A 56,372-nucleotide genomic window follows, 5' to 3' on the forward strand; every position below is an offset into this window, starting at 1 on the left:
CGGGCCAGCCACCGACGTGCAGCGCCTGCGGCCCGCGCGTGTCGGCCAGCACCAGGAGGGCGGCCTCACAGACGAGGACGGCTGTCAGGACGCCCGTGCTGAGTGCCCGCACCACGGCCTGGGGCAGCCGGAGCAGGGAGAGGCCGGCGCCGAGCACCGGCAGCAGCACGGGAAGGACCGGCAGGGCCGCCGTCATCGGTCTCCTTCCCTCGTCACGTCGTCCGCACCGTGCTCCGCCGGGGGTTCGTTCCCGGCGCGTTCCCGGGCGGTGCCGATCCTGCGGTCCTCCACGTCGTCGCGTACCTCGTCGTGTCCGGACAGGCGCCAGGACCGGTAGGCGAGGGTCACCAGGAAGACGGTGAGGCCAAAAGTGATCACGATCGCCGTGAGTGCCATGGCCTGCGGCAACGGGTCCGCCGTCGCTGCGGGGTCCGGTTCCTTCCCCGGCAGTACGGGGGGCCGTCCGGGCGTGCCCCCGGCCACCAGCAGCAACAGGTTGGTGCCGTGGCCCAGGAGAATGAAGCCGAGGATGATCCGCATCAGCGACCGTTGCAGCATGAGGTGGAAGCCTGTTGCGAACAGGCCGCCGACCACGAGTGCCATGGTCACGTCGATCGATTTCACCGGGGTGCTCCTTCCGTCTCGCGGTCCGCCCGGGCGCCGTCCTCGCCCAGTGAGACGCCCACCGCCGACAGCAGGAGGAGAACGACACCGACGACGAGCAGGTAGACACCCACGTCGAAGAACAGGCTGGTCGCGAACTCGACCGCGCCCAGCACCGGCGGATGGACCGTCACCACCGTGCTCTGCAGCGGCACGCCGCCGAAGGCGAGCGGCAGCAGGCCGACGGCGGCGGCGAGGAGCAGGCCCGTGCCCGCGACCACACTCGCGGGCACCCGTGCGGCCGCTCCGAGGTCCGCGCGTCCGCCCACCAGGTACCGCAGCACGAAGGCGAGGCTCGCCACCAGGCCGCCGGAGAAGCCTCCGCCCGGACGGTAGTGGCCGGAGAAGAGCAGGAAGAGCGACAGCAGCAGGATCGAGGGGAACAGCAGACGGGTGGCCACCTCCAGCAGGACCGATCGTTCGCCGCCCGGCCGCTCGTCGGCGCCGGGCAGCCAGGGCCGCGTCGGTTCGTCCCAGTGCGCGGTCGGGAACGTGCCGGCCGGACCGGCGCCCGTCGCCCGCCGCTCGCCTCCGTTCACGCGGACCAGGCTCGTGACGCCGATCGCCGCGACCAGCAGGACCGCGATCTCCCCCACGGTGTCCAGCGCGCGGAAGTCGACGATGATCGCGTTGACGATGTTCTTGGCCCCCGCCTCCGCCGCCCGGCCGGCGTACTCCGACGAGACCGCCGGGGAAGTGCGGGCGGCGGAGGCGACCAGGGCGAAGCAGGTGACGAGGACGCCCACCGCACCGGCCGCCGCGGCACGCACGAGGCGCGCGCGTGGCGCGGTCCGGCCCGTACCGAACCGGGGCGGCATCCGGCGCAGTACGAGCACCACCATGACCAGCGTCATCGTCTCCACGAGGAACTGAGTGAGCGCCAGGTCCGGTGCGCCCCGCACCACGAACACCGCCGCCACCCCGTAGCCCACGGCACCGGCCAGCAGGACGCCGGTCAGCCTGTGCCGGGTGGCGACCACGGCCGCGGCCGCCGCCAGCACCACCACCGCGAGCAGCGGCTCGACCGGTGACCACCACATCTGCGGGGAGCCCAGGGAGGGTGCCGCAGCGGCCAGCGCGGCACCGGGCACCGCCACCAGGGTCGTGAGCAGCACCGTCAGGTAGACCGGCAGTGACCCGACCTGCGTGTGCCTGGTGACGACCGTGGCCAGCCGTTCCAGGGCCGCGGTCGCACGGTCGAACGCGTGCTGCGCGTCCGGCATCCGCGGCACCGGCCACGCGCCGCGCCCCTTCAGGTGCAGGAGGCCACCGAGCACCAGGGTCAGCGCCGACAGGCCCAGCACGGGCGTGAATCCGTGCCACAGCGAGAGCTCGTACGGGCCGTGCGGCCCCGGCGGATACACGTCGGCGTAGGCGGTCGCGACGGCCGCGGTGGCCGCGTGGCCCAGACCGAGCGCCAGACCCGCGCCCGACAGTACGGCCGCCGGCGCGACGAAGCCGGGCGCGGGACGCTCCGCCGTGTCCACCGCCTCGTTCGGGCGTCCGCCGAACGCACCCGAGGCGAAGCGCGCGGCGTAGGCCACGGTCAGGACGGATCCGATGACGAGCACCACGGTCGGCAGCACGTGTCCGTCGATGCCGTCGCCTGCCCAGAACGCCTCCAGGGCGGCTTCCTTGCCGACGAAACCCACGAGTGGCGGCAGACCGGCCATCGAGGCGGCCGCGAGCACGGCGACCCCGCACAGCACGGGCATGCGGCGGCCCACGCCCGACAGATCCCGGATGTCCCGCGTACCGGTCTGGTGGTCCAGGATGCCGACCGACAGGAACAGCGCGGCCTTGAACGCCGCGTGGGCGAGCAGCATCACCGTGCCGGCGAGGGCGGCGGTCCGCGTTCCGGCCCCCATGAGGGCGGTCAGCAGGCCGAGTTCGCTGATCGTGCCGTAGGCGAGCAGCAGTTTCAGGTCGGTCGCGCGCAGCGCACGCCACGCGGCCAGCACCATCGTCGTCAGGCCCACCCCGAGCACCATCGGCCGCCACGGGGCCACCTCCGCCAGGGCGGGCGCCAGCCGGGCCGCCAGGTAGACCCCGGCCTTGACCATCGCGGCCGCGTGCAGGTAGGCGCTGATCGGGGTGGGGGCCACCATCGCCGCGGGCAGCCAGCCGTGCAGCGGCATCTGCGCGGACTTGGCGAACGCGCCGACCAGGATGAGCACCACCGCCGCGGTCACCGTCCCGCCCCGCGGCGGGGCGTCGAGGATCGCCGAGACGCGGTAGGTGCCCGCCGCCTGTCCCAGCATCACGAAACCGAGCAGCATGACCAGACCGCCGGCCGTGGTGACCAGCAGCGCCTGCCGGGCGGCACGGCGCTCTTCCGCCTGCTCACCCCGTCTCTCGATGAGCAGGAAGGACGCGATGGTGGTCAGTTCCCAGAAGACGTACAGGACGAAGAGGTTGTCGGCCAGTACCAGGCCCGCCATCGCCCCGGCGAAGGCCAGCAGCAGGGATGCCTGGCGGCCCGCGTCGCGCTCGATGTAGTACCGGCAATACAGCAGCACCAGGGCTCCGACACCGGCGACGATCCACAGCATCAGCAGGGACAGGGCGTCCAGCCGCAGGTCGATCGTCAGTCCGAGTGACGGGGCCCAGGACAGGGACTCCCGGTGGTCGCCGCCCTCCAGAACACCCGCCGCCCGCGTACCCGCCCAGACCACGGCCGCCAGCGGCACCAGGGCCGCCACGACCCACACGGCACGGCCGAGCCGCCGTTGCCACCAGGCGATCGCCACCGCGACCCCCGCGTGGGCGGCAAGCAGAAACAGCACCGCACCAACCCCTCTGTGTATCCCGGCCCTCGGGACAGCGTTCGGCGTGCCGCCCGGTCGTGGACGTGTACCCCGGCCGCCGGCCTAGGGTGCCCGGTGCCGTGGCATTCAATCCTGAGGGTGTGGCAGACGGGTGCGTGATCACGCCGGCCACCGCGGGACGACGCGGCGTTCCGGCCGGCGACAGGAGCGGCCGGCTCCCGGGACCGTCGCCCCCGACGGGCCTGCGGGCCGACAGGCCGTCGGCTGCGGAGCCACCCGGGGCATCGTGCGGCTAGCTCCGGCCGGCCCGCCGGCGGACCCGGCCACCGCCGGCCGTGCCGCGCGGCGGTGCGCCTTCGCCACCGGCAGAGGACCGACGCACGGGGCGCCGCGCACGAACCGCTGGTGGACGGGCCACGGTCCCGTGACCGCGTGCCCGGACCCCGTGGGGACGGCCGCCCCGGCGCACCCCGACGGCCCGCCCCGACTGCCCGGCACGCGGGTGCCTTCCGGGCGTCTGCCGGACGCCGTACCCGATGTGCGCCGTCCCCGGGCCCGGTGGAGTCTGGGGGCATGCGGCGCAAGGACGTGCGGGACCACGGGGGCGACGATGTGGAGGGCGTTCTCGACGAGCTCTACGCGGTGCCGCCGTCCGAGTTCGTGGCCCGGCGCGAGGAACGGGCGGCGTCCGCCAGGACGGCCGGGCGGGCCGATGACGCACGCCGTATCCACGCCGCCCGCCGCCCCACCCACGCGGCCTGGGCGGCGAACCTGCTCCGGCGCTCCCGGCCCGACGAGGCCGAGCGGTTCCTGGAGCTGGGGAGGGCGCTGCGCGAGGCGCACGCCACCCTGGACCCGGACGGGCTGAGGGAGTTGTCCGCCCAGCGGCGGCGTATCGTCTCCGAGCTGTCCCGGCAGGCGGCGGGGCTGGCCCGGGAGGCGGGGCACCCGTTGTCGGACACGGTTCAGCGGGACGTCGAGACGACCCTGCGTGCCGTGCTCGCCGATCCGCAGGCCGCGGACCTGTGGGCCACGGGCCGCACGGAGAGCACGCTCACTCCGCCGTCCGGGTTCCCCGCGGAGACGGCCGCCGCGCGGGCCCCCGCACGGAAGGCGCCCCGCGCCCCGTCGGCGCCCGCGCGGAAGAAGGACCAGCTGGCGGAGCAGCGCGCGAAACGGCTCCTCCGGGCGCGTGAGGCGGCCGCGGCGGCCGGAGAGCGGCTGCGTGACCGGCTGGCGGAACGGGCGGACGCCGAGGCCGCACTGAAGCGGGCGCGCGAGGACCACCGGGCGGCCGGGGAGCGGGTGTCCGCCCTGGAGGAGCGACTCCGCGAGACCCGCGCCGGCCTGGAGCGGGCGGAGCAGGCACAGCGGGAGGCGGAGCGGCGGGACCGGACGGCCGTGGACGCTCTCGCCGAGGCCCGGCGGGAGGCGGACAGCGCCGCGGGTGAGGCCGAACGCGCGGAGCGGGACGCACGCTGAACGCGGCGCCCGCGGACGTCCGGTGGTGTCGCACATGCGACGGCGGGCCCTTCGGAATGAGCCCACGCATTGGCATAGACCTGACACCGAAAGGGCCGCTAAGCTCTGGTCACCTCACCGTGAGAGCGCTCTCACACTGCGGTTGTTCCACCCCCACCTTGTTGGAACGACGAAGGGCGACCTTCCATGAGACGCACCGGACTCACCCGTGCCGGCATAGCCGCACTGCTCATGATCGGCAGCTGGACCGCGGCCGGCTCCCTGCCCGCCTCGGCCCAGGACGCCGCCGACTCCCCCACCACCCGTGCCACCGACTCCGCGCCCGCCTCCGCCGCCCTGCTGGACGCGATGCAGCGGGACTTCGGCCTGACCCGCGCCGAGGCGGAGGACCGGCTGGCCGCCGAACGCGCGGCCACCGCTCTCGCACCCGGCGCACAGAAGACCGCCGGACCGGCCTACGGCGGCGCGTGGTTCGACGCCGAAAGCGAGAAACTGACCGTCGCGCTCACCCCGGACGCCGACGCCTCCACGGTCCGGACCCTGCGCACGTCCGGCGCCGCCGTCCGCACCGTCGAGCACAGCGCGAAGCAGCTGGACGCGGCCAAGTCCCGTATCGACCGCCTCGACGCGCCCCCGGGCGTGAGCAGCTGGTCGGTGGACCCGGCCGCCAACACGGTGGTCGTGAACGTCGTCGGCGACCGGCGGGCCGACAACGATGTCCGCGCCTTCGTCACCGAGGCCCGCGAGGCCGGTCCGGTCACCGTACGGACCGTGCGGGCACCGGCCGAGACCTTCGCCGCCGGAACGGTGGGCGGCGACCCCTACTACACCGGCAACGTCCGCTGCTCCATCGGCTTCTCGGTGCACGGCGGCTTCGTCACCGCGGGGCACTGCGGCGGGACCGGCCAGCAGGTCAGGGGCTGGGACGGTTCGTACATCGGCAACTTCCAGGGCTCCTCGTTCCCGGGCAACGACTACGCCTGGGTGAACGTGGGCAGCGGCTGGTGGACGGTTCCGGTGGTGCTCGGCTGGGGCGCGGTCTCCGACCAGCTGGTGCGCGGCTCGAACGAGGCGCCGGTCGGGGCGTCGATCTGCCGTTCCGGTTCCACGACGCACTGGCACTGCGGGAGGGTGCTGGCCAAGAACGAGACCGTCAACTACAGCCAGGGCGCCGTGCACCAGATGACGAAGACGAGCGTCTGTGCCCAGGGCGGCGACTCGGGCGGCTCGTTCATCAGCGGCGACCAGGCGCAGGGTGTCACCTCCGGCGGCTGGGGCAACTGCTCCAGCGGCGGCGAGACCTGGTTCCAGCCGGTCAACGAGATCCTCAACCGCTACGGGCTGACGCTGCACACGGCCTGACCGTCCGACAGTTCACGAGCGGGCCCGCCGGACCACCGGCGGGCCCGCTCCCCTGTACGCCCGGTCCCGTGGCCCGTCCCACGGGCCGGCCCCGCCGAAGTCACCGGCCATGGCCGGTGAGCCGGCCGCCCAGGCGGTTCTCGACAAGCAGCGTCTCGGCACGGCGAAGCCCACCGGGCCGGTGCGTGTGGTCACCGGCGTCCAGGACGACATCGTCCCGCACGAGCAGGCACGCCGACTGGCGGTGGACTGGTGCAAGAAGGGCGGCGACGTCACCTACAAGGCCGTACGCCTGCCCAACCTCGGGGACAAGCTCCTCACCAACCACCTGGCGCCGCTCCTCACCGACCAGGCGGACGCGGTGGAGTGGCTGAGCGACCGGCTCGAGGGCAAATCCGCGCGCTCCAACTGCTGGACCATGCCGCTGCAACGGTGAGTCGCGGCAACGCGACGAGCCCCGTCCCGGACATCCGGGACGGGGCTCGCATCGCCGAGCGCCGGGCAGGCCTTGCACCTGCATCTCCCCGCAGGAAGCGGGGCGTCTTTCCTTGGACCACCAACGCACGGTCCGGTGGGGGAAGTTTCCCCGCGCCCTGACCTGTGACAACCGTAGCGGCGCTCGTCCCGGTTGTCACATCGTCAGCTCACGCCGGCGTACCGGCACCCGCGAAGTTCTTCTCGACCTGTGCCTTCTCCGCCGCGTTCGGGTGGGCGTTGGTGCAGGAGGTTCCGGCGCTGGCGCCCGACATCAGACTCGAGCAGGGGCCGGGCTTGCGGTCCGGCAGGCCGAGCATGTGACCGAACTCGTGGGCCGTGACGCGGACGGCGGAGTGGCCCTGGCCGATCGCCTGGCGTCCGATGTAGACGGTGCCCCCGCCCAGCGGGCCGGGAAGGGAGCGCGGCCAGCCGTCGTCCGTCACGACCTCGATGTCGGCGTCCTCCCCGGCGGCGGCCGGGCGCAGCCGGACACCGTCGACGCTCTCGTTCCAGATCGCCGCGCCGCGGTCGACCGCGGCGNCCCCCCCCCCCCCCCCCCCCCCCCCCCCCCCCCCCCCCCCCCCCCCCCCCCCCCCCCCCCCCCCCCCCCCCCCCCCCCCCCCCCCCCCCCCCCCCCCCCCCCCCCCCCCCCCCCCCCCCCCCCCCCCCCCCCCCCCCCCCCCCCCCCCCCCCCGGAACTCCGCGGCGGCCCTCGCGTCGTAGGTGAGCACCCCGTCGGCCACCATGGGCCGGGCGGTGCCGGCGGGCGGGACCGCCGCGACCGGCCCGGTCAGTGCGGGGCCGGCCAGCACGAGTGCCGCGGCCAGGCCTCCGGTCAGCGTACGGATGCGCATGTCGACCTCCTCGGGATTCAGAAGCGGTACCGCTGAATTCCATGGAAGGGATCGGTTGGACTTCCGGATCACTCGGGGGCACTGTGAGCAAGGATCAACACCATCCCACGTCACACCCCCGCCCGCATCACCGGAGACCACCCGATGAACCACATCGCCCGTCCCGAGCGCTACGACGGCACCATGCGCTACCGGCGCACCGGCCGCTCGGGCCTCGACCTCCCCCTGCTGTCCCTGGGCTACTGGCACAACTTCGGCGACGACCGGTCCTTCGCGACGCAGCGGGAGATCGCCCTGCGCGCGTTCGACCTGGGCATCACCCATCACGACCTGGCGAACAACTACGGCCCGCCCTACGGCTCCGCCGAGACCAACTTCGGGCGGCTGATGCGACAGGACCTCGCGCCCTACCGGGACGAGCTGGTGGTCTCCACCAAGGCGGGCTGGGACATGTGGCCCGGCCCGTACGGCCAGGGCGGCGGCTCCCGCAAGTACATGCTGGCCTCGCTGGACCAGTCCCTGAAGCGCATGGGGCTGGAGTACGTCGACATCTTCTACTCGCACCGCCTCGACACCACCACGCCCCTCGAGGAGACCATGGGCGCGCTGGACACGGCGGTCCGCCAGGGCAAGGCGCTCTACGTCGGCATCTCCTCCTACGACGCCGAGCGCACCCGCCAGGCCGTGGCGATCCTCCGTGACCTCGGGACACCGCTGCTGATCCACCAGCCGTCGTACAACATGCTGAACCGCTGGATCGAGACGGACGGCCTGCTGGACGTGGCGCAGGAGGAGGGCTTCGGGATCATCGGCTTCACGGCGCTCGCCCAGGGACTGCTGACCGGGCGCTACCTGAACGGCGTGCCGGAGGACTCCCGGGCCGCGGCGGGCACGTCGTTCGACGCCGCCTGGCTGACCGACGACATGCTCCGCCGGCTGCGCGCGCTGAACGAGATCGCGGCCCGGCGCGGGCAGACCCTCGCGCAGATGGCGCTGGCCTGGACCCTGCGCGACCGGCGGGTCACCTCACTGGTCATGGGCGCCTCCCGCCCCGAGCAGCTGGAGCAGAACGTCGCCGCCCTGGAGAACCTCGACTTCTCCGCCGGGGAACTGGCCGAGATCGACACGTACGCCACCGAGGGCGGCGTCGACCTGTGGCGCGACGCCCGGCTGGGCACGATGGACTGACTCCCGGGCCCGGGGTGTGAGCCGGCGGGGAAGGGGAACTGCGGAGCGGTGAGCCGCGCTCCGACGGCGCGGCGGTCACCGGCCCCTTTCGGACGGACCCATGCAGACCTTCCTGCCGTACCCCGGCTTCCAGGAGTCGGCGCTGGTGCTCGACCGGCGCCGGCTGGGCAAACAGCGGGTCGAGGCGATCCAGGTGCTGCGCGGCCTGACCGTGCCAGGATACGGGTGGCGCCGCCATCCCGCGGTGCGCATGTGGACCGGATACGAGGAGGCCCTGGTGCGCTACGGCCTGGACATCTGCCGGGTCTGGCGCGACCGGGGTCATCAGGACAGCTGCGCCGCCACGCTCGTCGCCGATCTGGCCGCGGTGCGGCCGGGCGAGCCGGTGCGCGGTCAGAGGGAGCTGGCCGAGGCGGGTGAACTGCCGCCCTGGCTCGGCGATGAAGCCCTGCACCGCAGCCACCGGTCGGCGCTGCTCCGCAAGGACCCGGCCGTCTACGCCGAACATTTCCCCGGAGAGCCCGACGACCTGCCGTACGTGTGGCCGTCGTCCGACCGCGATCCGGAGGCGGTCGGCGGCTGACCCCGGCGTCTTCGCGCCGGGGCCGGCCGGGTCGCCCCCTCGGGGGGGCGGTGCGTCACCCCGCGGACAGGTAGTCCTCCACTCCCGGGGCCGCGTGCGCGTCCTCCGCGTTCACCACGCCGCCGACCGCCTTGGCGTCGGGCTTGAGCACATAGGTCTTGACGCTGGCGGGACGGTCGACGTCGGAGAAGTTCTGGGGGGTGCCGAGACCGGTGTCCGCGTTCGTCTGCGCACGGTGCGCCTTGACGACGTCCTCACGGGTCAGGCCGCCCGCCTCGCAGGCCTTCTTCAGGTCGTCACCCAGGAGCTGGGCGGCGTTGTACCCGGACAGCACGCCCGAGTCGACCGGCGAGTCCGGGTACTTCTTCTGGTACGACGCGACCATCCGCTGCACGCCGGGCAGGTCGGAGCTGACCGCGGGTGCGGCGCTCACGATGCTCAGCATCGCCGCCAGGGCGGGCGCGGCGGGCGTCTTCATCAGCTGGGGCGCGAAGCCGGGGGCGCTGCTGACCACGGGGACCTTCAGACCGCGGGAGGCGGCGACGCCGACCAGGGAGGCCGTCTGCGCGGGCCCCGCGCTGATCAGGATGGCCTTGACTCCCTCCTTGCGCAGGGCGGAGACCTGGGCCGACAGGTCGGTGTCCGTCGCCTGGATCTTCTGCCCGGTCACCTTCAGACCGGCCTGCTCCGCCGCCCAGGTGGACCCTTCCAGCGCGTTGGCGCCGTAGTCGCCCTCGAAGTAGACGTGGCCGATCGTGTCCCCCTTCTTCAGGCCCTTGGTACGGGTGAGGAACTCGACCGCGGCGATCATGTCGACGTCGTAGGTGGTGCCGAGCACCTGGATGGCGTCCTTGCCGAGCAGCGAGGCCGCCCAGGCCTGCGGGAAGGTGAGCATCTTGTCCCGCTCGATGTCGTCGAGCAGCGCGGCGACCACCGGGGAGCCGATGACCTGGGGCAGTGCCACGACGTCGGGGGCGATGTCGGCGTAGGCGGTGACGGCCTTCTGCACGTCGTAGCCGTGGTCCTTGACGACGATCTCGACCTCGCGTTCGCAGATGCCGCCGTCGGCGTTGACCTCGTCGGCCCACATCTGCTGGGCCTGCACGATGCTCTTGCCGAGCGTGGCGTAGGGGCCGGTCAGGTCGGTGAGGGCACCCAGTCTGATGGTGTCGGCGCCGATTCCGGGGCCGGTGCGCAGGCCGTCGGCCGCTTCGCCGCCGCCCTTGCCGTCGTCCGCCTTGGAGCTGCATCCGGTGGCCGCGAGGAGCAGGACGAGGGCTCCGGCGAGGACGGTGCCGGCGGTGCGGTGCCGGTTGCGGGGCCTGGGGTGCGTGGTGTTCACGGGGTGTGCTCCTTGGGTCGTGCGTCTGCGGACGGCTGCGGAGGCGGGGGGACGTCGGTTCCGGTTGCTGGGGTACGGGATCGGCGTACGCGTTCGCGGGCCCGGCGTGCCAGGCCGTGCAGTCCGTCGGGCGCGTACAGCAGGACGAGGACGATCGCCGCACCGTAGAGGTAGCGGGCGGCCTCGGTGGGGCCCACGGCGCCCTCGGACGAGCCGGGGGCGGCGACCAGCGGGAGCTGGTCGGCGTAGCGGGTCATCAGCAGGGGAAGCGCGGTGACGAAGACGGCACCGGCGGTCGCTCCGGCGACGGAGCCGAGGCCGCCGATAACGATCATGGCGAGGTAGTCGACGGAGAGGACGAGGGAGAAGTAGTCCGGGACGACGCGGCGGAAGGCGAGCGCCAGGAGCACTCCCGCGAGGCCGGCGTACATCGACGACACCACGAAGGCCGCGGAGCGGTGCCGGGCCACGTCGACGCCCATCACGGCGGCCGCGGTCTCGCTGTCGCGCAGGGCGGCCAGCGCCCGGCCGGGGCGTGAGCGCAGCAGGCCGCGGGCGGTGAACCAGGTGAACGCGAACAGGGCCAGTCCCAGGAACCACAGCCGTTCCTCCGCGCCGAACGGCACGCCGAGGACGGTGAGCTCGGGGTCGGTCTCGGCGAAGGTGAATCCGCCGAGGGTCAGCGGGGGCACGGAGCGGCCGTTGAAGCCGCCGGTGACGGATTCCGCGGTCAGCAGGACGTGGTGGCCCAGGAACACCAGGGCGAGGGTGGCGATGCCGAGGTAGATGCCCTTGACCCGGGCGGCGACGGGGCTGAAGACCCCGCCGGCCGCTCCGGCGAGGAGCACCGCCAGGAGTGCGGCGAGGGCCGGGGGCAGTCCCGGTCCGGGTTCGCCCGCGAACCAGGCGTAGCCGTAGGCGCCGACGGCGAGGAAGAAGGCGTGGCCGAGGGAGAGCTGGCCGGCGGTGCCGCTGAGCAGGGCGAGACCGACGGCGCCGATGGCCGCGGCCATGGAGAACAGGCCGATGCGCAGCCAGAAGGCGTCGAGGTAGAACGGCGGCAGGCACAGGACGACGGCGAGCAGCAGGAGCCAGGCACGTCGGCGGGTCAGCGCCCCGAGGAGTCGGTCAGACACGGGCCGTCCCCTTCCCGCCGAACAGCCCGGTGGGCCGCACGAGAAGGACCAGCAGCATCACCGCGTACGGGGCGACGTCGCCGAATCCCTCGCCGAACATGTGCAGTTCGGACTGGTAGCCGACGACGAGCGCCTCGGTCAGTCCGATGATCAGGCTTCCCGCGAGGGCGCCGACCGGGGAGGCCAGTCCGCCCAGGATCGCTGCGGGGAAGGCGTTGAGGGCGATCTGGCCGGTGGTGCGCTCCAGGCCGGGGGCGGGGAACGCGGAGAGGAACACCGCGGCCAGCGCGGCGAGCGCGCCCGCCAGGCACCAGGCGCCGGCCCGGACCCTGCCCAGCCGTACGCCCATCAGCGCGGCGGCCTCGAGGTCCTCGGCGGCCGCCCGAAGGGACAGTCCCCAGGAGGTGAACCGGAAGAGGGCGAACACCGCGCCTATGACGACGGCCGACACCACGATCGCGGCGAGCCGGCTGTCGGCGACGGTCACCGGACCGAGTTCGGTCACCGCGTCGCCCCACGGGTCGCCGAGCGACAGCAGGTCGCCGCCGATGCGCCGGGCCAGGTCGGTGAGCAGGACGATGTCGATACCGATGGTGACGATCGTCTGGACGTGCGCCGAGTGGGCGTCCTGGCCGCCGCGTTGCAGCAGGAAGCGGTCGAGCGCGCCGGCGAGGGCGGCCGTGGCCACGATCGCCAGGGCGAGCGCGCCGGCGAAGCCGAGGTCGTCGTGGAACACGGCGGTGAGGTAGCCGCCGAACAGGAGCAGGGAGCCGTGGGCGAAGTTGAGGACGCCGGAGGCCTTGAAGATGACGACGAAGCCGAGGGCGACCAGCGCGTAGACCGCGCCGAGTGCCAGCCCGCCGAGAATGTTGTCCAGGAATGTCGTCATGCCGCGTCCTCCCCGGTCGCGTCGGTGCCCAGGTAGGCACGCAGCACCTCGGGGTCCTGGCGGACCTCGTCGGGGGTGCCATGGGCGATGCGCCGGCCGAAGTCGAGCACGGTGACGTCGTCGGCGAGGCGCATGACGAGGCCCATGTCGTGTTCCACGAGGACGACGGAGAGGCCGAGTTCGGCGCGGAGTTCACCCACGACCTCGGCGGTGCGGGCACGTTCGGTGGCGTTCATGCCGGCCACGGGTTCGTCGAGGAGCAGCACGCGCGGCTCCAGGCAGAGCGCGCGGGCCAGTTCGACGCGCTTGCGGTCGCCGTAGGACAACAGCGCGACAGGAGTGTCGAAGAGCGCTCCCAGACCGGTGAGTTCGGCGATCTCGCGGGCCCGCCCGAGATGCTCGCGCTGTTCGCGTACGGCCCTCGGCAGACGCAGCGCGCTCGCGGCGAACCCGGCGCGGGACAGGGCGTGGCGGCCGAGCATCAGGTTGTCGGCGACCGTGCCGTGGGTGGTGACGATGTTCTGGAAGGTGCGGGCCACGCCGAGCGCGGCGATGCGGTGCGGGGCGAGCCGGGTCAGCTCGGTGCCGCCGAGCGTCACGGTGCCTTCGGCCGGGCGGCACAGGCCGGACAGCACGTTGAAGCAGGTCGACTTGCCTGCACCGTTGGGTCCGATGAGCGCGTGCACCGAGCCGGGGACGACGGTGAAGGAGACTCCGTCGAGGGCGGTGAGTCCGGCGAAACGCACGGTGACGTCCCGTACGTCGAGCACCGGCGGCGCGGTGGTGGTGCGGTCCTTCACGCCGCCCCCTGGTCCTCGGCCGACTCACCCAGGTAGAGGCGGCGTACGGCGTCGGTGCGGGCGAGTTCGTCGGCGGGGCCGGACAGGCGGGTCTCGCCGACCTCCAGGACGTGGGCGTGGTCGGCGAGGGAGAGCGCCATGCCGGCGTTCTGCTCGACGAGGAGTACGGCGGTGCCCTGGGCGTTGATCTCGCGGATCACCTCGGCGATCCGGTACACCATCTGCGGTGCGAGGCCGAGGGAGGGCTCGTCGAGGAGGAGCAGGCGGGGGGCGGCCATCAGGGCGCGGCCGATGGCGAGCATCTGCTGCTCCCCGCCGGAGAGCAGGCCGGCGGCCTGGTGGGTACGTTCGGCGAGGCGGGGGAACAGCGCGAAGACGCGTTCGCGGGCTTCCCGCCCCTGGGCGCGCCCGCGCCGGCTGAGACCGAGGCCGCCGGAGCGCAGGTTCTCGTCGACCGAGAGCCCGGCGAACACCCGCCGTCCCTCGGGGACCTGGACGACCCCGGCGCGTACCGCCGCGACCGGGTCCTTGCCGTCGAGCACCGTCTCGCCGTAGCGGATACGGCCGGCCGTGACCGCGCCTCGGTGCAGGCGCAACGTGCCGGACACGGCCCGCAGCAGGGTCGTCTTGCCGGCCCCGTTGGCGCCGAGGAGCGCCACGACGGCGCCGGGCGGCACGGTCAGGGACACGGAGCGGAGAGCGGACAGCGCACGCCCGTACGTCACGTCGACGTTCTCGACGTGCAGTGCGGGCAGGCCGTCCGGTGGTGCTTCGGGCATCACGGCTCCTCGGGACCGCGCCGCGGGCGGCGGCACGGCTTCGGGGGAAGGGGAGCCCACGACAGCACGGGCGCGACCGCTCGGTACACCCTTCGGCTGCCGCTCGCTGCGGTGTCCCAACGGGGGCGCTCGGGGGTTGTGCGGGTGCCCAGGCTCCGGCCGGAGGGCTGGTGGCGCCGGTGGGGACGGCTTCGGGACGCGGTCGTCTCCTGCGGTCGCGGGTGGCCGGCGGGGGCGGGTGCGGGTGCGGGCTTTGCCGCCGGGGGCAGGCGTGCGGCCGTGCGGTGTGTGTTCCGGCCGCACGGCGAGCCGCACACCGGCACGGGGCGTGCTCGGCCCGCACACCCGGGCCCGGGTGTGCGGGGCCGTGGGGCGCGGGACCGCGTAGCCGCGGGGAGTCCGGACGGGCCGCGTCGGACGCCGGCCGGGCGGGTCAGCGGTGGAGGATTCTGCGGGCGGTCAGGGCCAGGGTGACCTCGACCAGGTCGGAGGGGCGTGAGAGGGAACGGCCCGTCAGCTGCTCGTAGCGGCGCAGGCGGTTGAGGACGGTGTTGCGGTGGCAGTACAGCCGCCTGCTCGCCCGCTGGGCCGAGCCGTCGCAGGCCAGCCAGGTGGACAGCGTGTCCAGCAGGACCTCCGCGTCGGCGGGTTCGAGGTGGGCCAGCGGACCGAGGAGCCGGTCGGCCAGTGCCGCTGCGAGTTCCGGGCTGGACGCCACCAGTGCGGCCGGGAGGTGTTCGGTCAGCCGGACGGTACCGCCCGACTCGGGGCAGAGCGTCAGCGCGGTGTCCGCCAGACGCCGCGCGTCGCCCACGGCCGCCAGTCCGTCGACCGCGCTGCTGACGCCCACCCGTGCGCCGGGCGGCTGTTCCTCCTGCACGATCGTCTCCTCACCGTCCTCGACCCGCACGATGCCGTAGTCGGCGTCCGCACCGGTGTGCCAGTGCACGCGCACACCCGGGACGAGTGCCGCTTGGGCACCCGGACAACCGGCCACCCGGCCACCGGCGGCCACGACGACCACGTACCGCCCCTCCTCCGGCAGATCCAGCGCCTGCGCGGCCTCGGGCAGGTCGGCGATCCTGCTCGTGCCGTCCAGCAGAGCCGCGGCCAGCAGACGCACCCTGTTCTCCCGCCGCCACGCCAGCTGACGCTCGGTCTGCCGGTAGGCGTCCGCGACGAGCGTGCTGTGCTCGTCGACGAAGTTCCACACGTCGGACGCCACGTGCACCAGCAGCCGCACGTCCTCGGGCGCCGCCCGTGACGTCTCGTCGACCAGGCCCTGCCACACCAGGGAGCCGCCCAGCCGGAAGGCGTGCAGTACCGCGTCCAGCGGGAGCCCCTGTTCGGCGCGGGTGGCGCCGATCTTCCAGGAGCAGCGGCGCGCCCCGTCCCGGGCGCCCCTCGGGTCGAGCAGGGACGAGATGCTGTGCCGCAGAGACCGGTGCACCTCCTGCCAGGTCGCGGTGGCGTCGCTCTCCACCGCGGTCCGGTAGGCGGGCTCCTGCTCCAGCAGGACGGCGATCAGCCGGTCGGTGAGCTGCGGCAGGTCGTCCAGCAGGACGCGGGCGGCCCGGTGCAGCACCCGCAGCGCGTCGGCGTCGATCAGCGACCGCACACGCGGTGTCCGCGGGAGCGGAGCGGGCGTGGGTGCGGGGCGAAACAGGCTACGTGGCCGTACGGCGTGTTGCATCGCGCATCTCCCCCAGGGTCGGGCTTCCCGGCGGTGCCCGCGCGGCGGTCCCCGTACCGGCGCGAGGCCGGCCGGGGAGCCCGTGGACCGGCCGCCACCGGACTCGTCCTGCCCCGAAGGATGGCATACCGTCCGGTCGGTCCCTAGAGCCGTGCACCGGTCTTTTCCGGTTGTTCGACCAGTCGGACAAGCTCGACCCGGGAACGGACGCCGAGGGTGGCGAACACGTTCCGCAGGTGGTAGTCGACGGTGCGGGTGCTGACGGACAGGCGCAGGGCCACCTCCCGGTTGGTGGCGCCCTCGGCGACGCACCGTGCGATACGCAGTTGCTGCGGGGTCAGCCGGGACAGTTCCCCCGCCCCGGTGCCACCCGGGGCCGCGCCTCCCGCCCTCAGTTCGGCGGCGGTCTGCTGCGCCCACAGCCGCGCGCCGCACCGCTCGAAGCCCAGCAGCGCCTCGCCGAGGCGGGCCCGTGCCTCACGCAGCCGGCGTCTGCGCCGCAGCCACTTGCCGTAGAGGAGTTCCGTGCGGGCCCGTTCGAAGTCGCCGGCCGTCTGTTCGTGGCGTTCCAGGGCCCGCAGGTACAGTGCGCCGGCCGCCTCCGGGGCGGCCAGCAGCGCGCGGCAGCGCATCAGCTGGGCGGGGGCCTGGGGGTCGGCTCCGCAGGCGGCCCAGAGTGCGAAGTCCTCGACCACCGCCCGGGCCTGTTCGGGCCGGCCGGCGAGTGCGGCGGCCTCCACGAAGCAGGGTACGGCCAGCATCCACACCGCGAAGTGGCCGCGCCGTACGCCGGGGCGGACCAGCGGGCCGAGCCGGTCGGCGGCCTCGAGGGGACGGCCGGCGCCCAGGTCGGCGCGGGCCGCGGCCCATTGGGCGAGGGTGGCCGCCTGCGCCAGGCCGTGCCGGCGGGCGATGCGCAGGGAGGCCGCCGTATGTTCGCCGACGACTTCCTGCTCTCCCTCGATCGACGCGGCGAGCGCCAGTACGGCGTGGTGGTGGGCGGCCGTGTTCCGCTGCCCGGTCCGCGCGGCGGTGCGCAGACCCTCCTCGGCGTGGGTGCGGGCGAGCTGGTGGCGCCCGGCCCGCAGTTCGGCGTACGCGAGGTACTCGAGCGCTCTCGGTTCGAGGGCGGCGGAACCGAGGGTCCGGGCCGCCGCGAGCGCCCGTGCGCCGGCGCGGCGGGCGGCGGTCGTCTCCCCGAGCATGAGCGCGGCGGCGGCGGACCTCAGCAGCAGCTCGGGTTCGTCTCCGCTCAGCCCCTGCTCGACCACCCGCCGCAGAAGGACGGCCGCCTGGTCGAACCGTCCCAGCAGCACGGCCCGCATCCCGTCCCGGTGGTCGCGGAGCAGGCCCTCGCGGGAATGGGCCACGATCGCGCCGGCCCGCGCAGCACCGGCACCCGGAGCCCGCCGATCCCCGGGGGGTGCCACCACCACGCCCGGCGCACCGGCCGCCCCCCGGCCGGGAACGGGAAACGGCCAGAGGCCGTCGGCCGCCTCCGGGACGCCGGTGGCCGGCGCCGTCGCCCTCGCCGGGGAACCGGAGGTGTGCGCACCCACCACGCCGGACAGGCCGTCGGCCGCCGAAGCACCCACACCGGCACCCACGGCTTCCGGCCCGGCGGCCGGCGGGCCGGCGGCCGGGGTGGGCAGGGCGCCGGTCGCCGAAGAGGCCGGGGCGGGGGTCGCTGCGCCCGCAGCCGTGTCCGGCACACCGGCCGGCGGCGAACCCGCCAGGGGGCGCCGGGCCGCGGTGCCGGAGGGCGGGGTGGGCGTGCCCGCGGGCGTCGGCGGGCGAGGGGAGCAGGTGAGGGCCTCCAGGCAGGCCGCTGGATCGCCCGCCGACCAGGCCGCGTCCGCCGCGCCCAGGGTGGCCGTGGTGGCGGCCTCGCGGTCGGTGGCGGTGAGCAGGGCGGCGGCGAGCAGGAAGGACTCGCGGGCGTCGTCCACCGGGCCGTCGGCCAGGAGCACCGCGCCCCGCAGGAGTTCCGCCCCGCCGCGTGCCGACGGGGGTGCGGTACGGCTCCGGGCCGCGTCGAGCAGGCGCAGCGCCTCGGGCCAGTGGCCGGCGAGAACGGCCTGCTTCGCGGCGGCGGTGCGATGGTGGACCCGCTCCGTGTCGTCCGGGGTGAGAACGGCCGCCCGCGCAAGTGCCCTGCGGCGCAGGGCGGGTGGCAGGGCGGACGCCGGGTCCGCCGCCGCCCGGGCCAGCCGGGCCGCCAGTGCGGGGGCAGGGCCCGTGACGGTCCACGAGCGGTGCAGCAGCGCGAGCATGCCCTCGGGGTCCGTCATGGCCCCGGCCAGCGCGCGGTGTGCCGCGCGGCGTCGTTCCGGCGGGGCTCCGGCGTACACCGCCCGCCCCGCCAGCGCGCTGCGGAACCGCAGCCGGCCCCCGAACAGGAGCAGTACCTCGGGCAACGGCCCGGCAGCGGAGGCCCCGGCGGCCCGCAGAACCAGGTCCGCGTCGGCGTCCGGTTCTCCCGACGCCCGCAGCGCGGCGGCCGTCGTCAGCAGCAGTCCGGCCCGGTCCGGCGGTACGCCGGCGAGACATCCGCCGGCCAGCCCGGCCAGCACCTCGCCGTCGGCCAGCGGCCGGGGCAGTGCCCGGCCTCCGCCGAGCTCGGCGGGCGACAGCCGGTGGATCAGCGCCAGCAGCAGCGCGGGGTTGCCCTCCGCCGCGGTCACCAGTTCCTCGCGCACGGCGGGATGCACGGCGCCGTCCGTCGCGTCGTCGGCCAGCCGCGCCGCTTCCCCGGCAGTGAGCGGGCCGAGCCGCAGCACGGGCAGCGCCGCCAGCTCCCGGTCGACGGGCCGGTGGCCGGGGACGGTGAGGAGCAGCCCCGCCCGGATCCCCGCGGAGTGCGCCCGCCCGGCGGCGTGTCCCAGGGCGGCGCGCGCATCCGCGTCCCACAGGTGTGCGTCGTCCACGCACACCAGGAGGGGCCCGGCTCCGGCCGCCGCCCGCAGGGCCGCGAACAGTGCCTCCCCGATCGGGTCGTCCGCGTCCCCGGACATCGGCCCGGGCGCGGGCGGCGTGGCCACGGGCGCGCGGTGTCCGGCGGCCCGCAGCAGCGTGTGCAGGCCGCCGGGGCGTCGGACGTGCCACACCGGTCCGGCCCGGAAGGAGCGGGCGGCGTGCTCCAGGAACGTCGTGCGGCCGCAGCCGGGTTCACCGGTCACCACGCGGACACCGCCGTCGGTGCGGAGCGTGTCGAGGAGCTCGGAGATCGCCTGTCGCCGCAGGGGTGTCTGTCCGGTCATCTCCGCGACCTTACTCATGCGTAAGGTGTCCTGGAAGGAACGCGTCCGCACCTGGGTGAACGCTCAACTGCCCGCTCACCAGGGGGTCTTCCCACCTCATGGCGGAAGCGGAGTGTGCCGTCGCCCAAGGGTGCGGGTGCCCGGCGGTGCACCCGCACAACGCCGGTGGGCGGCCCGCGTCGTACGCGGACCGCCCTCGCGCGTGCGGGACCTCAGGAGGTGTGCGGGCAGTTGCCCCGGGCCTCCTCGATCGTCAGGCTCCGCTGCGGCAGCGGGCAGAGGAACTTCTCGTAGCGGGTGTCGTTGTCGATGAACCGCTTCAGCCAGGAGACGCTGTATTTCGCGATCGTCGTGTTCGACGAGTTCGGCGTGAAGTGGGAGGCGTTGTTCAGTTCCAGATAGGCCCGGTCCAGGGAGGACGGCAGCCCCGTGTAGATGGGCTCGGCGTGGCTGGAGACCGGGGCGATCGAGTCACCGTCGGCGCCGAAGATCAGGGTGGGGGTGCGCAACTCGCGCCAGGTCTTGTCGAGGTTCCACGGCGTCAGCGGAATGGCGGCCTGGAGCGAGGGCCGGTCCTTGGCTGCCTCGAGGCTTCCGCCGCCGCCCATCGAGTGGCCCATGACGCCGAGCCTGCTGCTGTCGATACGGCCCCGGACCGCGCTGCGCTGGGTGAGGTAGTCCAGCGCGTCGAGCAGTTGGTCGCCGCGGGAGGCGGGCTGGTCGAGGGTGGTGTTGGTGTCGATGGTGAACACCACGAAGCCCTGGGAGGCCAGGCGCGGGCCCAGCCAGGCGATGGAGGACTGGTAGGCGGTGAAGCCGGGCGAGACGGCGATCGCGCCGAAGGTGCCGTCGGAGGTGCTGGTCGGGTAGTAGATCGTGCCGCCGCCGAAGCCCGAGACGGCGAGCGAGGAGACGGAGATGTCCGACACGGCGTACGGGCCGCGCGGCGCTTCGATGCTCGATTCGGTCGGGGCCGGGCCTCGCTCGTAGGGGTTGTCCGCCGCGTGGGCGCCGGGTCCGCCGACGGTGCTCAGACCGATGACGGCGGCGAGAGCCGCGGTCAGTCCGGCGAACCGTCCGGTTCTGCGCCTGCTGGTGTGGGGGTGCTGCTGCACGACGAGTGGTCCTCTCTGTCGCGGCGGACCGCCCGGCCGGCCGGTGGCACGGGTTGGGGGATGTGCGTCGGGGCCGTGCCAGGGCCGGGGGCGCCGCCGATTGGCTGGCGGTGCCACTGTCGGAGAGGAGAGGGCCGGTACGGACCGGCAATCTCACCGGTCTCGTGCGCCCGCGCCGGCCGCGGACGCGCGAGCGGGCCCTACACGCGGCGTGAGCCGTACGCGGGCAGAAGTGGCCGCGGTCACGGCATGCGGGGAGGAAGCGGGGGTACACGGACAGGCGCGGTCACCGTCGGAGTCGGCGCCGACGGTGACCGCTGTGTGCAAGCACTGTGTGCGACCGCTGTACGCGGCGGAGGACGCGGGCCCCGCTCAGCGGCGCCCGTTGGTGTGCGGCGGTCCGGTCACGCCGCGTCGTAGAGGTGGGCCCGGCCGCCGGCCCACCTGACCCACGCCGGGTCGTCCAGCAGCCGTTCCGCCTCCGGCAGACCCGCGCGCCGCAGGAACTCCACCACGTCCCGGTCGGAGCCCGCGAGGCCGACGATCTCACCGCGCACCGTCACCCGGCGTCCGCCCGAGCCGAGCGGCGGGTGTACCACGATGGGCGCCTTCTTCACTTCTCCAGCATCCGGCGGCGGCGTCCGGTATGCATCCCGGCCCGGCATGTCACCCGACTGGCCCGCCGGACGAGCCGTCCCCGCGATCGCCGTGCTGGTATGGAAGCGGCCTCCATGCCTACCCGGAGGGAGCTGGGAATGCACGAGATGTGGTGCGGTGCAGACACTTCGGGGGAGCCGGTGTGGCACGTCCTGACACCGGACAAGTCCTCGACGCTGTGCGGAGTGGACAAGGAGGAGGAGTCGCCGCGCCGTCTCACGACGGACCGGCACTGCTTCTCCTGCATGCAGTCGTTCCAGGCCGTCGTGGCGTCCCGCTGAGTGCCACGACGGACCGGTCCGTCCGGCGTCCCGCGCCGGCCGGACCGGTCCACCCCGTTCCCTTCACCTGATCTTTCCGGCCCCCGGTTCTCCCGCGGTCCCGGCGTCCGGCTCAGTGACAGGGGTGCTCGTCGCCGGAGGCCGCCGGCCGGGTCTCGAGACGGCAGAAGCAGGATGCGTCGATGGGGACGTCCGCCAGCGCGGCCGCCTGCTGGAGCTGTCGGGCGATGATCGCGGCCTCGCCGGTCCTGCCGGTGCGCAGCAGGCACTCGTGGAAGCCGTGCAGAGCCCAGACGTTGTTCGGATGCTGCAGGGGCCTCGGCAGCGTGGCGTCCAGCCCGAGGTCCGCGCGGTAGACCGCCTCGGCCTCGGCGACTCGGCCCTGCTCCAGAAGCAGCGCCCCGTAGGCGTGCCGGGTGGGCTGCATCCAGCCCCAGGGCTCGTCGTAGGGCAGGTTGTCGTCCAGTTCCACGGACCGCTCCAGCGCGGCGAAGGCGAGATCGTACTCGCCCTTGCGGTAGGCGAGTTCACCGTCGAGCATCGCCGACGCGACGGCGAGGATGTCGTGGCAGGTGTTGTTGAAGAGCATCCGGGAGGCGGGGACACGGTCGGCGGCCGCGCGGAACAGCTCGCGTTCGGTCTCGGCCCGGTCGGTGGCGCCGGTGGCGGACAGGGCGACACCCCGCGCGTAGTGCAGCATGGCGGTGGTCACGCGGTACAGGTCCGGGTCCTCGGGAAGGCTCAGCGCCAGGATGTCGTCCCACCGGCCGAAGCGGATCAGGACATGGACGCGCATCGCCGCGAACGCCTCCAGCCAGTCGGCCATGGGCGGGCTCTGCACCCGGAGCAGCTTCTCCGGGATGGCGTCCTCGAGCCGCGCGGCGGCGTCCAGCGCCACCTGTGACTGACCGGCGAACATCGCGCCGTAGATCCGGAAGTGGTGGTTGTGGGCGCGGTAGAGGGTGTAGAAGTTCATGGCGCCGGCCCGCCGGACGTACTTCTCGTCGGCCTCGATGGCGAGGGTGTTGTCCGAGACGACCCGGCGGTAGTCGCCGCACAGCACTTCCAGGTGTGAGGGCATGTGGAGCAGGTGCCCCGCGTCGGGTACGGCGCCGCGCAGCCGGTCGGCGACGGTGAGGGCCGCCTCCGGGGTGGGGGACATCTCCATCAGGTGGATGTACAGGTGGAGGACGCCGGGGTGCCGGGCGCCCGCCCCGGTGGCGAGCGCGCCCTCGAGCACGGCCTTGGCCTCCAGGGTGCGGGCACCGTCGGCGGGACGGCCGGTCCGCAGGTCCCACAGCCGCCAGGGAGTGAGGTTCATCAGGGCGTCGGCACAGAGCGTGGCCACGTCGAGGTCACCGGGGGCGCTCTCGTACACGGCGAGCATCCGGTCCGCGTACGGCTCGTTCCACACCGAGCAGTCGTCCGTGGCCCGCTCCTGGGGGTAGCGGGCGCGCAGGGCTTCGACGAGGGCCTGTTCGACAGGGGTGGCGGCTTCCGCCTTCCCGTGCGCCCGCTCCACCGCCCGGTGGGTGCGCTCGACGGTGCGGGCGAGTTCGTCGCCTTCGAAGGCTTCCCAGGGTTTGTTGTAGTTGGGGCCGAGGGCGTAGGCGATGCCCCAGTAAGCCATGGCGCAGTCCGGATCGGCTTCGGCGGCCTTCTCGAAGCAGGCGACGGCCTCCTCGTGGTTGAAGGCGTAGGTCCACATCAGCCCGCGGTCGAACCAGAGCTGGGCCGTGGCAGAGGACGTGGTCACGGGCCGGCGGTAGGGGCCAAGGTCGTAGTAGTCGTCCATGGATGCCTGCCTCCCGGACAGCGGGTGGGCCGGCACCGGTGCGCCGGCGATGTCCCGAAGGGGGACGAAATCGACGATAGCCGGGGGCGAGTACCCACGCAGGCGTCGGCGCGGATCCGGTCCCGGGGGGGGCGTCGTCCGGGCCGGCCGCACCCGGGGAGGACCGCCCAAGCATCACTCACCGTGCCACCATGAACACTTTCGGCAGTCGCGCGGCGGGCCGGTCACATCATTCCTGCGAGGGCTTTCACCGACGGGCTGGCACGGGCCGTACGGCGCTCCCTAGGATGTATCTCCAGTCCAGTCAGCCCAGTTGGCGCGGTACTCCGCAGGGGGAACGATGCACACCGGTAAGCAGTTGTCCACCGAGATCGACGCGACCGTGCCGACAGCCGCACGTATGTACGACTACTATCTCGGCGGCAAGGACAACTACGCCGCGGACCGCGCGGCCACCGAGGAACTCGACAAGGTGGTCCCCAGCACCCGGCGGCTGGCGCTGAACAACCGCCGCTTCCTCCAGCGGGTGGTGCGCACCCTCACTCAGGAGTACGGCATCCGGCAGTACGTGGACCACGGCTCCGGCCTGCCCACCCAGGAGAACGTCCATCAGGTCGCCCAGCGCATCGACCCGACCACCCACGTGGTGTACGCCGACAACGACCCGATGGTGCTGGTGCACGGCCGGGCCCTGCTGGAGCAGGACGAGCGCACCGTGGTCATCCAGGCCGACATGCGCGACACCGACGCGATATTCGGCCATCCGGAGACCCAGCGGCTGATCGACTTCTCCGAGCCGGTCTGCGTGCTGTTCAACTCGGTCTTCCACTGCATCCCGGACAGCGACACCGATGGCCCCCTCGCCGTGGCCCGCCGGGTGCGTGAACGGCTGGCTCCCGGCAGCTTCATGGTGATGTGCCAGCTGGTCAGCGAGGACGCGGAGGTCCGGAAGTTCGTCACCGACTTCATGGACCAGGCGACCCAGGGACACTGGGGCCGGGTACGCGAGCCGAAGGACGCCGAAGGCTGCTTCGAGGGTCTGGAGATCCTGGAGCCGGGTCTGGTGGAGGTGTCCACCTGGCGTCCGGACACGGAGGTGGCGCCGCGTCAGCTCACCGACGAGTGGATCGAGTTCGGCGGCGTGGGCCGGCTCCCGCGATGACCCCGGACGACGCGGCGCCCCTCGCCGGTCCGCTGAGCGGACCGGCGAGGGGCGCCGGCGTTCCGGACGTCCGTCACACGGCGGCGTAACGCTCCTTGATCGTCCTGTGCAGGAGCTCCACGGAATCACGCGGCTTGAGGGCCTCGTCGGCGAGGCGGTCCATTGCGATCCGGTACTCCTCCGTCTCGTCGAGGTCCTCGAGGAAGTTGGCGCTCCTTATGTGCTCCAGATAGACCACGTCGGGCAGGTCGAGCCCGCCGAAGCGCAGGTAGGTCACCGGGATCGCGGGAGCGGACGCGTTGGTCACGGCCAGCGGCACGATCTGCACCGTCACATTGGAGCGCTCGGACATCGCCGCCAGGTGCTCGAGCTGTTCCCGCATCACGGCGGTGCTGCCCAGCACGCGCAGCAGGACCGACTCGTCGATGACGGCCCACAGTTGCGGCGCGTCCTCGCGCCGCAGGAGCTCGGCGCGCCGCATCCGCAGTTCGACCCGGCGCTGCACTTCGCCCGCCTGGGCGTTCGGCAGACCCCGCTCGACCACGGCACGCGTGTACGCGGCGGTCTGCAGCAGTCCGGGGACGTACTGGATCTCGAAGGTGCGGATGGTGGCGGCCGCCTCCTGGAGTCCGACGAGACGGTCGAACCACTCGGGCATCAGCCGCTTGTCGTACCGCTGCCACCAGCCCGGCTCTCCGGCCCGCTGGAGCAGTTTGAGCAGCACCGAGGCTTCGTAGTCGTCGGTGCCGTACCGCTTCAGCAGGGCGCGGACGTCGCTCTCGGTGGGCGGACGGCGGCCCTTGCCGGACTCGATACGGGACAGCTTCGCCCCGCTGAAGCCGACGGATCGCGCCGCCTGGTCCTGGGACAGTCCGGCGTCCTCGCGGAAGCCTGTCAGCTGCACGCCGACCAGCATCTTCAGCAGGGTCGGCGCGGGCTCGGGCCTGTCCAGATAAGGTTCCAGACGGGAGATTCGATGCGACGCGGCGGACATCCTGACTCCCAGCAGACCGGCACAAGGGCGATTCACACTATCGCATCTGACAGTGGCTCAGCGCATCCGCGCGGGGAAGCCGCGCGGAAGTGGGTGACCCCGCTCCGTTTCACCGGCGCCGTCCGGGCGACCGGCGCCGGCTTCCCGGAGCGTTCAGACCAGATGGTCGAACTCGCCGTCCTTCGCGCCGGCCAGGAAGGCCGCCAGTTCCGCGGCCGTGTAGACGAGGGCAGGGCCGTCGGGGTCGCGTGAGTTGCGCATCGCGACGTCTCCCCCGGCCAGCGGGGCCACCTCGACACAGTTGCCCTCGGCGTTGCTGCGCCGGCTCTTGATCCAGCGGGCGTCCAGCTGACTGGCCCGCACTCCGTTCCGCACTCCAGGCACCGCTGTCTCCTTGCTGTTCACGTTCCACCGCGCACGGCTTCCCTCGCGCATGGCGAAAAAATGTCGCGCAATTTCTCGTGCAATTGCACGCGAGCGCTGTCAGCGTGGATAATAGCCGCGGCGTCAACCCCACTGCCGACGCCCCGTCCTGACGACGCATCGAGGAGATGCCGTGTCCTCACCTGCTCTTCCTGTGCTCCGGCCGCCGGCCGTGGCGGTGGTACCGGCGGGTGGCCCCGGCATGGCCCCCGCCTTCGCCCACACCCCTCTCCCGGCGGCACCGTACGGAGAACCGCTCCCGGCACCGGAGACGGTCCGCGCGGTGTCCGCCTCCGCGGCGCTGCGCATCGGGTGCGACCGGGAGGGCCTCGCCCGGGCGCGGTCCTTCACCCGGGACACCCTCGGCGCCTGGTCGCTCGGCCACCGCTGCGACGACGCCACCCTGGTGATGGCCGAGCTCGCCGTGAACGCCGTGACCCATGCGGCACCGCGCTGCCCGGGTGTGCCGGACGTCCGGCTCGGGTTCCGGCTGGAACCGGCGCACCTGCTGCTCACCGTCTCCGACCCCGATGACCACCCGCCCGTCCACGCACCCGGTGCCGGCTCCGGCCTCGAGGAGCACGGCCGGGGGCTGCACATCGTCGACGCCCTGTCCGAGGCGTGGGGCTGGACCCCCACCGACCCGGCCGGCAAGACGGTGTGGGCCCGGTTGTCGACCCACCCGCCCACCTGACACGACTGCCGCGGAAAGGCACCCACGCCATGCGCAGCGCTTCGACACAGCAGCCGGGCAGCGAGCGCCCTGTGCGCCACAGGCCCCCCACCGGAGTGGCACGGACCGCGCCCCTCGCGGCGCTGTCCCGCGTGCCATGGGCCGAGATGCAGGACTCCACCGGATCGGCGGCCGCCATCCCCCTGCTGCTCAACGGCATCGCCTGGGGCGACGCCGGTACGGCCCTGGCCGCCCTGGAGGATCTGCGCAAACGGATCTGCCAGTACGGGTTCGTCACGGAACAGGCGACCGCGGCCGCGGTCCCCTTTCTCTGGGAGCTGGCCCAGCTGCCGCACGTCACCTGCCGGGCCCGGATCATCGGGTTGCTCAAGGCCATCGCGGACGCCCGGCAGTGGGAGGACACCGCCGCCGCGTATCCCAAGCTGCTCAACCACCGTGAGAACCCGGTGGTGTGGGAGCGGGCAGCCCGGAAGGCGGTGCGCGCCCGGCGCGGCGAGCTGAACCACCTGCTCACCGAGCCCGACACCGACATCGCCCGGGCCAGCACGGAACTGGCGCGGGCCCTGGCCGACTGAGCAGCCGGACCGCCGGGGAACCGGCTCACGAAACCACGGGCCGCTCCGTCGGGGTGGCCCGGCCGAGAACGCGCGCGACCTTCGGGGGACGAGTCGCGCGCAGGGGGAGGGTCGCGCGCGGCCGAGGAGGGGGAAGGCTGCGCGCGACCCGGGGGACGTCGGCGACCCGCCGGTCGGGTGGGGCGCCCCTCGCCTCGGATGGCGCGGCGGTGTAGACATGGCACATGGTCCGACTCATGGGTCGATCCCGGCCCCGGGCGCCCTTGCGGCCCGCCGCGGCGTCGGCCTGGCGGCGCCGGCGGCGAGGCGGCCGCTCTCGTCCGGCGTCGGGGCTGCGGTCGGCGCTGGGAGGCCGCAGCGTCGCCGGACAGGTGTTCGTGCTGCACCTGGTGATCGTGCTGCTGCTGGTCGTGGCCGCCGTCGTGGCACTGGTGCTCCAGGTGCAGCGGGACAGCACACAGGAGGCCCGCAACCGCTCGCTCGCCGTCGCGGAGACCTTCGCCAGCGCGCCGGGCCTCGTCGAGGCGCTGGACTCCCCCGACCCCACGGCCCTGCTCCAGCCGCGCGCCGAGGCGGCCCGCGAGCTGGCGAAGGTCGACTTCATCGTCGTCATGAACACCGACGGCATCCGCTTCACACATCCCAGGACGGACCGCATCGGCAGGCGGTTCGTCGGCACCATCGAGCCCGCGCTGGCCGGGGAGCCGGTCGTGGAGGAGGTCCAGGGCACCATCGGCGAGCTGGTGCAGGCGGTGGTGCCGGTCGAGGACGACGACGGCACGGTGGTGGGCCTGGTGTCGGCGGGCATCACGACCGAGAACGTGGGCGGGGCCGCGGAGGACCAGCTGCCGCTCGTGCTGGGCGCGGCGTTCGCCGCGCTGGCCCTGGCCGTCGGGGGCGCGGCCCTGGTGAGCAGACGGCTGCTGCGGCAGACCCATGGACTGGGCCCGCACGAGATGACCCGGATGTACGAACACCACGACGCGGTGCTGCACGCGGTGCGGGAAGGGGTGATCATCGTCGGCGGCGACGGCACCCTGACGCTCGCCAACGACGAGGCGCACCGGCTGTTCAGCCTGCCCGACGACGCCGAGGGCCGGCATGTCATGGACATCGGGCTGCATCCCGGTACCGCGGAGCTGCTGGCCTCGGGGCGGGTGGCCACCGACGAGGTGCACCGGGTGGGCGGCCGGCTGCTGGCGCTCAACCAGCGGCCCACCGACCGCGCGGGCGGCCCGCGGGGCAGTGTCGCCACCGTCCGCGACTCCACCGAGCTGCGTGCCCTTTCCGGCCGGGCCGAGACGTCGCGCGAGCGGCTCAACATGCTCTACGACGCGGGGGTGGGCATCGGGACGAGCCTGGACGTCACCCGCACGGCCGAGGAACTCACCGAGCTCGCCGTGCCCCGGTTCGCCGACTTCGTCACCGTGGACCTGTTCGAGTCGGTGCTGGCGGGCGGACACCCGGACGCGACCGCCGCGCTGCGCCGTACGGCGAGGACGGGGATCACCGAGGACGCCCCGCTCTACCCCAGGGGCGAGAAGATCCGCTTCGTGGCCTCGTCCCCGCAGGGCCAGAGCCTCGCCACCGGCCGCCCGGTCCTCGAGCCCCGGCTGGGTGAGGCGCCGGGCTGGCAGGCGCAGGACGTCGATCGCTCCGGACAGGTGATCGAGTACGGCATCCACTCGCTGATCACGGTGCCGCTGCGGGCCGGGTCCCTGATGCTGGGGGTGGTCAGCTTCTGGCGTTCGGGGAAGCCGGAGCCGTTCGACGCCGATGAACTGGCCCTGGCGGAGGAACTGGTCACCCGGGCCGCGGTCTCCATCGACAACGCCCGCCGCTACACCCGTGAGCACAGCATGGCGGTGACACTCCAGCAGAGTCTGCTGCCGCGCACGCTGCCCGCGCAGAGCGCCCTGGAGATCGCCTACCGCTATCTTCCGGCGCAGGCCGGGGTGGGCGGGGACTGGTTCGACGTGCTGCCGCTGTCCGGCGCGCGGGTCGCGCTGGTGGTCGGCGACGTCGTCGGGCACGGTCTGCACGCGGCAGCCACCATGGGGCGGCTGCGCACGGCGGTGCACAACTTCTCCGCGCTGGACCTTCCGCCCGACGAACTCCTCGGCCTGCTCGACGAGCTGGTCGGCCGCATCGACCAGGACGAGGCACAGGACGATCAGGTGGCCCCGGTGACGGGAGCGACGTGTCTGTACGCCGTGTACGACCCGGTCTCGCTGCGCTGCACCGTCGCCCGCGCGGGCCATCCGCCGCCGGCCGTGGTCCGGCCGGACGGCGGCGTGGAGTTCGCGGAGGTGCCCGCCGGTCCTCCGCTGGGGCTCGGCGGTCTGCCGTTCGAGTCGGCCGAGCTGGAACTGCCGGAGGGAAGCCGGCTGGTCCTCTACACCGACGGTCTGGTGGAGGACCGGGCGCACGACATCGACGTCGGCCTGGAGCAGCTGAGGGAGGCGCTGCGCCGGGCCGGGAACTCCCCCGAGGACACCTGCAGGGTCGTACTGGAGTCCCGGCGGCCGGTGCGGTCCGGCGACGACATCGCCCTGCTCGTGGCCCGGACCCGGGCGCTGACCGCCGACCGGATCGCCGAGTGGCCGGTGCCGCCGGATCCGGCGGCCGTCGGTGAGGTGCGGGCCGCGGTCAGCCGCAAGCTGGCCGAGTGGGGGCTGGAGGAGCTGACGTTCGGCACGGAGCTGATCCTGAGCGAGCTGGTCACCAACGCGCTCCGCTACGGAGGCACCCCGATCCAGGTGCGGATGCTGCGCGACCGCAATCTGATCTGTGAGGTCTACGACAGCAGCAGCACCTCGCCCCATCTGCGGTACGCGACCATGACCGACGAGGGCGGGCGGGGACTGTTCCTGGTCGCCCAGCTCGCCGAACGCTGGGGCACCCGCTATCTGCCCGCCGGCAAGGTGATCTGGGCGGAGCAGTCGATCCCCTGAGGCCGGCGGAGCCGGACGTACGGGGAGCGGGGCCGTGAAGGGGTGGGGTCATAAGAAGCCCTGGGGGGCCGGCCATAAAGAAGGCTTATGGGCTCATAGACCGGACCCGCGTACCAGGTAAGGCATGCCTTAACTTAGGCTTCCCACGAGACGCCTGTCATCGCTCGAAGGGAACCTGACCATGCCCCGCCCCCTGCGGGTAGCCATCGTCGGATCCGGCCCCGCCGGGATCTACGCCGCCGACGCCCTGCTCAAGTCCGAGGTGGCCGCCGAACCGGGCGTGTCCATCGACATCTTCGAGCGGATGCCCGCACCGTTCGGACTGATCCGGTACGGCGTCGCCCCCGACCACCCGCGGATCAAGGGCATCATCACCGCCCTGCACCAGGTGCTCGACAAGCCGCAGATCCGTCTGTTCGGCAATGTGGACTACGGCACCGACCTGCACCTCGACGATCTGCGCATGTTCTACGACGGCGTGATCTTCGCCACCGGCGCGACCGCCGACCGCGCGCTGTCGGTCCCGGGCCTCGGCCTCGACGGGTCCTACGGCGCCGCGGACTTCGTGTCCTGGTACGACGGCCACCCGGACGTCTCCCGCACCTGGCCCCTGGGGGCCGAGAAGGTCGCCGTGCTCGGTGTCGGCAACGTCGCCCTCGACGTGGCCCGGATCCTCGCCAAGACGGCCGATGAGCTGCTGCCCACCGAGATCCCGCCGAACGTGTACGAGGGCCTGAAGCAGAACAGGGCCCTGGAGGTGCACGTGTTCGGGCGCCGTGGCCCGGCGCAGGCGAAGTTCAGCCCGATGGAGCTGCGGGAGCTGGACCACTCCCCCAACATCGAGGTGATCGTCGACCCCGAGGACATCGACTACGACGAGGGTTCGATCGCGACCCGGCGCGGCAACAAGCAGGCCGACATGGTCGCCAAGACCCTGGAGAACTGGGCGATCCGCGACACCGGCGACCGTCCGCACAGGCTGTTCCTGCACTTCTTCGAGTCCCCGGTGGAGATCCTCGGTGAGGACGGCAAGGTCGTGGGCCTGCGTACCGAGCGCACCGAGCTGGACGGCACCGGCAACGTCAAGGGCACCGGCGAGTTCAAGGAGTGGGACGTCCAGGCGGTCTACCGGGCCGTCGGCTACCTCTCCGACAAACTCCCCAAGCTGCCCTGGGACATCGACTCCGGCACGGTCCCGGACCAGGGCGGCCGGGTCGTCCAGGACACCGGCGAACACCTGCCCTCGACGTACGTCACCGGCTGGATCCGTCGCGGTCCGGTGGGCCTCATCGGACACACCAAGGGCGACGCCAACGAGACCGTGGCGAACCTGCTGGAGGACTACGCGGACGGGCGGCTGCTGACGCCCGGTTCGCCGGCCCCGGAGGCGGTGGACGCGTTCCTCGCCGAGCGCGGTGTCCGTTTCACCACGTGGGACGGCTGGTATCGCCTGGACGCCGCGGAGAAGGCACTGGGCGAGCCCGAGGGCCGCGCCCGGGTGAAGATCGTCGAGCGCGAGGACATGCTGCGCGCGAGCGGCGCCCAGGCCTGACCGGCGGGACGTGCCGGACGTGCCGGGCCCGCCCCTCGGGAGGGGGGAGCCCGGTACGTCCGGCCCCCCTCCTCCGTCCCGGGCGGCACTCCCGCCGGGACGGAGGACTCGTCGCACCCGGCGCTCCGGCCATGAGCGGGATCTCCGCCCCGCGCCTCCGGCACGGCCCGCCGGCCGCCACCCCGGGCGGCTGCCGGGCCGTCGCCCCCGCCACCCGAGAACCCGGGCGGAACCCCCGGGGCGGGGGACGCGTCGCACCCGGCCGGCGGCCGTCCGTTCCGGGTCCCGGCGGCCTTCCGTTCCGGGTCCCGGCGGCCTTCCGTTCCGGGTCCCGGCGGACGTTCGGTGCGGGTCGGTCCGTGTTCGGTGCGGGTCAGTCCGTGTTCGGTGCGGGTCAGTCCGGGAGGGCCGGCCGGCTGGTCTCGCCCGGCTCGACACGGACCATGCGGCCGTCCGGAAGGTGCACCTCGACCGGGGAGCGGCCGGACGGGGGCACGGTAATCTCCAGGAGACCTCGTTCCAGCCGCAGCCGTACGCCCCAGTGACCGTGATAGCGCAGGGCGAAGCCGTAGGAGGACAGCTCCGGCAGGGGGACCGGATCGAGCCACAGGGCACCGCGGCGCGTCTCCAGACCGGTCAGTCCGCGCTGGACCAGATCCAGCGTGCCGGCCATGGCGCCGAGGTGGATGCCCTCGCCGGTGGTGCCGCCCTGGATGTCGGCGATGTCCGCCCGAAGTGCCTCCTGGCAGAACTTCCAGGCGTCCGCGCGGCGCGCCCGGGCCAGGACCCAGCCGTGGACCAGGCCGCTGAGGGTGGAACCGTGACTGGTGCGGTGCAGATAGTGGTCCACGGTGCGCCGCCAGGTCCGTTCGTCCAGGCTCAGGCCCAGCCGGTGGAAGATGCCCTGGAGTTCGGCGGGCGAGAAGAGGTAGCCCATCATCAGGACGTCCGCCTGCTTGGAGGCCTGGTAGCGGTTGACGCTGTCGCCCTCGGCCTCCAGGATCCGGTCGAGGCGCCGGATGTCGCCGTACCGGCGCCGGTAGCCCCGCCAGTCGAGCTCGGCGAGCTCCCCGTAGCCCTCGAACTGACTGATGACCCCGTTGTGGAAGGGGACATGGAGCTTACGGGAGATCTCCTCCCACTCCTCGAGCTCGCCCGCGTCCAGTCCGGTGCGTTCGGCGAGTTCCCGGCGCCTCGGTTCGGGCAGGCCGTGCAGCACCTCCAGGGTCCGCGTGAGGACCCAGGCGGCAGTGACGTTGGTGTACGCGTTGTCGTCGAGGCCCGGCCCGTCGGCGTCCGGGTAGGCGTCGTGATACTCGTCGGGACCGACGACGCCCTTGACGCGGTACCGCCCCAGGCCCTCGTCGAAGCCGGCCGAGTCCGCCCAGAAGCGGGAGATCTGCAGCAGCATCTCGGCGCCCTTGGTGTGCAGGAACTCCTCGTCGCCCCTGGCCTCGCAGTACTGCCACACGTTGTAGGCGACGGCCGATCCCACATGGTGCTGGAGGTGGGAGTGGTCGGGCAGCCAGCGCCCGGAGCGGGGATTGAGATGCAGTCGCTGCGTCTCCTCCCGCCCGTCGCTGCCGCTCTGCCACGGGTACATCGCGCCCCTGCGGCCCGCGTCCCGCGCTGCGGTCCGGGCGCGCTCCAGGCGCCGGTGACGGTAGTGCAGCAGCGCCCGCGAGACCTCCGGGAGGTGCAGATTGAGGTACGGCAGGACGAACAGCTCGTCCCAGAAGACATGCCCCCGGTAGGCCTCGCCGTGCAGTCCCCTGGCCGGTACCCCGACGTCCAGGTCCGCGGTGTGCGGGGAGAGGGTCTGCAGGACGTGGAAGAGGTGCAGCCGCAGAATGCGCCCCGCCTCGCCGGCCACATCGAGCTCGGTCCGGCGCCACAGCTGCTCCCAGGCCGTCAGATGGGGCGCCAGCAGCTCGTCGAAGCCGTCCGCCCGGCTCACCCGGTCGACAGCGGCGTGCAGCGGGTCGCTGATCGCGGCGTCCCGGGAGGTGTGCAGGGCGACGGTCTTGTCCACGGTGACGGCGCGCCCGTCGGTCAGGTCCAGCAGGGTCGTCTGGACGGCACGCGGGCGGTCGTGCCGGACGGTGACGGGCGCCGGCGAGGTGAACCGGGCGGCGAGGGCGATCCGGATGTCCGAGGTGCGGGTGCGGCAGCCGAGCCACACCGTGTCCGCGGCGGACGTGCCGGTGAGCACACCGGTGAGATGGGGGCCGTCCAGATCCCGGTACCGGGGCACCCCGGCGTTGGTGACGCCCCCGTCGAGCGCCGCCTCGGTCTCGAGCGTGCCGGAGAATCCCTCGGCGGTGAAATCGGTGCGCAGCCCCGCCAGATGGGGGTCGGCCATGTGCACGAAGCGGAGCTGGCGCACGAGCAGCGCCCGCCCCGCGCCGATGTCGTAGCGCGTCCGGCGCTCCATCAGCCCGGAGGACAGGTGCAGCGTCACCACGTGGTCGAGCACGTCCGCCGTGTCGGGGGTCAGCCAGGACTCCCCGGGCAGGCGGAAGCGGAGCGGGAGCCAGTTGGGCAGGTTGACCATGTCTTCGTTGTCGACGTTCTCGGCGTTCTCGGCGTTCTCGGCCCGCCCTCCGACGACCTGGGAGGTGAGCCGGTTGTAGACGCCGGCCGCGTACGTCCCCGGGTAGTGCACCTCGCCGGCGGAGCACTCCGCCAGCGCCCCCCGGGTGGCGAAGTATCCGTTGCCCAGCGTGCACAGGGACTCCCGCAGGCGCGCACCCGCGGGGTCGTAGCCCTCGTACTCCCAGGTCCAGTCCGTCACTCGACGCTCCTCCCGCCGACGGCGGTCCCGGCTCCTCGGACGTCCGTACGAATATGGCGGGCGCCGTACCGCGCGGCGTCCGGCCCGGGAGCCGTCGACGAGTACCCCTGGCGGGTGCCCGGCACACACCGGGCAGGCGACGCCTACTCCTCCGGCACCGGCACCTTCCACAGCAGGCTGGTGCCCTGGCCGGGGGAACCGGTGATGTCGAACGTGCCACCGAGCTGCTCCGCGCGCTCGGCCATGTTGCGCACCCCGCTGCGGCGGCCTTCGGCGGGCATGCCCACGCCGTTGTCCGAGACCGTGAGGCGTACCTCGCGCCCGTCCGTCTCCAGGGCCACCTGGGCACGGTCGGCGCGGGCGTGCCGGGAGATGTTGGTCAGGGCCTCGGAGAGCACGGCCACCAGGTGGTCGGCGGTCTCCCTGGGCACCTGGGTGTCGATCAGTCCCTCCATCCGCACACTGGGCGCGAAGCCGAGCAGGGGAGCGGCCTCACCGACGCCCCGCACGACGCGGGCCCGCAGGCCCGTTCCCTCGGCGCCGGCGGACGCCCGGGAGCGCAGGCCGAAGATGGTCGACCTGATGATCTTGATGGTCTCGTCGAGATCGTCGACGGCCCGCAGCACCCGCTCCGAGGCCTCCTCGTGCTCGATGAACCGGCCGGCGCTCTGCAGGGTCATACCCGTGGCGAACAGCCGCTGGATCGCCAGATCGTGCAGGTCGCGGGCGATGCGGTCGCGGTCCTCGAGCACGGCGATCTGCTCGGCGTCCTGACGCCGTTCCGCCAGTTCCATCGCCACGGCCGCCTGGGCGGCGAACCCCTGCAGCGGTTCGGTCTCCTTGTCGGAGAAGGGGGTGCGGCCGGCGGCCCGGACCAGCAGGACGATGCCGCGCACACGGTCGCCCGACCCGACGGGCACGGCGGCGGCCGGACCGAGTTCATCCAGGCGCTGGGGGCCGCGGAAGACCCGGTCATCGGTCGTGATGTCCGGGCAGGTGACCGGGGCGGCCGTGGTGAAGGCCCGGCCGAGCAGGCTCCCCTCGACCGGCACGACGAGCCCGCGGTGGGTGTCCGCACCCTGTCCGATGGCCAGTTCCACGGTCAGCGAGTCGGTGCCTTCCATGGGCACCGCGACCACGGCGAGGGCGGCGCCGGTGATCTCGCGGGCACGCTCGGCGATGAGCAGCAGCGCGGTGCCGCGTTCGCTGCCGGACATCAGACCGTGGGTGATCTCCGCGTTGGCCCGGAGCCAGCGTTCCCGCTGCCGGGACTCCTCGTAGAGGCGGGCGTTGTCGATGGCGACACCGGCGGCGACCGCCAGGGTCGACAGGACCGACTCGTCCTCCTCGTCGAACTGCGCCCCGCCCCGCTTCTCGGTGAGATACAGATTGCCGAAGACCTGGTCGCGGACCCGGATGGGTACCCCGAGGAAGGTGTTCATCGGCGGGTGGTGGGCCGGGAAGCCGTACGAGCTGGGGTGGTCGGAGAGTCTGGCCACGCGCAGCGGCTCGGGGTGGCGGATCAGTTCGCCGAGGATGCCGTGGCCCTCCGGGTAGTGGCCGATGCGGGCGATCTCCTCGTCGCCGACCCCGACGGTGTGGAAGGCGGACAGCCGCTTGCCGTCCGGGCCGATCACGCCCAGGGCCGCGTACCGCGCGTCCACCACCGCCGCGGCGGCCTCCACGATGCTGTGCAGCACGTGCTCCAGCTCCAGCTCACGGCCGACCGAGAGGACGGCCTCCAGGAGGCTGTGCACCCGGTCACGGGTGCCGCGCGCCGCGTCGATACGGGCCTGGAGCTCCTCCAGCAGTTCGTCGAGCCTGAGCTGAGGCAGCCGTACGCGGGCGTCCGCGTCCCGCTCGGAGTCTTCCACCCGTGCCTCCTGTGCCCTTTCACCCGCACACCCCCGCCGGGCCGTGCCCCGACCGGCGCTCCGGTAACGGTCCAGTAAAGGCGACGGTACGGCATCGGCCCTCGGGCGGGTCCGGCGGGCCCACCGTCCGGCCACGCCCGAGAACCACCGCCCCACCGCCGCGAGGACCACGAGCCGGCCGGCCCAAGGACCCCGGGTGGCCGGAACCCGTCCCGCCGTCCCGCCGTCCCGCCGGCACGAAGAGGCCCCGGCCTCCCCGCGGCCGCAGGGCCCCCACCCCGTCGGCCCGGGACCTCCGGCCGGCCGGTCCAGGTGCCCCGGCCGGCCCGGAGACCGCGCTCCGGCCGCCCCGGGGGCCGTCTCCCCCACCCGGGAACCGTCGTCCCGTCACCGCCGGCCGGCCCGAGGCGGGGGGCCGTTCGGCCCTGATGTGGCCGGGCCGGCCGGGGCCGGAGGTCCCGGTTCGCCGGGACGACGGTCCCGTATCGCCGCAGCGGACCCCGTTACCCGGGGGAACAGGGGTGCCGGATTGCTATACAGGTGCTGCCGCCGGTCCGGATCCGCGGTCCAACGCCTTTGTTCCGTAACGCTTTTGGGAGACCTCATGCTGTCCGACGAATCCGCCGCACTGCTGCGGGCCACGCTGCCCGCCGTGGCCGGAGCGCTCGACGAGATCACCACGCGTTTCTACGGCGCGATGTTCCGCGACCGGCCGGAGCTCCTGGACGGTTTGTTCAACCGGGGCAACCAGGCCAGTGGTGCCCAGCGCCGGGCCCTGGCCGGGTCCATAGCCGGTTTCGCCCAGGCGCTGCTCACCGACCCGGACAGCCGGCCGGACGCCCTGCTGGCCCGGATCGCCCACAAGCACGTCGCGGTCGGGATCACCGACGACCAGTACACGATCGTGCACAAGTACCTGTTCGGCGCGATCGCCGAGGTGCTCGGCGACGCGGTGACCCCGGATGTCGCGGCGGCATGGGACGAGGTGTACTGGCTGATGGCCGGCGCGCTCATCGCGCGGGAGGCCCGGCTGTACCACGAGGCCGGTGTCGAGCCGGGCGACATCTGGCGGCCCTGGACGGTCGTGGAGCGCCACGAGGAGACGGACGACGTGGTGTCGTTCCTGCTGCGCCCCGCCGACGGCAGGCCGGCACCGCCGGCCCGGGCGGGCCAGTACGTCAGCGTGAAGGTGCGGATGCCCGACGGGGTGTGCCAGCTGCGCCAGTACAGCCTGTCCTCCGACCCGGGGGACGAGGTGCGCCGCATCACCGTCAAGCGGGTCGCGGGAGCGGAGGACGCCCCGGACGGCGAGGTGTCCACCCTGCTGTTCGAAGAGGTCGGCACGGGGGACGAGCTCACCCTTTCCGTGCCGGCCGGCGACGTCGCGCTGGACGAGGCGGACACCCCGTTGATCCTGGCCTCGGCGGGTATCGGGTGCACTCCGATGCTGGGCATGCTGGCCCGGCTGCGGGCCACGGGCTCCACCCGGCGGGTACTCGTCCTGCACGCCGACGGCTCGCCCGCCGAGCACGCCCTGTGCGCCGAGACCCGCGAGACGGTGAGTGAGCTGCCGGACGCCGAGGCGGTGTTCTGGTACGAGCGCCCCGGTGCCGACGAGCCCGGCGTCCGCGGCGGTCTGATGAGTCTGGAGGGACTCGACATCCCGGCGGACGCGACGGTGTACCTGTGCGGCCCGCTGCCGTTCATGCGCGCGGTGCGCGGCCAACTGCTCGCCGCCGGGGTCCCGGCCCGGTCCGTCCACTACGAGGTCTTCGGCCCCGACCTCTGGCTGCCCGGGGCGGCCTGACACGGGCAGGGTCCGGGCGGTCGCGACGAGTTAACCAGGTGTTGACCGGCGGGTGACCCGGGCGGATTGACCACGCTCGCNACCTGTGCGGCCCGCTGCCGTTCATGCGCGCGGTGCGCGGCCAACTGCTCGCCGCCGGGCTCCCGGACCGGCTCGCTCAGACCTCCAGTTCCGACTCGATACGGCGCAGCTGGTGCCGCGCCATGGCGAGGTTGGCCCGGGCCCCGTCGAGGACCAGGTACAGGAAGAGGCCGTTGCCGCCGCGCCCCTTGAGCAGGCGGATCAGGTGGTACTGGCTGTTCAGCGTGATGAGGATGTCCTCGATCTCCTCGTTCAGCCCCAGGTGTTCCATGGTGCGCAGCTTGGACCGTACGACGTCGGTGTTGCCGGCGGCGGCGACCTCCAGGTTGAAGTCCTTGCCGCCGCCCAGGGTGCCGAGGGCCATGCCACTGGTGTAGTCGACGAGCGCGGCGGCCGTCGCACCGTCGATGGAGGCGAGGCATTCCTTGAGCGAGGTCTCGGTGTTGGCCATGGGTGGTGTGTCCTTTCCGTCATGAATGGGCGGTTCGGGCCGGCCGCCGGGTGATGCGCGGGCGCCGGCCGGGAGGAGAGGTCGGGGTCAGCCGCCGGGCTGGGTACGGGGCCGGTGCGGGGGCAGCTGCGGGGTCCGCACCGGAAGGGTTCCGATGGGCCGGTCCGGGTCCTGCCCCCGTGCGGGGATCTCCCGGGTCACGAGCCGGTCGGCGTGCCGCCCGGCCCCCGGGCCGATGTGGGTGTCCACCAGCTCCGCGATCCGGGCGCCGCTGCGCCGGCCCTCCAGATGCAGCCGGCCCACGTTGACCCGGTCGTCGGCGAGCAGGGTGAGGACGGCCGTGGTGCCGGCCGCGTAGGTCGCGATGTAGCCCTGACTGCCGCGGACCAGGAGTTCGCGGAACTCGCCCCGGGCGGCGGCGTCCGTCATCCGGTAGGCGACGCCCAGCGCGGCGGCGGTGAGCGCGGCCAGGCCCTCCGGTTCGGTGTCCGCCGCGTCGTGGGCGAGGACGAGTCCGTCGACGGTGGCCGCGAGCGTGCCGGCCAGCCGGGGTATGCGGGCGCGGAGCCGGCGCAGTTCGTCCAGCACGTCGGCCTCGACGGCCATGAGCAGTCTCCTTTCGGCACGCTGCCGGCGCGCGCGGATCACAGTGCCTCCAAGGCGTCCAGAAGCCGTCTCAGCAGCGCTGTGTCGGGCTCGTCCCACGCCGCGCCGCCCGCGTCGGGGACGGAGTGGACGGGCCTGGCGGGCGGGGGTGGCGCGGGGGTGACCAGCCCGTCGGCGGCGAGGCGGCGCAGTTCGACGAGGGTGTGGAAGGTACGGCAGGCGAGGGCCGAGGCGATCTGCGCGGCGGTACGGCCGCCGTCGACCAGGGCCAGGGTGCGCCCCCGGCGGGGCGGCAGGCAGGCGGGGTCGGCGCCGGCCGCGCGGTCGAGCGGTGCGGTGTCGACGGCGGGGTCGGGCCAGATGCGGTGGAGCAGGTCGCGGCGGCGCCGGGACTCCCTGAGTACCGTCGCCACCGGTACCGGACGGACCGCGCCGAACCAGTGCGCGACACCGGGGCGGAAGCGGAGCGCGGCACCGTCGTGGGCGAGCGCGAAGTACGCCGCGTCGAACAGGGCACCGGTGTGGCACAGTTCCAGCGCGCCGGTGGTGAGACGTCCGCTGTCCACCAGCTGGCGGCCGACGCGGTGTACGGCGCCCGCCCGCTCGACCGCCTCCCACCAGCCGGCCGGCGCGAGGGCGCCGCTGCGGGTGAGCAGGTCGCCGAGGGCAGGGCTGTGGGCGGATTCGACGTGCACGACATGCCCCGCCGAGAGGTAGAAGACCCCGGACTCGGTGGAGAGCGCGCCGGTGGCGTGGTCGGCCGCCAGGGTGCCGAGCAGCTCGGGGGCGGATCCGTCGGTGCAGGGCGCTGTGGTCATCCGAGCACCAGCCGGTCCGCCATGTGGGAGAGCCGGATGCGGGCCAGGGCGAGGTTGCCGTCGGCACGGTCGAGCCACAGGTAGAGGAAGACCGTGCTGTCGAACGTCGTCACGACGAATCTCAGCAGATGGTAGGCGTCCGCGCTGGTCAGGATCAGGTCCTCGACGGGCGGCTCCTTGCCGGCGGCGCCGGCCCCGTGACCGTCGGCCGGGGCGAGGGTGCCGCTCTCCATGGCCTGGCGGGCGAGTTCCGCGGTCTCCGCGGCCGTGGCCTCCGCGTCGCCGCCCGGGGCCTCGCCGACCGCGCCCAGCGCGAGCCCGCTGATCCAGTCGACGACCAGCGCGCCCCGCGCGCCGGGCAGTCGCATGGCTTCCAGCAGGCTCTCGTCGATTCCGGGCACGCCGGATCCCCCTCCCTCGCACGGCTGTACCGCGAACGTGACGTCGACGCTACTGTGTGTGCTCGACCGAGGTGGGAGGTTTGGTGTTTTCCCGGGGAATATGCGTCGGGCGTGACGGCCCGCTGGTAAGGTCCGGGCTTTTGCCTCCACGGCGGGGAGGGTCGTCCGGTCGTGGCGCGGGCAGGGCCGGCCCCGGTGCGGATGGTGGACCGGCCCTGCTCACGAGCCCATTGTGGTGACGGTCGTACCGGTGGACCACGGGTGAACCGCGCTCATCGGGTGTGCGCCGCGCACACCCCGCGCGCGACACGCCGTGCGCGCATCTCACATGAGGGGCGTGCGGGGCGGGTAGGCGGCGACAGGGCCCGCCGTCCGGCGGACCCCGCGTCATTTCGCCGGCCGGCGGCGACGATACTGGCAGGAGCACGTGCCCCCGCTCACCACTGGACCCATGCCGAACTCCCCTGCAGCCCACGTCACGATCCCGCCCACGGTCTGGCTGGCCCGTGGCCGCCATACCGGCGGCCGGGCGGACGAGGCACTCCGCGCCGCCCTGCGCCGGCTCAAGGACAGCCGGGACATCGACGACTTCCTGGAGCTTCCCGCCGCCGACACCGCCCCTGACACCGTGTTCGAATCCCGGACACGGGTCGCCGGGGAGGTCACCGTCCGCGCCCGGCTGAGCCTCGCGCCCGCCGCGGCCGAGGGCCGGGACTGGACGCTGGTCGCGGAGGCGGAGCGGCCCTGGGACCCTGCCTGGCCGTCGCCGGCCGGAATGTTCTGGGAGCGGGAACAGGACACCGACTGGAACCACGACGCCGCGACCGGCCTGCGTCCCGGGGAGATCAATCCGCTCCCCGAGGACGACAAGGCCGTACGGCGGCTGCTGCGCGACTGCGCGCGGGACGCGTGGCACCTCCATGTCGTCGTCCATGAGGCGATGACCACGGACGAACGGGGCCGGGTGCCGCTCGCGCGCTGGCTGCCCCCGGGGCTGCGGCACCGGGTCGTGGAGCACCGGGCCACCCCCCAGCAGTGGCGGGTGGCCGACTGGGCGCTGCGGGAGTTCGGCGTGCGACTTCCCCGTGGGGGCGCCGTGGTGCTGCCGGGCGCTCACGTCCCGGAGGAGTACGACGCCGACGCCTTCTCCGTGCGCGCGGTGTTCCTTGACGGCACCGAACCGGCCGGCCTCGTCGACGCCGTGGCCCGCTTCGACGCGATCCCGCGCGTGCTGCCGGACGGGGCGCGGGACTCCCTGACCGCGCTGCGGGAGGACTGGCACCTGCTGACCCTCGCCGAGGAACTCGACCGCGAGCGCGCGCTGGTGGCCATGTACGCCGAGGCCCTGGAGGCCATGACGACGTCCCGGGACCTGTACCGCGAGGCCGCCGAACGCGCCCATGAGGCACTGGCCTCCTACCAGAACGCCGCCTCCGCCGCCCCGGCTCCCGGGGAACCGTCCGCACCCGCGGTGGCCCCTTCCTCACCCCTCCGGAATCTGACGCGCACGCTGGAACGTCTGAAGCCCGCCGCCGCCAGGTCCCGCCGCGCCGCGCCCCACGAGCCCGCGGAACCGGCGCCGGAACCCCGGACGACGACGTCCGACCACTAGAAGACGCGTGCAGAGCCTGGGGCCCGGCCCTGCGCCGGCTCTCCGGCGTCGTGCCGGGCGGCGGGGCCGGCACGCCCTCCTCCGTTGCCCGGGGGCAGGGGACGGACCCGGCCCGGGATCGGACGGCCTCGTCCGCTCCGTGCCGCCCCGCGGCCGTGCCGGTGCCCTGATCGCCCCGGGCACCGGGCCGGGTCGGTCCGTCGCCCGGCGTGTGTGATCCGGGGCGCGCCGCTGGGCCGGGGCGGCCCTGCGGCGGGCGGGCGTCGAGCTGTCCGGGTCCGGGATGTCAGGGCGCTCACGCCTCGGCGGGCGGGCGTTCGATGGCCCGGTGGGGGTCGGGGGGCGGCCAGGGCGCGAAGCGGGCGCCGGGGCGGGGGGACGCGATCCGGATGACCAGGGCCGTCAGTGCCAGCAGCGCGGCGGCGACGGCGGCCGAGGTGGCCAGCCAGGCGGGCGCGAGGGCGAGGTCGACCGCACGGGAGAGGGCGGACGACGGGTAGGAACCGCCGTAGGCGTGGGTACCGGCCAGGACCGCCGGCACCACGACCGCTCCGGTCAGTGCCACCGCGCCGGGGCGCACCACCAGGATCAGGGCCAGCACCGTGCAGAGCACCGACAGTCCGACGGTGAAGGCGTGCAGGCCGAGGGGGACGCCGTCGCGTTGCAGCGGGAAGTGGGTCACCGCGCATACCGCGAGGGCCACGGCGGCGAGCCAGCTCGGCCAGACCGCGGGCCGGGGGGCCGGCCGGGGCGCACGGTTGCGGACGGCGGCGGTGCCGGGACGGCGGCGCTGTGTCCCTGTCCGGCGGGAGGTCTTGCGGGCGGCGGGGTGCCGGCGGCCGGCCAGGAACCCGCCGCGCGAGGCGTCCGCGCGCGCGGCGCCGGACCGGTGTCCGTCCGGCGTGCCCGGAGCGTTCCCGTCCTCCGGCAGGGGTGTCCGCGCCTCCGGCCGGTGAAGGTGCTCGGGCGGCCGGTGCACGGCCAGACGGTCTATGAGTTCGACCAGTTCGCCGACGGAACGCCCGGTCGCGGCGGCGCGCAGTGCCTCCTCGCGGCAGTGCGGCGCCAGCGGCTCGTTGTGCAGCAGGGCCACCAGAAGGGTGACGTCCTCGACGGAACGGTGCGCCGCCGCCGCGCGGATCGTCTCGTCGGCGCTGCGGGCGTCGCGCGGCGGCCGGGTGAGCAGCGAGACGAGCCGGGTGACGTCCTCCACGGACCGGTCGATCCCGGCGGCGCGCAGGGCGTCGACCACGGCGCCGGTGTGCTCGGGCGAGCGTTCCAGCGCGGTGATGAGGTCGACGACCTCCGCCAGGGGCCGGTCCGCCACGGCGGCGTGCACGAGGTCGCTGACCGGGTCGCGGTACGGCTTCCCGGTCGCCGGGGGTCCGGCGTGCGACGGGTCCGGCGGCGCCGCGGGCCCCGGATGTCCGAGGGGGTCCACGAGGTCGACCGTGGCGACGGGGTCGCGCGGACGCGCGGCGTCCACCGGTTCCGGGCGGGCCACCGCGCGCGGCCGTGCCCATGGCGGGTCGGGATGGCGGGTGCCGGTCGTGGTGAGTGTCGTGTCGGCGGGCGGGACCGCGGCCGCCTCGGGGGGTATGACCGGTTCGTTCGGGCGAGGTGACGAGGAGAAAGTAGTCATGATCCGCTCCATGGGGAAGGCTGATGACCATTACTAGGCGCCCCGGCGGCGCCCTGCCACTTGACTGGTCCACCGGGATGACCTGCGGCGATCCGGCGTTTCACGGCAGAGCGGCGGGGCATCGGACGCCTGCGGGCATGGCCGGTCCCCGCCGCCATGGCGGGGCCGTCAGCGGGAATCCGCTCAGAGAAGGCTGTGCCGCGGCGACGGGCCGCGGCGCGCCGGTCACCGGAGGAGGGCAGTGCCGTTGGAGTCGACCACCGTGCTGCTGAGCGTCGCCGCGGTGCTCGCGGCCGTACTGCTGGCCGGCGCCGTCGCCGCCCTGGTCCGTCTGGTCCGCACCCGGCGGGAGTTGCGGCGGGCGGGTCTGCCCACCGGGCCGCGCTGGGTGTTCTGGGGCGCGGTCCTCTATCTGGTGCTGCCGGCCGATCTGCTGCCCGACCCGGTCTACCTGGACGACATCGGGGTCCTTCTGCTCGCCCTGCGCTCCCTGCGTGGTTCCGCCGGCGCGGCCCTGCCCGGAGCGCCTTCGCGGCGTCCGGGGCGGCAACCCGCCGATGACTACGCTCCGTAAGGAAACCAACCACCCGTTCGATTCGTATAAGTCTCTGGAAGCGAAAAGAAGTCGGCGGACCAAGCCACGGCGCACAGTGGGTCGTTGTCTGGTCGGCGCAGCACCGACGAGGGAGAGACGATGCAACCGTTCGCGCTCAACTACGCACGCCCGGCAGTTGAGTTGGCTGTTGCCACTCCGTACGCCTATGACTCCGGACTGCAGTTGAACGTCCTCGGTGACGGCCGGATCGCGGCCCGCGACCACGCGCTGTTGCGCGAGGTGGGGACGACGACGTCCACCGCGGGCTCCAAGACCCACTTCGACGACTGAACGCGGACCGTAGACATGACCGTGCTGATCCTCACCTGTGAGGAGGACGTCACCGCCGACATGGCGGTCGTCCATCTGAACGGCTCAGGAGTACCCGTGGTGCGCCTCGACCCCGCGGACCTGACCGGTGGTGTGTCGCTGTCGGGCGAATTCGTCCACGGCCGCTTCCGCGGCCATCTGTCCGTCGGGGGGCGGCTGGTGAGTATCGGCGGGCTGCGGTCCGTGTGGGTGCGCCGGCCCGGTGTTCCGGCCGGACGCGCGCCGCAGCCGTCGGCGTGGCTGACCGAGGAGGCCTCGCAGGCACTCTACGGAATGCTGCGCGGCTGCGACGCGCGCTGGATGAACCACCCGGACGCGGCCCGGCAGGCGCGCCACAAGCCGTGGCAGCTGCGCCTGGCGCAGCGCTGCGGTCTGCCCGTGCCGGCCACGGTGATCACCACGTTCCCGCGGGCCGCCCGGGAGTTCGCGGAGCGTTTCCCGGATCTCGTGGTCAAGCCCGTGTCGGGGGCGCATCCGCAGGATCCGCCGCGGGCGGTACCGACCAGCCGGGTGGCCCCGGACACGGACTTCTCGGCGGTCGCCTACGGGCCGACGCTGCTGCAGCGGCGGGTCGCGAAGCGGGCCGACATCCGGCTCACCGTGGTGGGTGAGCGGCTGCTGGCGGCCCGTAAGCCGACGGCGCCGGACGCGGACCCGCAGGAGGTGGACGTGCGTTTCGCCGCACCCGGCTCGCCCTGGGAGCCGGCCGAGGTCCCGGCGCGCGTCGCCGACGCCGTTCGCACCTATATGCGCCGAGCCGAACTGGCCTACGGCGCCTTCGACTTCGCCGAGGACGCGGACGGGACGTGGTGGTTCCTGGAGTGCAATCAGTCGGGGCAGTTCGGCTTCGTGGAAGTGGAGACGGGACAGCCGATCGCGCGGACCATCGCCGAGTGGCTGTCCCGCCCCATTCCCGACGAGCCCGCGGAGCTCAACGGTGCGAGCAGCACGGTGCGGTGAGCACCGGTCACGGTGCCGGACCCGGTGCCCGGCACCGCAGGGGGATCAGTTCGGGCGCGGTCCCGGCAGCAGGGCGGTGCGCTGCCAGCCGTTGCCCGGGGCGTGCGGCCGGCCGGGGCCCGGGCCGTGGCCGGGCGACTGCAACGGCCGCATGACCAGCTCCAGTTCCCTGCTCACGCGTTCGGCCTCGCGCCGGGCCTGTGCGGGCACGTCACCGCACTCCGCGACGAGTCGGTCGTAGATGGGGGAATCCTGGAACACCCGGCAACGCGCCTTTCTGGTCGGCGGCCCCCGGTGCGGGGACGCGACTGCCGAGTGTAGGCGCCCGTACGGGGTGAAGTGGGCGTTCCGGGCGGTCAGGCGCCCGTCGTCGAACCGGGCCGGACGATCATCAGCACGGTGACGGTCGCCCAGAGCAGGTTGAACACACCGGTGAACATGGCCAGTTGTACGGTGCTCTGCCGGTCCACGGGCCGGTGCGCGGTCAGTTGCCCGACAAGTTCGTCCTGACGGGGCAGCACGAAGGCGAGGAGCATACCGGCGGCCACCGCGGTCAGGGTGATCGAGACGATGAGCCAGCCGTCTCCCAGGACACCCATCGCGAGGGCGGTGGCGAGACCGAGGAGGGGGACGGCGATCCCTACACGGGCATAGACACGGCAGATGCGGTGGAGCAGCGCGACGGTGGTGACCGCTTTCCGGTCGGGTCCGTCGCCTCCCCCGGCCGGGACGGCCCGGCGTACGGCCGGCGGGAACATGCTGGCCGCGACGGTCACGGGACCGACGGCGATGATGGCGGCCAGAACGTGGAGGGACAGCAGGAGCTTGGTCACCGGGACTCTTTCCTTGGTGTGATCGGTGGTGCCGGGCTCACGCTAGAGGCCCGCCGAACGATCACCCAGAGGCCGGAACGACAGGATCCAACGGGTTCTCGCCAACCCCTGTCACCACGACTTCGGCACCCCGCGCCCCGACATCAGGCGATCCCGGCTGTGGCGGGAACCCGCCTATCGTGGAGTTCATGCACTCCGTGGCGATTCTGGTTCTCGATGGGGTCGTGCCGTTCGACATGGCGGCGCCCCTGCAGGTCTTCGACTGGACACGGCTGCCGGACGGCCGTTCCCCCTATCGGGTCCGCCTGTGTGCCGAGCGGCCGGAGGTGACGGCGGACGGCGGTTTCACCCTGCGCGTCGAGCGCGGCCTCGAGGCGCTGGCGGACGCCGACACCATCATCGTGCCGGGCCGTGCCGAAGGCACCGGACCGCTCTCCCCCGCCGTGTCCGCCGCGCTGAGGCAGGCGGCCGGGGCGGGAACGCGGATCGCCTCGGTCTGCGTGGGTGCCTTCGTGCTGGCGGAGGCCGGACTGCTGGACGGCCTCCGCGCCACCACGCACTGGGTGGCCGCCGGCCGGCTCGCCCGCGCTTTCCCCCTGGTCGACGTGGAGCCGGACGTGCTCTACGTCGACAACGGCCAGATCCTCACCTCGGCCGGCGCCGCCGCCGCGCTGGACATGTGCCTGCACATGATCCGCCGGGATCTGGGCTCGGCCGTGGCCGCGAATGCCGCCCGGATGTCGGTGATGCCCCTGGAACGGGAGGGTGGCCAGGCCCAGTTCATCGTGCACGAGCATCCGCCGGTGCCCCGCGGGTCGGATCTGGAGCCGCTGCTGGACTGGCTGGAGGACAACCTGGCGCACGAGGTCACGCTCGGGGCGATGGCGGCGCGCACCGGCATGAGCGAGCGCACCTTCAGCCGCCGGTTCCGTGAGCAGATGGGCACCACGCCGTTGCAGTGGCTGCTGCGTGCCCGGGTGCGGCGCGCCCAGTATCTGCTGGAGAACAGCGAGCACACGGTCGAACGGATCGCCCGGCAGGCCGGCTTCGGGTCACCCACGGCGTTCCGTGAGCGGTTCCGCAAGGTGGTGGGCACCACGCCGTACGCCTATCGCGCGTCGTTCAGCGGGCGGCGGGCCGTCACCGCGCGGGATTCCACCGCGGGGCGTGCGCGGCCTGGATCAGACGGCCAGTGACAGTCCGTTCTCGCCGCCCGGCTCAGCGGTACGCCGGGGCGCGGACCGGACGAGGATGGCGTCCGCCTGCGCTATGGCGTCGTCGATGGCGGATGTCGCCGTCACGACGCAGAGCGTGTAGCTGACATCCTCCAGTTCACGCGCCGCCGTCGGTGAATGCCGCTCCGCCTGAGCGATCCGCAGCTCCGCGTAGCGCGTCAGCAGCTGCCTGACGATCTTCGGGTCCGGTACGAGCACGAAGCGCCCCTTTCTGGTTGTCGCTTCGTGTGCCCGCGATCGGCGAAAGCACGCACGGCGCGTACGGAAGTGGCCGCGATGGTCCGAAAGCGCTCGCCTCCCCGGCAGGCGCATTCCGCCTCCCGGGACCGCACCAGGCCCGGGAGGACTTCCGGCCGTGTCCGGCGTCCGGGACGGCGGCGCCGGCCTCAGGCCGCGTCCAGCTCGGCGATCTCCCCGGCGCTCAGTACGAGGTCGGCGGCCTGCACCGAGTCCCGGACGGACTCCGGCCGGCTCGCTCCCGGAATCGGTACGACCACCGGCGACCTGGCGAGCATCCACGCCAGGCACACCTGATGCGCGCTCACCCCGTGCGCCCGCGCGATCCGCGCGAACGCGACGTGCTGCGAGGCGAGTTCACCGGCCCGGGCGATACCGCCGAAAGGACTGTAGGGCAGGAACGCGATGCCGAGTTCGCCGCACAGAAGCAGCTCCGGCTCGCTGGAGCGGAACGCCGGGGAGAACTGGTTCTGTACGGAGACCAGCCGGCCGCCCAGGATCTCGTCGGCCTGCCGGATCTGCTCCGGGTCGGCGTTGGAGATGCCCGCCATCCGGATCTTCCCCTCGTCCAGCAGTTCGCGCACCGCGCCGACCGAATCGGCGTAGGGAACGCGGGGGTCGGGCCGGTGGAACTGGTAGAGCCCGATGGCCTCCACCCCGAGTCGCCGCAGCGAGGCCTCACAGGCCCGCTTCAGGTGCCCGGGGCTCCCGTCCAGCGTCCAGCTGCCGTCACCGGGGCGCAGATGACCTCCCTTGGTGGCGACCAGGACGTCCCCGCCCCGGTCGTGGGAGGCGAGGGCCCTGGCGATCAGAGTCTCGTTGTGTCCCACCTCGTCGGCGCCCGCGTGGTAGGCGTCCGCGGTGTCGATCAGCGTGACACCGGCGTCCAGCGCGGCGTGCAGGGTGGCCAGGGAGCGGGTCTCGTCCGGGCGGCCCTCGATCGACATGGGCATGGCGCCCAGCCCGATGGAGCCGACCTGGACATCACCTATTCGACGGGTGTTCATTCCTGTGTGACCTCTTCCGGGTGTCGCTTCGACGGTCATGGGCAGCGCCTGCCAGCCTGATCGCGGGACGCCCCGAAATCCAATAGAAGAACACGAACGCATTCAGCAGGCCGGGCACTGAATCGGGGCCGCCGGACGACCGGGCCGCCCTGGGTGACGGGTCACCGGGTGGCCTGGTCGCCGCGCGGGGGCCGGTGACCGGCGCTACGCTGCGCGCGATCGCCCTTTCGCACCGTTTCGGAGGTACCCATGGCCTCACTTCTCAACCCGTACGTGAGTTTCGACGGGAACGCACGGCAGGCGATGGAGTTCTACAAGGAGGTCTTCGGCGGGGAGCTGCGCCTCAACACCTTCGGCGATGCCGGGCATCCCGGTGCCGGGGGTTCGGACAAGATCATGCACGGCATGCTGTCGACCACCGACGGCTTCACCCTGATGGGCGCCGACATGCCGCCGGGCATGGAGTACGCCCCGGGGAACAATTTCGCCGTCAGCGTCAGCGGCGAGGACGAGGCGACCCTGCGCGGCTACTGGGAGCAGCTGTCCAGCGGCGGTTCGGTGTCCGTGCCGCTGGAGAAGCAGATGTGGGGCGACGTGTTCGGGATGTGCACGGACCGCTTCGGCATCCCCTGGATGGTCGACATCAGCCGGCCGGAGGGCTGAGCCGGCCCGGCCCGGGGCCACAGCCCGGTAACGGCCGCGCTGTGCCCCGCACCGTCCGCGATCATGCGCTGCGGCGGGCCGGCCCCCGTGCCCGCCACCCGTCGTCCGGCTGTTGACAGGCATGCCGGCAGAGATCATCGTACGGACCCGGAGCGCGCCCCGGTGGAGCGCGGTGTGAGGACAGCGGGCCGGCGGCGGACGGCGGTCCGCGAGAGAGGCGGCGGCATGCGGATCGGACTGCTCGGCACCGGACCCTGGGCACAGGTGGCACACGCCCCCGCGCTGAGCGGACACCCGGACCTCGACTTCGCCGGAGTGTGGGGCCGCCGCCCCGACGCGGCCGGGGCGCTGGCCGCTCTGCACGGCGTCCGGGCCTACGACGACGTCGACGCGCTGCTCGCGGACATGGACGCGGTCGCCGTCGCGCTGCCGCCGGCGGTGCAGGCGGAACTGGCCGTGCGCGCCGCGCGGGCGGGTTGCCATCTGCTGCTCGACAAGCCGCTCGCGCCGACGGTCGCGCAGGGCCGGGAGGTGGTCGCGGCGGCCACCTCGGCCGGGGTCGCCTCGGTCGTCTTCTTCACCACCCGCTTCCAGTCCGGGCCGGAGGCGTGGATCACCGAGCAGGCCCGTGTGGGCGGCTGGTTCACCGGTCGGGCGCAGTGGCTCGGGGCGGTGTTCACCGACCCGGGCAACCCCTTCGCCGCCTCGCCGTGGCGGCAGGAGAAGGGCGCTCTGTGGGACGTCGGCCCGCACGCCCTGTCGGTGCTGCTTCCGGTGCTCGGTGAACCGCGGCGGATGACGGCGGCGGCGTACGGTCCCGGGGACACGGTCCATCTGGTCCTGGACCACGCGAGCGGCGCGTCGAGCAGTCTCACCCTGAGCCTGACCGCGCCCCCGGCCGCGGCCGGCGCCATGGTCGAACTGCGCGGCGACGCGGGCGTCACGCTCCTCCCGGAGGCCTCGGACGGAGTCGTCCCCGCCCTCACCCGGGCCGCGGACGCCCTGCTCACCGCTGTCCGTACCGGCGTTCCGGACCCCCGCGACGCGGCGTTCGCCCTCCGGATCACGGACATCCTGGCTTCGGCGGAGTCGCTGCTCGGGAGCGGGACACCCGCGTCGTGAGGCGTCCGGCGACTGCGCCACGGAGCGCTCCCCGCACGCTCCGTGGGCGCCCGGACCCGAGCGGCTTAAGCGGCCCTTAAAGGCCGGTTAAGCGCTTGTGGCGGCTTGACCGCCTCTTCAAGTATGCGCAGGTCAGGGCGGGTTGAGGACAAGTCGGACCGTTGGCGGGTTCCTGTCGGTGTCCCTAGCATCAGTGCCGCGCGCCGGTCCCGATGTACAGCCTGAGAGCGCTCTCCCCCGTCGGCCGGCACGGTCAGAACCCGCACGCCCACTTCTGGAGACCCCCACATGACTCCTCGTCACCAGCGCACCCTCGGCCGCCGCAAGGTCCTCTTCGCTCTCGGCGGAGCCGCCGTGGCCCTGCCCGCCGCGGCGGCGATCGCCCCGCACGCCCTCGCGGACCAGTCCGGGAAGCAGAAGGCCGGACCGGCAGCGGCGGGATCCCTGCCCCTCACGATCGTGAACAACAGCGGTGCCTTCGACAACACCAGCGTCCACCTGTACGTCGTGGGCAACGCCGACGGGCGTCAGGTCCGGCTCACCCCCGAGGGCACCGTCGCTCCGATCGCCGTCTCGGACAACGGCCCCGACGGTTTCACCGACTACGCGATCAGCCTTTCCGGCAGCGGCGAGACCAAGCTGTCCCTGCCGTACATGTCCGGCCGGATCTATGTCGCCCTCGGCGCGAAACTCAAGTTCAAGGCCGTCACCGACGGCAACGGCAACGCGGCGCTGCAGTACCCGGCCGGCTGGGTGGCCTCCGACCCCAACCACGGCGTGCTGCACGACTGCGCGGAGTTCACCCACAACGCCTCGGGCATGTTCTGCAACACGACGATGGTCGACATGTTCAGCGTGCCGCTGAGCATCCGGCTCACCGGCTCCGAGGACCAGACGACGGGCACGGTGCGCGATGGCGGCCGCGCGGCCGCGTTCGCCGCCGTCAAGGAGGTGGAGGCGTTCTCCCGGCTGGTCGTGGACGACACCCGGATCATCGCGCCCGGCCACGGTCTGGACTCCGGTCTGTTCGCCGAGGACTACCTGGCCCCGTACATCGACGAGGTGTGGAGCACCTACACCGGCCGGGACCTCAAGGTCACCACCAACGCCGGCACCTTCACCGGCCGGGTGCGCGGTGAGAGGTTCTCCTTCGACGGGCCCGCCCAGGTCTCCTTCGGCAAGCCCTCCACGCGCGACGTCCTCTTCTGCGACGGCGCCCTGGCCGCCCCCAACGACGGCACCACCGGTCCGGTCGCCGCGGTGCTGGGCTCCGGCTTCAACCGGTCCACGCTGCTCAGCCACCCCGACCAGCCGTCCGCCGATCCCTCGGTCTTCTACCGGACCGAGCTCACCAACCACTATTCCAGGGCCATGCACGCGGCCACCGAGGACGGCAGGGCCTACGGCTTCGCCTTCGACGACGTGGCGGACTTCGCCTCGTACATCCAGGACACGGCGCCGACGGGCCTGCGGCTGACGCTCACGCCCTTCTGAGCGGGACCGTGGGCAGGTTTCCCGCGGTCCCAGGAAGGTACCCCGGCCACCAGGAGGTGGCCCTTCACCGGGTGTGCCGCGAGCGCTCTGCGGATGCACGGCGGGCTCCCGCGTTGAAGGCTGAGTACCGGACCCGATGACAGCACCGGGGCCGTAACAGCGATCCGGACCCGAGGAGCCAGAAGATGTCGACGTCCCAGCCCGAAGCGTCCCGGCAGCCCGAGGACGGCACCACCCCGGACAACCTGCTGCACGCCCGCACCGGCACCGATGTGTCCCCGGAGGACCTGGTTCTCGCCTCCGGCAAGGACCTCACCCCGCAGAACCTCGAATGGGCCCGGCGCAAGCTGGCCGAGGAGGGGCCCGCGGCCCTGGACAAGATCCTGCCCTGACGTCGCCGCACCCCCGCTCCCGCGCCGCGCCGTCCGCCGTGCCCGGTCAGGCGCGGTCCCGGCCGTCCGGCAGCTCCGTCTCGTCCTCGACGACGTGCATCGCGGCTTCCTCCGCGCCGGCGGCCCCGCCGTCGATGCCGACGTCCTCGGCGATCGTCTCCTTGGTCGTGTCGGTGTGCGCGCCCTCGTCGGGGGCGACCAGGCGCCCGGCGCGGGCGTTGCCGGCCTCCGGGTCGACCGGCTCGCCCTCGCCGTCCCGCAGGTCGCCCACCCCGTCGCCGTCCGGCGCGGTCGCGTCGGGCACCTCCTGGGCCAGCCGCTCGTCGAGGGTCTCCCCGTCGTGCTGTTCGGCGGCCGTGGTGCCGTGCTTGGTGACCCCGAGCGGCTTCTCCGGCGGGGAGTAACCCTCGTCGAGGGTGTCGTCGTAGGTCCGCTCGTCAAGGGCGTCCTGCATGTCCAGCGGCGCGGCGTCCTCCTGCTCCTCGTTGCTCCCGGTGGGCTGGTAGGCGTCGTCGGCCATCGGTTCGGAGCCCATGGCGTCCTCCTGTCACGCTGCGTCGACTGCGTCTGCGGTGTCCGGTCCGCGTTTCCCGTCACGCGATCTTTAACCCCGCCCGGCGACCACCCGGCGTCATCGCCCGGGCGCGGGAGCGACACGGACCTCGATGTCACCGATCATGTGGACCGGCCAGGGCCGGGCGTAACCGGGCGGGGCGCCTCCGGGGCCTGTGAGTGCGGCGACCGGGGTGTGCTCGGCGGTGCGCAGGATCTCGGCGGCCGTGGTGTTCTCGTTGTTGCCGGACGTCGCGCCGGAGGAGCAGCCCGTGTAGTAGCCGATGGGGATGGACCGGTACCCGGTGAGCAGGCAGGGCGGGCGGACACCGAGCCGGTGCAGTTCACCGGCCGTGCGGGCCCAGTCGCGGCGGCCGTCGAGGGTACGGTCGACGGTGTGCACCAGGACGGCCAGCTGCACGGTGAGGTGACCGGCCAGGGCGAGCGCGACCAGCACCCTGGCGGCGGGGCGCCACTTTCCGCGCGGTGCCGTGACCAGGTACCACAGCGCCTGGGCGACCGGGATCGCGAGCAGGGCGTAGGCCGGCTGGAGGAAGCGGGGCGCCGCGTACTCGATCATGAACAGGTACGGAAGCGCCGCGGTCGTGGCGCAGGCCACCGGCAGCAGGGTAGGCAGGGTGCGGCGGGCCCGTACGGCGACCAGCAGCCCGAGGACGGCCAGCAGCGGCAGGACGAACCACCACAGGGTGATCACCGGGTGGGGCATGGACCCGGTGCACGGACGGCACAGCGCGCGCCCGCCGAGGCTGCGGAGCTGATCGTCCACGGCGATGTGCCAGCCGAGCCCGCCCTGGATGCGGGAGGCCTCCGCCAGCCGCTCCCCCAGGCCGCCGAAGGCGACATACGCCTCGATCACCCACTGGGTCCCGCCCGCCGCGAGGCCGCCGGCGAGGGCGAGCAGTGACCGCCACCGCCGGCCGGCCAGGGCCAGGACCAGCAGCGGGAGGACCACCCACACGGCGTCGGTGGGGCGCATCCAGGCCATGAGGGCGGTACCCGCGACCACGGCCCACAGCGGGCCGCCCGCCGGGGGGTCCGCGCGGTGACGCAGGAAACCGCCGACGGCGATCAGCGCGCCGATGGCGACCCAGTAGTTCGGCATGGCCTGGGGACCGTAGAAGAGGGTCACCCACAGGGAGGCGAAGAAGGCGCCGGCGGTGACCAGGATCCGGGGCGGGAAGAGACCGCGCCAGCAGCGCAGGGCCAGGTAGAGGGCGAGACCGGAGAGCACGGCGAGGTAGACGCGCAGCAGCACGGTGGAGTCGGACCAGGACGCGACGGGCGCGACCAGCAGGGTGACGCCCCGGGAGCGGGGCGCGCTGAAGAAGGCGGCCGGGTGGTGGGAGGTGATCTGGCTGGTGTAGACGATCTCGTCCCATCCGAGCCCCAGTACGGGGCGGACGAGGACGAGTTGGGCCAGGGTGAAGACTGCGGCGAGCACCGCGAGCGGCCTGCCGTCGTGCGCCCGCCGGGAGGCGTCCGGCCCGGACCGCTGGTGGCGGCCTGGTGTGTCGGCGAGGAGGGCACCGGCGCCGTCGGTCATCGTCCGTCCTTCGCTCTCGCGCGTCATGGGTGCCGGGTTCCGCGGGCCGCGGGGGCCAAGGGGAGCGAGATCCGGCCTGGCTTTCCAAGATCTCGCACAACCTAACCCGCCCGGAACCGTCATAGCAGGCGATATACGGCCAACCGTCGCAGCGGCGACCCCTGGCCGGCGGTGTGCTCAGGCCCTCGGTCCGAGTTCGGCCAGATCCGTCACGACCCGGTCGGCGCCGTGCGCGTGGAGCGCTTCGGCCTGACCGGCGCGGTCCACTCCGACGAGGTAGCCGAAGCCTCCCGCCAGGCCCGCGTCCATGCCGGCGAGCGCGTCCTCGAACACGGCGGCGCGGGCCGGCGGCACACCGAGCTCCCGGGCGGCGGCGAGGAAGGTGTCCGGCTCCGGCTTCCCGGGCAGGCCGCGTTCGGCGGCGACCACCCCGTCGACCCGGACGTCGAACAGGCCCTCGGCGCCGATCGAGCGCAGAACGTCACGGCAGTTGGCGCTGGAGGAGACGATCGCGGTGCGCAGTCCCCGGGCGCGGACCGCCTCGATGTAGTGCAGGGTGCCGTCGTAGGCGGCCACGCCGTCGGCGCGGATCCTCGCCAGCAGCAGTTCGTTCTTGCGGTTGCCGAGGCCGTGCACGGTGCGAGTGCCGGGCGGGTCGTCCGGTGCCCCCTCCGGCAGCGCGATGCCGCGGGAGGCGAGGAAGGTGCGGACGCCGGCGGCGCGCGGGCGGCCGTCGACGTACCGGTCGTAGTCGGTGGCGGTGAAGGGGCGGAAGGCGTCACCGTCCCGCCCGCGGAGGAAGGCGTCGAACAGTTCCTTCCAGGCGGCCGCGTGGACGACGGCCGTCTTCGTGACGACGCCGTCGAGGTCGAAGAGGCAGGCGAGGATGTCGTCGGGCAGGCCCAGATCCGTCATGGGGGAACACCTTCCCGGTACGGCGCCGGACAGAGGGCGGCCCCCGCCACATGGCGGCAGAAGACCGGCCGCTCAAGTGACACACTTTCCCCTGTGGCACTGACCTTCGACGACCTCCTCCGGCGTGCCCGCTCCCTTCCGGGGGACGGCCGGCGCGCGATCCTCGGCATCGCCGGCGCCCCGGGCGCGGGCAAGTCCACGCTCGCCGCGCACCTGGTGCGGGAGCTGAACGGCACCGGCCGGCCGTGGGTGGCGCACGTCCCGATGGACGGTTTCCATCTCGCCGACGCCGAACTCGACCGTCTCGGCCGCCGGGACCGCAAGGGGGCCCCGGACACCTTCGACGCGGCCGGCTACGCGGCCCTGCTGCGGCGGCTGCGCGAGGAGGCGGACGGCGAGACCGTGTACGCGCCCGGGTTCGAGCGGGTGCTGGAACAGCCGCTGGCGGGAGCGGTGCCCGTACCGCCGGCCGCCCGGCTGGTGGTGACGGAGGGCAACTACCTGCTGCTGGACACCGGCGCCTGGGCGCGGGTCCGGCCGTGGCTGGACGAGGTGTGGTTCTGCGCCCTGGACGAGGAGGAGCGGCTGCGCCGTCTGATCGCCCGGCACGAGGAGTTCGGCAAGGGCCACGCGGAGGCGGTGGCCTGGGTGGAACGCTCCGACCGGCGCAACGCCGAGCTGGTCGACGGGACCCGAGGCCGGGCCGATCTCGTGGTGCCGGCGTCCGCGATGGCGGGCGCGTCCCGGCCGTCGGAGCGGACCGGGCACGGTACGCCCCGCTGACCCCGGCTCTCGTCCCTGAGCGGAGTCGCCGAGTCTCCGCCCGCGGACCGTGTCGCCGGGACCGGCGGTGCGACGGTGCGTGAGCCCGTCCCGCCCGCCCACACGGCCGTCTCACTCCCCCACCCC

Annotated in this window: 50 protein-coding genes and 2 pseudogenes (1 of these 52 running past the window's edge); 22 read left to right on the forward strand and 30 right to left on the reverse strand. The window is 73.5% G+C overall.

All coding sequences use genetic code 11. The features are described 5' to 3' along the window. The 3 genes in view from HTV45_RS04845 to HTV45_RS04855 are tightly spaced (each overlapping or abutting the next) and all read right to left on the reverse strand, a layout consistent with a single transcriptional unit that may run on beyond the window. Positions 1-196, reverse strand: partial view of a Na+/H+ antiporter subunit D gene (locus HTV45_RS04845; RefSeq protein WP_215204325.1) — the 5' portion only. Its footprint begins 1,379 nt before the window's first position; 196 of the gene's 1,575 nt are visible here — the first part of the coding sequence; the start codon lies at positions 194-196; its stop codon lies off the left edge, out of view. Then, on the reverse strand, positions 193-624 hold the full coding sequence (locus tag HTV45_RS04850; protein ID WP_308309148.1) for a Na(+)/H(+) antiporter subunit C: 432 nt from the start codon (positions 622-624) through the stop codon (positions 193-195). Before HTV45_RS04850 ends, HTV45_RS04845 begins: the two co-directional genes overlap by 4 nt. Continuing rightward, a complete protein-coding gene (locus HTV45_RS04855) occupies positions 621-3,449 on the reverse strand; it encodes a Na+/H+ antiporter subunit A (RefSeq protein ID WP_215204326.1) in 2,829 nt (942 codons plus the stop codon). Before HTV45_RS04855 ends, HTV45_RS04850 begins: the two co-directional genes overlap by 4 nt. A 555-nt stretch (positions 3,450-4,004) precedes the next feature. Between HTV45_RS04855 and HTV45_RS04860 the strand changes: the two genes are divergently transcribed. From HTV45_RS04860 to HTV45_RS04870, 3 genes and pseudogenes are all read left to right on the forward strand, one after another. Next, positions 4,005-4,913 (forward strand): hypothetical protein, encoded by a 909-nt coding sequence (locus tag HTV45_RS04860; protein ID WP_215204327.1) that lies wholly within the window; start codon positions 4,005-4,007, stop codon positions 4,911-4,913. A 186-nt stretch (positions 4,914-5,099) separates the two neighbouring features. After that, entirely contained in the window at positions 5,100-6,275 is a 1,176-nt protein-coding gene (locus HTV45_RS04865; RefSeq protein WP_215204328.1) for a S1 family peptidase, read from the forward strand. Positions 6,276-6,384: 109 nt separating this feature from the next. Continuing rightward, positions 6,385-6,711 (forward strand): annotated as a pseudogene (locus HTV45_RS04870) (lipase family protein); the annotation flags it as partial. A 208-nt stretch (positions 6,712-6,919) separates the two neighbouring features. Here HTV45_RS04870 and HTV45_RS34005 read toward each other — a convergent pair. Beyond that, positions 6,920-7,291 (reverse strand): annotated as a pseudogene (locus tag HTV45_RS34005) (snapalysin family zinc-dependent metalloprotease); the annotation flags it as partial. Positions 7,292-7,750: 459 nt separating this feature from the next. Here HTV45_RS34005 and mgrA point away from each other — a divergent pair. Further along, positions 7,751-8,794 (forward strand): L-glyceraldehyde 3-phosphate reductase, encoded by a 1,044-nt coding sequence (gene mgrA / locus HTV45_RS04880; protein WP_215204329.1) that lies wholly within the window; start codon positions 7,751-7,753, stop codon positions 8,792-8,794. Between the two features lie 100 nt (positions 8,795-8,894). Beyond that, complete coding sequence (locus HTV45_RS04885; RefSeq protein ID WP_215204330.1) at positions 8,895-9,377, forward strand: MSMEG_6728 family protein; 483 nt, start codon at positions 8,895-8,897, stop codon at positions 9,375-9,377. Positions 9,378-9,432: 55 nt separating this feature from the next. Here the strand turns inward: HTV45_RS04885 and HTV45_RS04890 are convergent, their stop codons facing one another. The 9 genes from HTV45_RS04890 to HTV45_RS04930 all read right to left on the reverse strand — a co-directional run bounded on the left by HTV45_RS04890 (position 9,433) and on the right by HTV45_RS04930 (position 20,990). After that, positions 9,433-10,719, reverse strand: a complete 1,287-nt coding sequence (locus tag HTV45_RS04890) for an ABC transporter substrate-binding protein (protein ID WP_215204331.1) — start codon at positions 10,717-10,719, stop codon at positions 9,433-9,435. Further along, positions 10,716-11,855 (reverse strand): branched-chain amino acid ABC transporter permease, encoded by a 1,140-nt coding sequence (locus tag HTV45_RS04895; protein WP_215204332.1) that lies wholly within the window; start codon positions 11,853-11,855, stop codon positions 10,716-10,718. Before HTV45_RS04895 ends, HTV45_RS04890 begins: the two co-directional genes overlap by 4 nt. After that, a complete protein-coding gene (locus HTV45_RS04900) occupies positions 11,848-12,744 on the reverse strand; it encodes a branched-chain amino acid ABC transporter permease (RefSeq protein WP_215204333.1) in 897 nt (298 codons plus the stop codon). Before HTV45_RS04900 ends, HTV45_RS04895 begins: the two co-directional genes overlap by 8 nt. Next, complete coding sequence (locus HTV45_RS04905) at positions 12,741-13,544, reverse strand: ABC transporter ATP-binding protein (protein WP_215204334.1); 804 nt, start codon at positions 13,542-13,544, stop codon at positions 12,741-12,743. Before HTV45_RS04905 ends, HTV45_RS04900 begins: the two co-directional genes overlap by 4 nt. Further along, on the reverse strand, positions 13,541-14,323 hold the full coding sequence (locus tag HTV45_RS04910; protein ID WP_215204335.1) for an ABC transporter ATP-binding protein: 783 nt from the start codon (positions 14,321-14,323) through the stop codon (positions 13,541-13,543). The genes HTV45_RS04905 and HTV45_RS04910 overlap by 4 nt, the downstream gene beginning before the upstream one ends. 433 nt (positions 14,324-14,756) lie before the next feature. Continuing rightward, positions 14,757-16,016 (reverse strand): helix-turn-helix domain-containing protein, encoded by a 1,260-nt coding sequence (locus tag HTV45_RS04915; protein WP_215204336.1) that lies wholly within the window; start codon positions 16,014-16,016, stop codon positions 14,757-14,759. Positions 16,017-16,159: 143 nt separating this feature from the next. Then, entirely contained in the window at positions 16,160-19,294 is a 3,135-nt protein-coding gene (locus tag HTV45_RS04920; RefSeq protein WP_251691249.1) for a LuxR family transcriptional regulator, read from the reverse strand. A gap of 194 nt (positions 19,295-19,488) precedes the next feature. Further along, the gene (locus HTV45_RS04925; protein ID WP_215204337.1) at positions 19,489-20,391 is read right to left on the reverse strand and encodes an alpha/beta hydrolase; all 903 of its coding nucleotides are present in this window, start codon (positions 20,389-20,391) and stop codon (positions 19,489-19,491) included. A gap of 404 nt (positions 20,392-20,795) precedes the next feature. Next, positions 20,796-20,990, reverse strand: a complete 195-nt coding sequence (locus HTV45_RS04930) for a hypothetical protein (RefSeq protein ID WP_215204479.1) — start codon at positions 20,988-20,990, stop codon at positions 20,796-20,798. A 132-nt stretch (positions 20,991-21,122) separates the two neighbouring features. Here HTV45_RS04930 and HTV45_RS04935 point away from each other — a divergent pair, with 132 nt between their 5' ends. Then, positions 21,123-21,329: a hypothetical protein gene (locus tag HTV45_RS04935; RefSeq protein ID WP_215204338.1), complete on the forward strand. Its 207-nt coding sequence runs from the start codon at positions 21,123-21,125 to the stop codon at positions 21,327-21,329. A gap of 112 nt (positions 21,330-21,441) precedes the next feature. On the opposite strand, the gene HTV45_RS04940 is transcribed toward HTV45_RS04935, so the two are convergent. Next, on the reverse strand, positions 21,442-23,124 hold the full coding sequence (locus HTV45_RS04940; RefSeq protein WP_215204339.1) for a tetratricopeptide repeat protein: 1,683 nt from the start codon (positions 23,122-23,124) through the stop codon (positions 21,442-21,444). Positions 23,125-23,464: 340 nt separating this feature from the next. Between HTV45_RS04940 and HTV45_RS04945 the strand changes: the two genes are divergently transcribed. Further along, on the forward strand, positions 23,465-24,286 hold the full coding sequence (locus HTV45_RS04945) for an SAM-dependent methyltransferase (RefSeq protein WP_215204340.1): 822 nt from the start codon (positions 23,465-23,467) through the stop codon (positions 24,284-24,286). A 73-nt stretch (positions 24,287-24,359) separates the two neighbouring features. Here the strand turns inward: HTV45_RS04945 and HTV45_RS04950 are convergent, their stop codons facing one another. Both HTV45_RS04950 and HTV45_RS04955 read right to left on the reverse strand, forming a co-directional pair. Continuing rightward, positions 24,360-25,280, reverse strand: coding sequence for a helix-turn-helix transcriptional regulator (locus HTV45_RS04950; RefSeq protein WP_215204341.1), 921 nt, complete (start codon positions 25,278-25,280; stop codon positions 24,360-24,362). A 153-nt stretch (positions 25,281-25,433) separates the two neighbouring features. Continuing rightward, a complete protein-coding gene (locus HTV45_RS04955; RefSeq protein WP_215204342.1) occupies positions 25,434-25,664 on the reverse strand; it encodes a DUF397 domain-containing protein in 231 nt (76 codons plus the stop codon). 241 nt (positions 25,665-25,905) lie between these two features. On the opposite strand from HTV45_RS04955, the gene HTV45_RS04960 reads away from it, so the two are divergent. From HTV45_RS04960 to HTV45_RS04975, 4 genes are all read left to right on the forward strand, one after another. Further along, positions 25,906-26,397, forward strand: a complete 492-nt coding sequence (locus HTV45_RS04960; protein WP_215204343.1) for an ATP-binding protein — start codon at positions 25,906-25,908, stop codon at positions 26,395-26,397. A gap of 29 nt (positions 26,398-26,426) precedes the next feature. After that, positions 26,427-26,972, forward strand: a complete 546-nt coding sequence (locus HTV45_RS04965; RefSeq protein WP_215204344.1) for a hypothetical protein — start codon at positions 26,427-26,429, stop codon at positions 26,970-26,972. Positions 26,973-27,196: 224 nt separating this feature from the next. Continuing rightward, positions 27,197-29,926 (forward strand): SpoIIE family protein phosphatase/ATP-binding protein, encoded by a 2,730-nt coding sequence (locus HTV45_RS04970; protein WP_215204345.1) that lies wholly within the window; start codon positions 27,197-27,199, stop codon positions 29,924-29,926. Between the two features lie 181 nt (positions 29,927-30,107). Beyond that, the gene (locus HTV45_RS04975; RefSeq protein ID WP_215204346.1) at positions 30,108-31,478 is read left to right on the forward strand and encodes an FAD-dependent oxidoreductase; all 1,371 of its coding nucleotides are present in this window, start codon (positions 30,108-30,110) and stop codon (positions 31,476-31,478) included. Between the two features lie 394 nt (positions 31,479-31,872). On the opposite strand, the gene HTV45_RS04980 is transcribed toward HTV45_RS04975, so the two are convergent. Together HTV45_RS04980 and HTV45_RS04985 are read right to left on the reverse strand one after the other, a co-directional pair. Beyond that, positions 31,873-34,272 (reverse strand): glycoside hydrolase family 65 protein, encoded by a 2,400-nt coding sequence (locus HTV45_RS04980; protein ID WP_215204347.1) that lies wholly within the window; start codon positions 34,270-34,272, stop codon positions 31,873-31,875. Between the two features lie 143 nt (positions 34,273-34,415). After that, a complete protein-coding gene (locus tag HTV45_RS04985) occupies positions 34,416-36,146 on the reverse strand; it encodes a GAF domain-containing sensor histidine kinase (protein WP_215204348.1) in 1,731 nt (576 codons plus the stop codon). Positions 36,147-36,750: 604 nt separating this feature from the next. Here HTV45_RS04985 and HTV45_RS04990 point away from each other — a divergent pair. Next, on the forward strand, positions 36,751-37,953 hold the full coding sequence (locus HTV45_RS04990; protein ID WP_215204349.1) for a globin domain-containing protein: 1,203 nt from the start codon (positions 36,751-36,753) through the stop codon (positions 37,951-37,953). A 157-nt stretch (positions 37,954-38,110) separates the two neighbouring features. On the opposite strand, the gene HTV45_RS04995 is transcribed toward HTV45_RS04990, so the two are convergent. The 4 genes from HTV45_RS04995 to HTV45_RS05010 form a co-directional block, all read right to left on the reverse strand. After that, positions 38,111-38,485, reverse strand: a complete 375-nt coding sequence (locus HTV45_RS04995) for a hypothetical protein (RefSeq protein WP_215204350.1) — start codon at positions 38,483-38,485, stop codon at positions 38,111-38,113. An 87-nt stretch (positions 38,486-38,572) separates the two neighbouring features. Beyond that, positions 38,573-39,091 carry a roadblock/LC7 domain-containing protein gene (locus HTV45_RS05000; protein WP_215204351.1) on the reverse strand — a complete coding sequence of 173 codons (519 nt, stop codon included), beginning with the start codon at positions 39,089-39,091 and terminating at the stop codon, positions 38,573-38,575. 38 nt (positions 39,092-39,129) lie between these two features. After that, a complete protein-coding gene (locus HTV45_RS05005) occupies positions 39,130-39,909 on the reverse strand; it encodes a hypothetical protein (RefSeq protein WP_215204352.1) in 780 nt (259 codons plus the stop codon). After that, complete coding sequence (locus HTV45_RS05010) at positions 39,906-40,310, reverse strand: hypothetical protein (protein WP_215204353.1); 405 nt, start codon at positions 40,308-40,310, stop codon at positions 39,906-39,908. The genes HTV45_RS05005 and HTV45_RS05010 overlap by 4 nt, the downstream gene beginning before the upstream one ends. Before the next feature lie 451 nt (positions 40,311-40,761). Between HTV45_RS05010 and HTV45_RS05015 the strand changes: the two genes are divergently transcribed. After that, complete coding sequence (locus HTV45_RS05015) at positions 40,762-41,922, forward strand: hypothetical protein (RefSeq protein WP_215204354.1); 1,161 nt, start codon at positions 40,762-40,764, stop codon at positions 41,920-41,922. A 295-nt stretch (positions 41,923-42,217) separates the two neighbouring features. Here the strand turns inward: HTV45_RS05015 and HTV45_RS05020 are convergent, their stop codons facing one another. After that, positions 42,218-43,564: a hypothetical protein gene (locus HTV45_RS05020; protein WP_251691394.1), complete on the reverse strand. Its 1,347-nt coding sequence runs from the start codon at positions 43,562-43,564 to the stop codon at positions 42,218-42,220. 247 nt (positions 43,565-43,811) lie between these two features. On the opposite strand from HTV45_RS05020, the gene HTV45_RS05025 reads away from it, so the two are divergent. From HTV45_RS05025 to tgmB, 3 genes are all read left to right on the forward strand, one after another. After that, entirely contained in the window at positions 43,812-44,138 is a 327-nt protein-coding gene (locus HTV45_RS05025; RefSeq protein WP_215204355.1) for a YkvA family protein, read from the forward strand. Positions 44,139-44,258: 120 nt separating this feature from the next. Next, on the forward strand, positions 44,259-44,450 hold the full coding sequence (tgmA, locus tag HTV45_RS05030) for a putative ATP-grasp-modified RiPP (RefSeq protein ID WP_103541913.1): 192 nt from the start codon (positions 44,259-44,261) through the stop codon (positions 44,448-44,450). 15 nt (positions 44,451-44,465) lie between these two features. Next, complete coding sequence (gene tgmB / locus HTV45_RS05035; RefSeq protein ID WP_215204356.1) at positions 44,466-45,449, forward strand: ATP-grasp ribosomal peptide maturase; 984 nt, start codon at positions 44,466-44,468, stop codon at positions 45,447-45,449. Between the two features lie 45 nt (positions 45,450-45,494). Here tgmB and HTV45_RS05040 read toward each other — a convergent pair whose 3' ends face one another. Together HTV45_RS05040 and HTV45_RS05045 are read right to left on the reverse strand one after the other, a co-directional pair. Continuing rightward, positions 45,495-45,710 (reverse strand): hypothetical protein, encoded by a 216-nt coding sequence (locus tag HTV45_RS05040; protein WP_215204357.1) that lies wholly within the window; start codon positions 45,708-45,710, stop codon positions 45,495-45,497. Positions 45,711-45,805: 95 nt separating this feature from the next. Beyond that, a complete protein-coding gene (locus tag HTV45_RS05045) occupies positions 45,806-46,282 on the reverse strand; it encodes a hypothetical protein (protein WP_215204358.1) in 477 nt (158 codons plus the stop codon). Positions 46,283-46,470: 188 nt separating this feature from the next. Here HTV45_RS05045 and HTV45_RS05050 point away from each other — a divergent pair, with 188 nt between their 5' ends. After that, a complete protein-coding gene (locus HTV45_RS05050) occupies positions 46,471-47,478 on the forward strand; it encodes a GlxA family transcriptional regulator (RefSeq protein ID WP_215204359.1) in 1,008 nt (335 codons plus the stop codon). Here the strand turns inward: HTV45_RS05050 and HTV45_RS05055 are convergent. Both HTV45_RS05055 and HTV45_RS05060 read right to left on the reverse strand, forming a co-directional pair. Next, complete coding sequence (locus tag HTV45_RS05055) at positions 47,464-47,715, reverse strand: DUF5133 domain-containing protein (protein WP_215204360.1); 252 nt, start codon at positions 47,713-47,715, stop codon at positions 47,464-47,466. The two genes, HTV45_RS05050 and HTV45_RS05055, sit on opposite strands and share 15 nt — an antisense overlap. 188 nt (positions 47,716-47,903) lie before the next feature. Beyond that, positions 47,904-48,761 carry an aldo/keto reductase gene (locus HTV45_RS05060; RefSeq protein WP_215204361.1) on the reverse strand — a complete coding sequence of 286 codons (858 nt, stop codon included), beginning with the start codon at positions 48,759-48,761 and terminating at the stop codon, positions 47,904-47,906. Positions 48,762-49,010: 249 nt separating this feature from the next. On the opposite strand from HTV45_RS05060, the gene HTV45_RS05065 reads away from it, so the two are divergent. From HTV45_RS05065 to HTV45_RS05080, 4 genes are all read left to right on the forward strand, one after another. After that, positions 49,011-49,424 (forward strand): VOC family protein, encoded by a 414-nt coding sequence (locus tag HTV45_RS05065; protein WP_215204362.1) that lies wholly within the window; start codon positions 49,011-49,013, stop codon positions 49,422-49,424. 225 nt (positions 49,425-49,649) lie between these two features. After that, positions 49,650-50,546 carry a Gfo/Idh/MocA family protein gene (locus HTV45_RS05070; protein ID WP_215204481.1) on the forward strand — a complete coding sequence of 299 codons (897 nt, stop codon included), beginning with the start codon at positions 49,650-49,652 and terminating at the stop codon, positions 50,544-50,546. Positions 50,547-50,834: 288 nt separating this feature from the next. Next, entirely contained in the window at positions 50,835-52,040 is a 1,206-nt protein-coding gene (locus HTV45_RS05075) for a glycoside hydrolase family 64 protein (protein WP_215204363.1), read from the forward strand. A 185-nt stretch (positions 52,041-52,225) separates the two neighbouring features. After that, complete coding sequence (locus tag HTV45_RS05080; protein WP_215204364.1) at positions 52,226-52,432, forward strand: hypothetical protein; 207 nt, start codon at positions 52,226-52,228, stop codon at positions 52,430-52,432. Positions 52,433-52,478: 46 nt separating this feature from the next. Here the strand turns inward: HTV45_RS05080 and HTV45_RS05085 are convergent, their stop codons facing one another. The 3 genes from HTV45_RS05085 to HTV45_RS05095 form a co-directional block, all read right to left on the reverse strand. Next, positions 52,479-52,967 carry a DUF5709 domain-containing protein gene (locus HTV45_RS05085; protein ID WP_215204365.1) on the reverse strand — a complete coding sequence of 163 codons (489 nt, stop codon included), beginning with the start codon at positions 52,965-52,967 and terminating at the stop codon, positions 52,479-52,481. 96 nt (positions 52,968-53,063) lie between these two features. Next, the gene (locus HTV45_RS05090) at positions 53,064-54,548 is read right to left on the reverse strand and encodes a hypothetical protein (protein ID WP_215204366.1); all 1,485 of its coding nucleotides are present in this window, start codon (positions 54,546-54,548) and stop codon (positions 53,064-53,066) included. A gap of 177 nt (positions 54,549-54,725) precedes the next feature. After that, complete coding sequence (locus HTV45_RS05095) at positions 54,726-55,463, reverse strand: HAD family phosphatase (RefSeq protein WP_215204367.1); 738 nt, start codon at positions 55,461-55,463, stop codon at positions 54,726-54,728. Between the two features lie 93 nt (positions 55,464-55,556). Here HTV45_RS05095 and HTV45_RS05100 point away from each other — a divergent pair, with 93 nt between their 5' ends. After that, positions 55,557-56,246, forward strand: a complete 690-nt coding sequence (locus HTV45_RS05100; protein ID WP_215204368.1) for a nucleoside/nucleotide kinase family protein — start codon at positions 55,557-55,559, stop codon at positions 56,244-56,246. The last annotated feature ends 126 nt before the right edge of the window (positions 56,247-56,372 follow it).

Source organism: Streptomyces sp. CHD11, from assembly GCF_018638295.1.
GTDB lineage: Bacteria > Actinomycetota > Actinomycetes > Streptomycetales > Streptomycetaceae > Streptomyces.

Bases quoted from the DNA above. Each gene is read 5' to 3' on its own strand.
- HTV45_RS05090 (WP_215204366.1), bottom strand. From the start codon at position 54,548: ATGACCGACGGCGCCGGTGCCCTCCTCGCCGACACACCAGGCCGCCAC.
- HTV45_RS04865 (WP_215204328.1), top strand. From the start codon at position 5,100: ATGAGACGCACCGGACTCACCCGTGCCGGCATAGCCGCACTGCTCATG.
- mgrA (WP_215204329.1), top strand. From the start codon at position 7,751: ATGAACCACATCGCCCGTCCCGAGCGCTACGACGGCACCATGCGCTAC.
- HTV45_RS04940 (WP_215204339.1), bottom strand. From the start codon at position 23,124: ATGGACGACTACTACGACCTTGGCCCCTACCGCCGGCCCGTGACCACG.
- HTV45_RS05005 (WP_215204352.1), bottom strand. From the start codon at position 39,909: ATGACCACAGCGCCCTGCACCGACGGATCCGCCCCCGAGCTGCTCGGC.
- HTV45_RS05050 (WP_215204359.1), top strand. From the start codon at position 46,471: ATGCACTCCGTGGCGATTCTGGTTCTCGATGGGGTCGTGCCGTTCGAC.
- HTV45_RS05085 (WP_215204365.1), bottom strand. From the start codon at position 52,967: ATGGGCTCCGAACCGATGGCCGACGACGCCTACCAGCCCACCGGGAGC.
- HTV45_RS04860 (WP_215204327.1), top strand. From the start codon at position 4,005: ATGCGGCGCAAGGACGTGCGGGACCACGGGGGCGACGATGTGGAGGGC.
- HTV45_RS04910 (WP_215204335.1), bottom strand. From the start codon at position 14,323: ATGCCCGAAGCACCACCGGACGGCCTGCCCGCACTGCACGTCGAGAAC.
- HTV45_RS04990 (WP_215204349.1), top strand. From the start codon at position 36,751: ATGCTGTCCGACGAATCCGCCGCACTGCTGCGGGCCACGCTGCCCGCC.
- HTV45_RS04975 (WP_215204346.1), top strand. From the start codon at position 30,108: ATGCCCCGCCCCCTGCGGGTAGCCATCGTCGGATCCGGCCCCGCCGGG.
- HTV45_RS04945 (WP_215204340.1), top strand. From the start codon at position 23,465: ATGCACACCGGTAAGCAGTTGTCCACCGAGATCGACGCGACCGTGCCG.
- HTV45_RS04900 (WP_215204333.1), bottom strand. From the start codon at position 12,744: ATGACGACATTCCTGGACAACATTCTCGGCGGGCTGGCACTCGGCGCG.
- HTV45_RS05075 (WP_215204363.1), top strand. From the start codon at position 50,835: ATGACTCCTCGTCACCAGCGCACCCTCGGCCGCCGCAAGGTCCTCTTC.
- HTV45_RS04970 (WP_215204345.1), top strand. From the start codon at position 27,197: ATGGTCCGACTCATGGGTCGATCCCGGCCCCGGGCGCCCTTGCGGCCC.
- HTV45_RS04915 (WP_215204336.1), bottom strand. From the start codon at position 16,016: ATGCAACACGCCGTACGGCCACGTAGCCTGTTTCGCCCCGCACCCACG.
- HTV45_RS05020 (WP_251691394.1), bottom strand. From the start codon at position 43,564: ATGACTACTTTCTCCTCGTCACCTCGCCCGAACGAACCGGTCATACCC.
- HTV45_RS04935 (WP_215204338.1), top strand. From the start codon at position 21,123: ATGCCTACCCGGAGGGAGCTGGGAATGCACGAGATGTGGTGCGGTGCA.
- HTV45_RS04920 (WP_251691249.1), bottom strand. From the start codon at position 19,294: ATGAGTAAGGTCGCGGAGATGACCGGACAGACACCCCTGCGGCGACAG.
- tgmA (WP_103541913.1), top strand. From the start codon at position 44,259: ATGCAACCGTTCGCGCTCAACTACGCACGCCCGGCAGTTGAGTTGGCT.
- HTV45_RS05060 (WP_215204361.1), bottom strand. From the start codon at position 48,761: ATGAACACCCGTCGAATAGGTGATGTCCAGGTCGGCTCCATCGGGCTG.
- HTV45_RS04960 (WP_215204343.1), top strand. From the start codon at position 25,906: ATGGCCCCCGCCTTCGCCCACACCCCTCTCCCGGCGGCACCGTACGGA.
- HTV45_RS04885 (WP_215204330.1), top strand. From the start codon at position 8,895: ATGCAGACCTTCCTGCCGTACCCCGGCTTCCAGGAGTCGGCGCTGGTG.
- HTV45_RS04965 (WP_215204344.1), top strand. From the start codon at position 26,427: ATGCGCAGCGCTTCGACACAGCAGCCGGGCAGCGAGCGCCCTGTGCGC.
- HTV45_RS05095 (WP_215204367.1), bottom strand. From the start codon at position 55,463: ATGACGGATCTGGGCCTGCCCGACGACATCCTCGCCTGCCTCTTCGAC.
- tgmB (WP_215204356.1), top strand. From the start codon at position 44,466: ATGACCGTGCTGATCCTCACCTGTGAGGAGGACGTCACCGCCGACATG.
- HTV45_RS05000 (WP_215204351.1), bottom strand. From the start codon at position 39,091: ATGGCCGTCGAGGCCGACGTGCTGGACGAACTGCGCCGGCTCCGCGCC.
- HTV45_RS05065 (WP_215204362.1), top strand. From the start codon at position 49,011: ATGGCCTCACTTCTCAACCCGTACGTGAGTTTCGACGGGAACGCACGG.
- HTV45_RS04995 (WP_215204350.1), bottom strand. From the start codon at position 38,485: ATGGCCAACACCGAGACCTCGCTCAAGGAATGCCTCGCCTCCATCGAC.
- HTV45_RS05015 (WP_215204354.1), top strand. From the start codon at position 40,762: ATGCCGAACTCCCCTGCAGCCCACGTCACGATCCCGCCCACGGTCTGG.
- HTV45_RS05070 (WP_215204481.1), top strand. From the start codon at position 49,650: ATGCGGATCGGACTGCTCGGCACCGGACCCTGGGCACAGGTGGCACAC.
- HTV45_RS04950 (WP_215204341.1), bottom strand. From the start codon at position 25,280: ATGTCCGCCGCGTCGCATCGAATCTCCCGTCTGGAACCTTATCTGGAC.
- HTV45_RS05080 (WP_215204364.1), top strand. From the start codon at position 52,226: ATGTCGACGTCCCAGCCCGAAGCGTCCCGGCAGCCCGAGGACGGCACC.